Origin of the sequence: Rhodococcus sp. SORGH_AS_0301, from assembly GCF_030818285.1 — a bacterium.
Taxonomy (GTDB): domain Bacteria; phylum Actinomycetota; class Actinomycetes; order Mycobacteriales; family Mycobacteriaceae; genus Rhodococcoides.
This window is the reverse complement of record NZ_JAUTAC010000002.1, coordinates 4120344-4177356: the sequence shown is the minus strand read 5'-3', so window position 1 is coordinate 4177356 and position 57013 is coordinate 4120344. Positions and strand designations below refer to the sequence as shown.

Here is a 57013-nt window from a genome sequence, read left to right as displayed (position 1 = left end):
GCCCGGTCTCTCCTCGGGGCGCATCGTTGGTCAAGACATCTCGAAGAGTACGTAAAGGTTTCGACGCACCCTCGGCGTCGGACGGTGCTCGGGCCGCGTCTGCTCCGAGGTTTGGGGACGGTGCCAGTGGACCCACCCGGAAACACTCACCGCGCACAGAATCACCACCTCGCCCACGCCGGAGGACGGCCGAGACAGGCAGGAAAAGAACGAACGCAAACGCAGAATGCCCCGGCCGAGAATCGGCCGGGGCATTCGGTACTGCGTGTCGGTGATGCTTACGAGGCGGTGACCTCGAGGTCGAACGACGCCGTCACATCGGGGTGCAGCGCCACGGTGATGCGGTGCGTTCCGGTGGACTTCACGTGCGACTTCGGCAGTTCGATGCTGCGCTTGTCGAGCACCGGGCCACCGGCGCTCTTGACGGCAGCGGCGACGTCGGCTGCGGTGACCGCACCGAAGAGCTTGCCCGAGCCGCCGGTTCGCACCGACAGCGTCACGGACGTCAGGCCCTCGATGGCCTGCTTGAGCTCGTTGGCATGGTCCAGCCCGCGCACGGCGCGAGCTTCCTGGGCACGACGGATGCCCTCGACCTGCTTCTGTGCTCCGCGGGTGGCCGCAATGGCCAGTCCACGGGGCAGCAGGAAGTTACGTCCGTAGCCGTCCTTGACCTCGACGGTGTCTCCGGGTGCGCCGAGGTTGTCGACATCAGCGGTGAGGATGAGCTTCATGGTTACCTTTCCCCTTATCGCGCAGTCGCGGCGTAGGGCAGCAGTGCTACCTCACGCGAGTTCTTGACTGCGATGGCGATGTCCCGCTGGTGCTGGACGCAGTTGCCGGTGACACGACGAGCGCGGATCTTGCCGCGGTCGCTGACGTACTTACGCAGCAACGTCGTGTCCTTGTAGTCGATGGACGTGTTCTTTTCCTTGCAGAAGGCACAGACCTTCTTCTTGATCACCTTGTCGCGCAACGGCGGTTTAGGCATGGACAATCTCCGAATCTTGATTCACTGCATGTGTGGTGCGTACCGGATCAGAACGGCGGTTCGTCGTCGCCGCCGCCACGGGAGCCACCGAACGATCCCGATGCCTGCGGGGCACTGCCCCACGGATCGTCACCGCCCGAGCTGCCACCGGACGAACGGCTCGACGAGCCACCCGATCCACCGGAGGAACCACCGAACCCGCCGCCGCTGTTGCCGCCGCCTCCGCCGCTACCACGACTGACCTTGTTGACCTTGGCCGTCGCGTACCGCAGGGAAGGACCGACCTCGTCGACCTCGAGTTCGACGACAGTGCGCTTCTCGCCTTCACGCGTCTCGTAGGAACGCTGCCGCAACCGACCCGTCACGACGACTCGCGCACCGCGGGTGAGCGACTCCGCGACGTTCTCCGCAGCCTCGCGCCAGATGTTGCAGCGCATGAAGAGTGCGTCGCCGTCCTTCCATTCGTTGGACTGACGATCGAACGTGCGGGGCGTGGACGCGACGGTGAAGTTCGCGACCGCTGCACCTGCGGGGGTGAATCGGAGTTCGGGATCGGCCGTCAGGTTCCCGACGACGGTGATGACGGTTTCGCCTGCCATGATTCCTCTTTCTCGTGCCTTGTCAGCGCATGATCTTCTCGGTTGCCGTCAGCCTAGGGCGAGACGGTGACACGAGGGATCACTTGCCGCGGCGCAGAACCTTGGTGCGCAGCACCGATTCGTTCAGGCCGAGCTGGCGATCGAGCTCCGACACCGTGGCGGGCTCCGCGTTGATGTCGATCACCGCGTAGATGCCTTCGGCGTGCTTCTCGATCTCGTAGGCGAGACGGCGCTTTCCCCACACGTCGACCTTGTCGACCTTGCCGCCGTCCTTGCGGATGACGTTCAGGAACGTATCCAGCGACGGGGCGACCGTGCGCTCGTCGAGATTGGGGTCGAGGATGACCATCAGTTCGTAATGACGCATAAGACCTCATCACCTCCTATGGACTGTGAAACGGTCACGGACGATCCGTGACAGGAGGGTCGTTGCGTCAGCAACCGGTCCAGGGTACCTGGACCGCGGCTCACCACGAAATCGGCGGATCGACGGTGCGGACAGCACGGCGCGAGGTCCGGGGCACCTACTCTTGTCCTCATGACCACCGGCCGCGCGACGATCTCCGGCCGCGCCGGGGTCGCCACGGCGGCCGCCGTCACGGCGATCTCGGTGGTCACGATGGTGCTCGGCTACGTCAACAAGGCGCGGTGCGCGGGAGCACCCTTCGACGAGACCGGACGCAGTCTGGCGTTCGACCGCATCAAGGACTCGTCCGTCTGCTACTCCGACATCCAGTTCCTGTGGCTCGACCGCGGCATCGATCAGCACCTGTTCCCCTACCTGACCGGGGGAATCTCCGCCGACGGCACACTCACCGGCGGAACCGTCGAGTACCCGGTGCTCAGCGGACTCCTCATGTGGGTCGGCGGTCTGGCGAGCCACACCGACGCCCAGTTCCTCCTCTACTCGGCGCTCCTGCTCGCACCGTTCGGCGCGGTGACCGCCTGGATGCTCGGACGCCTCGGCGGCCGCGTCGCGCTGCTCTGGTCGGCCGGCCCCGCGCTGGTTCTCTACGCGTTCCACAACTGGGAACTCCCCGTGGTGGCGACAACCGTCGGCGCCGTGTACGTGATGTCCACCCGCATGCCGCTCCGACGTCGGGCGTATCTGGCGTCGGCACTCCTGGCGGTGGGCTTCTGCCTCAAGCTCTATCCGGGCGCCTTCGTTCTCCCGCTCGCGTCGTACGTCCTGGCCGGGGGCGTGGGCGGGGTGGAGTCCCCCGTGTCCGCACGCCGGTCGCCGCGCCGACTCGACGTGCGCGGGGCAGCCGGAGTGATCGCCGTCGCCGCTGCTGTGGTGGCCGCCGTCAACCTGCCCTTCGCGATCCTCGGCTACGACGGATGGCGGGCGTCGTTCGCCTTCCAGGGCATGCGGCAGGCCGACATCACGACCAACTCGATCTGGTACTGGGGACTGCGGATCCTCTACGACGTGCCGTCGGCGACGCCGGACATGAGCGCCGCCAACGACCAGGCGTACCAGAGCCTGGTCTCGGTGCTCTCGCCGTTGCTGGTGCTGGTGTCGTTCGCCGCCGCGCTGTGGTTCGGCTGGCGTCGACGTCTCGCGGAGGGCACCTACCCCTGGGTGCAGACCAGCGCGGTGATGCTCGTGGCGTTCCTTCTGTTCCACAAGGTGCACTCACCGCAGTACACGCTGTGGCTCGTCCCGTTCTTCGTCCTGCTGCACGTTCCCTGGCACGTGGTGACGGCCTACCTGATCACCGACGTCGTACTCGGTGTCGGCGTCTTCCGGTACTTCGCCGCGTTGTCGAGTGGCAGCGACGCGACCACCGAGGAGAACGTCGTGGTGTTCGGGGTGTGGGTGCGCGCCGTGCTGCTGGTCGTTCTCGTCGTCCTGTTCGCACGGTCCCGTCGCCGCACTCTCGACGCCCGTCCCACCCGGTCCCCGCGCCGCCGGACCGACGCCGAAGCGGAGGTACCCGTGTGAGCACGCCGTTCGATCCCGTCCCCCTGCTCGGCGAGCACGTGCACCTCGAGCCGCTGACGCCCGATCACGCGGGCGTGCTCGCGGCGGCCGCGGACGACCCCGCGATCTTCCGCTGGACCGGATCCGTCGTGTCCGACGACACGACCGCCCGCGCGTACATCGACACCGCCCTCGCGGACACGGCGCGGCGGGCGTTCCTGCAGCGGGACGCGCGTACCGGCGTCGCGGTCGGCACGACGTCCTACTATCAGATCGACGCCTCGAATCGGAGCGTCGCCATCGGATACACCTGGCTCTCGCGCTCGGCCCAGGGAACCAGGATCAACCCCGAATCGAAGTTCCTTCTGCTCGAGCACGCCTTCGGCTCCGCCGACGTGGTGCGCGTGGAGTGGCACACCGACGCACTGAACGAGCAGTCCCGCGCGGCGATCGGCAAGCTCGGCGCACACTTCGAGGGATTGCTGCGCAAGCATCGTCGCCGCGTCGACGGAACGTGGCGCACCACGGCGCTGTTCTCGATGACCGACGACGAATGGCCGGCGGCCCGGGACGTTCTGCGCAGCCGCATCGACAGCTGAGCCGTCCGTCGACCTGCGCCTTTTACAGAATGTGTGCACTCGTCCGGCAGAGTTCGTGACGAGTCATTCTCCGGGGAACGATGACAAAACCGACTGTTCGGTGAGAGGCTGCTGAAGAAACCGGCAGTTCGATCGAACCCAGGGACACGAGAAACAAGGGCACACCAGTGACGACCACGACATGGCGCCGTCCGGATCAGGACGGCTCGGCCACCGTTCGCACGCATGGCCACACCGACAGCACCACCTACCAGCGCCCCAACCTCACGGTTCGTGAGATCGAGGTGCTCATCAGCTGGTTCCGCTGCGATTCCAAGCCGGCCGTCGCGGCCAGCATGTTCCTCTCGCTCGGAACGGTGAACACCCACCTGACGCGGATCCGTCAGAAGTACGCGGCCGTCGGCCGGCCCGCACCGACCAAGGCATCCCTGGTCGCGCGGGCCCTGCAGGACGGCCTGATCGACATCGACGAACTCTGAGGTCCGCCCGTCACTCCTGGATGTGCACCTTGGCGTCGTCGGCATGCCCCTCGGCCGCGAGGCGCCGGTTACGGCGCACGCTGGACAGGAACGACAGTCCGATGAGGACCACACCGACGAGTCCGGTGATGATCTCGTTGATGTGCACGCCGATCGAGACCAGCAGGATGATCGACAGTGCGCCGATGGCCCAGTGGGCGCCGTGCTCGAGGTACACGTAGTCGTCGAGCGTGCCCTTGCGCACCAGATAGACCGTGAGCGACCGCACGAACATCGCACCGATGAAGCCGAGGCCCAGCGCGATGATGATGGGGTCGGCGGTGATGGCGAACGCGCCGATGACGCCGTCGAAGCTGAAGGACGCGTCGAGGACCTCGAGGTAGAGGAACAGGAAGAAGCCGGCCTTGCCGGTGGCCTTCGCGAGGTCCGACGGCCCGCCGGAGGCCTCCTCCTCGTCTTCACCGGGGACGTGGAACAGATTGCCGAGGCCGTTCACCGCGATGTAGGTGACCATGCCCAGCACGCCGGACACCATGACCGTGGAGATCTTGTCGTCCTCCGCCATGAACTCGGCCGCGAGAACCAGCAGGATGCCGGCGACGATCACGGACATCATGTCGAGCTTGCCGGCCTTGGCCAGCGGCTTCTCGATCCACGAGAGCCAGGTGTGCTCGCGCTCCTCGAAGATGAAGCCGAGGAACAGCATGAGCAGGAACATGCCACCGAACGCGGCGATCTGCGGATGCGCGTCGGTGATCAGCGTCTCGTACGACGGGCTGCCGTCGGGGAAGTAGGCGGCGTCGTCCGCGGGCGGGTTGAGCGCGAGACGGAGCGCCGCCACGGGGCCCAGGCCGGACGCGGCCCAGACGATGACCAGCGGGAAGACCAGCCGCATACCGAAGACGGCGATGATGATGCCGATGGTGAGGAAGATCTTCTGCCAGAACTCGCTCATCCGGCGCAGGACCGTCGCGTTGATGACCGCGTTGTCGAAGGACAGCGACACCTCGAGGATGCCGAGGATCACGACGAGAGCGACGGCCTGCCAGCTCCCGTAGATGAAGGCCACCACGATGGCGAGCGCGGTGATCGCGAACGACCATCCGAAGATGCGTAGAACCACGGGTGGTGGCCTTTCTCTGGTGTCGATCCCTGCGGGCTCCGGCGACGGGGCGTCGTTGCCCCCACATGCAACGGAGAGTGTCGCAGCGCCGTCCGACGAGGACGACGCGCAACACTCTCCGGTACTCGGACCGAATGCCCCGTCGAGCGGGACATTACTCCTTCACAGGGGTCAGACGTTCACTCCGAAGTCGCGGGCGATGCCGGCCAGACCGGAGGCGTAGCCCTGTCCCACGGCGCGGAACTTCCACTCCGCACCGTTGCGGTAGAGCTCGCCGAACACCATGGCGGTCTCCGTCGAGGCGTCCTCGCTGAGGTCGTAGCGGGCGAGTTCGGTGCCGTTGGACTTGTCGACGACGCGGATGTAGGCGTTGCGGACCTGGCCGAACGACTGCGAGCGTGCGTCGGCCTCGTAGATGGACACCGGGAAGTTGATGGTGTCGATGTTCGGCGGCACGGCGGAGAGCTCGACGTTGATGACCTCGTCGTCGCCGTCGCCCTCACCGGTGGTGTTGTCACCGGTGTGCTCGATCGACCCGTCGGGGCTCTTCAGGTTGTTGAAGAACACGAAGTGCTGGTCGCTGACCACCTTCTTGTCCGTACCGAGCGCGATGGCGCTGGCATCGAGGTCGAAGTCGGTGCCGGTGGTCGTGCGGATGTCCCATCCGAGACCCACCGAGACGGCCGTGAGGTTCGGTGCGGCTTTCGTGAGGGAGACATTGCCACCCTTGGTCAGGCTGACGCCCATGGCTCGAGTCCTTTCGGTTGCGTGCTACCGGTCGCGTGCTGGAAAGTGCTGTCCACTCGCGTTCATACCCCCAACGTGTGGCATCGCACCAGCGTTCCCGCGAGCCGGTGCGACTCGAGATCGCCGGCGCGTCCGAGAACGGCGCCGCCAGTACCATCGGGCGGGTGACACACCGCTGGCCCGGGCGCCTGAGCCGCGGCCGGGCGCGCACCGAGGCGGTCGCCGCCATCCGGGCCGACACGGTCCGGACCTTCCTCGACATGGACAAGCGTCAGTCGATCGCATCCGCGGGGGTCGACGCGCTGGAACGACTGGGCAGGTCGGACGACAGTCTGCGAGCGCGCTGGCGGCCGGTGGAGGAGCAGTGCTTCGCAGCGGGTGCCTCGTATCTGGCGGCCACGGAGCGCCCCGAGTCCGACGCGAGCGAGGAGGCGTACGACGCCTTCGCCACCGCCATCGCCCACCTCTCCGCCGCCAGCGCCGCGGTCGACCAGTTCTACGAGGCGCACCGGGCACGGCTCGAGCACGCGACGCTCGAGTACGCCGCGGTCCCGCGCCTGGCGAACGACGCACGCACCGCGGCGACCTCGGTGCTGGCAACCGTCACCGGATCGGAACCGCACCACTCCTATCGCTCCGTGCGTGACGCCGTCGCCGCGGTACACCGTGCACTGGACGGTCTCGCGGCGGCGGAATCCGGGGGCAGCGGCACCGCGGTCACCGGCCGCGCAGCGCAGGTGCGCTCCGCCGCGGACGATCTCCGCCAGGCACTCGCCGAGGCACCCGGCCGCGCCGGATCGGCGTCCACCGCCCTGGCATCGGTCCGCACTCGGCTCCAGGCGGTCGGCACCAAGGCCGAGTACATCGCGCCCGCCTACTCCGCCCTGCTGCGCGAGTTCGTGGCCGCCAGCTCGGACGATCTCTCCCGAGCTCGGGAGAACTGCGAGACCCACATGGTCGAGGCGGCCCGCGACATCGACGACGCGGCGACCGCACGCGACCGAGGCGATCCGGAGGAGGCACTCGACCGGATCACCGCCGCACGGCAGCATCTGGCCGACGCGGAGGCGGACATCGAGGCCGTCACCGGACGCCTGGCACGCCTGCGCGAGGTGCGGGACGACCCCGGGGCCGTGGATCGCCGCGTCCGGTTCCGGCTGCGCGACGCGCAGCTGCTGGCCGTCGACCGGGGACTGGTTGCCGAATGGGGCTCGGTGTTGGATGCTCAGCTCGCACGGATCGAGAGGGCCGCCGCGGCACTCGGAACGGGCCGACCCGACTACTGGGCGTACCTGCGCGAACTCGATTCCGTCGAGGACTTCATCTCCGGTGTGGTCGACCGCATCCGCGGCCGACAGAGTCGGACCTGATACGAAAGGGGTTGCAGTGCAGCACTTCTCTCACCTGGAACCCGCCACACTCGAGTACCTGTTCCACCGCCCGCCCGTCGCCGTGACCGCGGAGAGCGACCTCACGACGCGGGCGCTCGCCCTGGGCGCCACGCTCTACGTCCCGGCCACCAGGGCGAACCTGGTGGAGACGGTACGCAAGCGCGCGGCCGAGGGCTCCCGGTCCGTCGTGCTCGATCTCGAGGACGCCGTTGCCGACGCCGACCTCGAAGCGGCGCGCGGACACGTCGTCGCCGCGCTGGACGCACTCGCCGTCGATCCGCCCGAGGCCGCCGTCTTCGTCCGCGTCCGCACGGCGGAGGACATGCACCACGTCTGCGACCGTCTCACCACCGGCATCGACGTCCTGCACGGCTTCGTTCTTCCCAAGTTCCGGCCGGAGAGCGGCGAGAAGTTTCTCGAGGAGGTGGCCGCTCGGTCGGCCGCAGCGGGCAGACACCTGGTGGTCATGCCCGTGATGGAGTCCCGCGAGATGGTCTACCGGGAGACCCGTGACGACGAGTTGGCCGGTGCACGTGACGTGCTCGACCGATACCGCGACAGCGTCCTGGCGGTGCGAGTCGGTGCCACCGACATGAGCGGCGCCTTCGGGATCCGACGCGACCGCGACCTGACGATCTACGACGTGCGGGTGGTCGCGGACACCATCGGCGCCATCGTCAACCACCTCGGGCGCAGTGACGGAACGGGTTTCGTCGTCACCGGCCCGGTCTGGGAGTACTTCGCCGACCACGAGCGGCTGTTCCGCCCGATGCTGCGAGCCACGCCCTTCGCCGAGCACGACGCCGTCCGCTTCCGCCAGCAGCTGGTCAGCCGCGACATCGACGGTCTGCTCCGTGAGGTCGCGCTCGACCGTGCCAACGGGCTGCACGGCAAGACCGTCATCCACCCGTCCCACGTCGCCGCCGTGCACTCGCTGTCGGTGGTCACCCACGAGGAGTATCAGGATGCACAGGCCATCGCGTCGTCCTCCGGCGGAGGCGGCGTCCTCGCCTCCGGCTACGGCAACAAGATGAACGAACTCGGCCCGCACCGGCCGTGGGCCGAGCAGACGCTGCGCCGGGCCGCCGTCTTCGGCGTCACCGCCGAGGGTGTGTCGTTCGTCGACGTGATGCAGGCACTGGCCAGGCGTCCCGCGTCCACGACCGGCACTGCACGATGAGCCGCGCGATGGACCGTCGACTGCCCTGGGCGACAGCGGAACTGGGGCTCGTCCTCGAGCACGGCACCTCGTCGGTGGGCCGGCGGGTGGGCGACCTGGTGCAGCCGGGGCTGCGGCGCAACCCGCGCCGAGCACACCTGCTGGTGTCGACCGTTCTGGGCAAACACATCCCGCAGGACCCGGCCGAGGTGATCCGAGCAGGTGAGCTCCTGGGCTCCCTGTGCGCCGACGTGCTCGCCGGGCACGACGACGGCGTGGTGGTACTCGGATTCGCCGAGACCGCGACGGGACTCGGCCACTGCGTGGCGACGCGCCTCGGCGCACGGTCCTACATCCACTCGACCCGTCGACCCGTCGAGGGATTCGCCGTGCACGGTGAGTTCGAGGAGGGCCACTCGCACGCGACGGATCATCGCCTCCTACCCACCGATCCGGAGCGCGACCTGCCCTCTTACCTCCCGATGGTCCTGGTCGACGACGAGATCTCCACGGGAACGACGGCCCTCGGTGCCATTCGCGCGGTGCACGCACTCGCGCCGCGGGCGCGCTACGTGATCGCCTCGCTCGTCGACATGCGCTCGGCGGATCAGCGCCGCGAGACCGACCGCGTCGCTGCGGAACTCGGGGTGGTCATCGACTCGGTGTCGCTCGCGACGGGCACCGTGCATCTGCCCGACGACATCATCGCCGTCGTGGAAGCGCTGCCCGCTGCACCTGCACCGGTGGATGCTCCACACCGAGGGACCGTCACCAGGGTCGACGTGCCCTGGCCGGCCGGAGTGCCCGACGGCGGTCGCCACGGTTTCCGGGCCGAGGACGTCGCCGCCTTCGACGCCGCGGTCGAGGAGTCGGCCGATCTGCTGCGACCGCACCTCGGCTCGGGCACCACCGTCGTGATCGGGCACGAGGAACTGATGTACCTCCCGCTCCGCATCGCCCGCGCACTGTCGGACCGCGGAACGCCGACACTGTTCCAGACCACCACCCGCTCACCCGCTCATGTGCTCGACGAGCCGGGATACCCGCTGCGGCGGGGCTTCTCGTTCGTCGCACCGGAACCCGCGGCCGGTGGCCGACGTCATCTCTACAACGCTCGGGTACCGGACGAGGCGGCGCCGAGCCCCGTTCTTCTCGTCGTGGATCCGCCCGCGGACACCGAGGCGTTGACGGGTCCGGACGGTCTCGTGGACGCCCTCACCCGCACCGGTATCGACGTCACCGTCGCCGTGGTGGCGGCGGATCCGCACTCGCTGCGGACGGAGTCTCGATGACGGCACCGCTGCACGGTCCGGCGTTCGGGTCCTACGCGGCGGACGAGGTGTCCTGGCTCCTGAAGGATCTCTCGCACGTCTCGCTGGAGGCGGACACCGCGTCGCGGGAGCAGCAGATCCAGTCGGGCGCAGCGCACTACGCCGAGAGCCTGCCCGTCGAGTATCAACCCGATGCCGCCTACCGCGACCTGTTCGCCACCGTCCTGGAGGAGAGCGCGACGCGCCTCGCCACCGCGGTCGGCATCGTCACCGATCTGGTGATCGCCGAGCGCGGTGAGAACCTGGTGCTCGCCTCTCTCGCCCGCGCCGGCACCCCCATCGGCATCCTGATGCGCCGCTGGGCGCGGGACGTGCGCGGTCTGACGTGGCCGCACTACGCCGTGTCCATCGTGCGCGACCGCGGAATCGACTCGGCCGCACTGGATAATCTCGCCCGTCACCACGACCCGGCCGACGTCGTCTTCGTGGACGGGTGGACCGGCAAGGGCGCCATCACTCGGGAATTGACCGCCGCCCTCGACGCGGTGCACCGGGCGGGAGGCCCCCGCTTCGACGACCGGCTCGCGGTACTGGCGGACCCCGGGCACTGTGTGACCACCTACGGCACCCGCGACGACTTCCTCATCGCGTCGGCATGCCTCAACTCGACGGTGTCGGGCCTGATCTCCCGCACCGTGCTCAACGACACGCTCATCGGGCCCGGTGAGTTCCACGGCGCCAAGTTCTACGCCGACCTCGCCGCGGTGGACGTGTCGAACCTGTTGCTGGACAGCGTGTCCGCCAGATTCGACGACGTCGCGGACGCCGTGGTAGAGGGACTGTCGACGGTGCGGTCCGCCGACCGGACTCCGACATGGAGTGGCTGGGCCTCGGTCGAGCGCGTACGGGAGGAGTACGGCATCAGCACGGTCAACTTCGTCAAACCCGGAGTGGGAGAGACCACCCGCGTGCTGCTCCGCCGGGTCCCGTGGCGCGTTCTCGTGCGCGACGCGCAGGCGCCGGAGCACCGCCACATCCGGATGCTCGCCGAGGCGAGGGGAGTGCCCGTGGACGTCGTTCCCGATCTCGCCTACTCCTGCATGGGTCTCGTCCGGGACGTCTCGTGACCGAGGCGAGGACCGCACTGGTCGCGACCGATCTCGACCGCACGATGATCTACAGCGCCGCCGCCTTGGCGGAGGGTCGCACGGACGGACAGGACGACGACGTGCGCTGCGTCGAGTACTACGAGGGCGCTCCGCTGTCGTACATGACCACACGCGCCGCGGACCTGCTCACCAGCCTCGCGTCCGAGGTGGTGGTGGTGCCGACCACGACGCGCACCGTCGAGCAGTTCCGACGCATCGCCCTGCCGGGAGCACCCTGGCGGCACGCGATCACGACCAACGGGGCCACCATCCTCGTCGACGGTGAGCCGGATCTCGACTGGCGCCGCGCCGTCGAGGACGCCGTCGCCGGGTCCGCGGTGCCGCTCGCGGAGGTGACCGCGGAGATGACACGGCGGGGCGACGACTCGTGGGTGCTCACGCAAAGGACGGCGGACGAACTGTTCTGCTACCTCGTCGTGAACGCGGAGACGATGCCCGAGGGTTTCGTCGACGAATTCGCACACTGGTGCACCGAGCGCGGCTGGGGCGTGTCCCGGCAGGGCCGCAAGGTCTATGCGATGCCCGACGCGGTGTGCAAGTCGCATGCCGTCGCCGAGGTGCGCCGACGGTGCGTGAACGCGGGAACGCTGGAGGCCGACGCCCCGGTGCTCGCCGCCGGGGACGGCGCCCTCGACGCGGAGATGCTTCGTGCCGCGACCGCCGCCATCCGTCCGCGGCACGGTGAACTGGAACTGCTGCAGTGGGACGCCCCCGGGCTGGTGGTCACCGAACGGTCCGGCGGTGCTGCGAGCGAGGAGATCCTGCACTGGTTCCGGGCAACGGCCGGCACGTCGGGCTCCGCCGCTGCCCCGCCGACACACGTACGCTGAATTCGGACGTACCCGACCACCCCGGAAGAGGACGAGACGTGGCTGCACAGCCGTTGACCAAGGGACAGAATGCTCCTCTGTCCACCGCCACCGTTCGCATCGGTCTCGAGCTGACCGCACCGGCGGACATCTCCGCCCTGCTCGTCACCGACAGCGGCAAGGTTCGCTCCGACGCCGACTTCGTCTTCTTCAACCAGCCCTCCGGCCCCGGTGTGCAGCTGGTTCCGGGCCAGGGTGGGCCGCAGGAAGTCGCCGTGACCCTCGCCGCGGTCCCGGCCGACATCACGCAGATCCGAGTCGTCGTCACGCTCGACGACTCGTCGAGCAGCTTCGGACGCGTCTCCGCGCCCACCGCCCACGTGATCGACGGCGGCACCGGTGCGACGCTCTACTCGTACACCGTGGACGGCCTCACGACGGAGTCCATCGTCATCGCGCTCGAGCTGTACCGGCGCGGCGACGGCTGGAAGGTCCGTGCCGTGGGCCAGGGTTACGCGGGCGGGTTCGCCGCTCTCGTCGGTGACCACGGGGTCTCGGTGGACGACGCTCCCGCAGCGGCGCCTGCGCCTGCTGCACCCACACCTCCGCCTGCCGCTCCCACACCTCCGCCGGCCCCCACTCCGCCGCCCGCGGCACCCCCGGCACCTTCTGCGCCCGCGGCCCCCGCCGAGGTGAGCCTGACGAAGGCTCGGCCCGTCAGCCTCACCAAGGGTCAGAAGGTGACGCTGAAGAAGGACGGTGGCGTCGCACTGACCACCATCCGCATGGGCCTCGGTTGGGACCCCATCAAGAAGGCCGGCTTCTTCGGAGGCGGGCGCAGCGCGGACGTCGATCTCGACGCCTCGGCGCTGATGTTCTCCGGCGACAAGCACGCCGACGTCGTCTACTTCGGCCAGCTGCGGTCGAAGGACGGGTCGATCGTCCACCAGGGCGACAACCTCACCGGCGAGGGCGAGGGCGACGACGAGGTGATCACGGTGGACCTGACGCGGGTGCCCGCCCATGTGAGCTCGATCGTCTTCATCGTGACCTCGTACCGCGGGCAGACCTTCGAGCAGGTGGCGAACGCCTTCACCCGCCTGGTCGACAACACGATCAACACCGAGCTGGCACGCTTCACGCTGCAGGGCGGCATGCCGTTCACCGGGCTGGTCATGGCCAAGGTGTACCGAGCCGGGAGCGAGTGGAAGCTGCAGGCGATCGGCGACGGCATCAACGCCAAGCACGCGGGCGAAGCGTTGCCGCAGCTCCGTCCGTACCTCTCCTGACGAGGAGTCGTAGGCTCGGGTCGTGACCTCGTCGAACGATCCCTCCGTCTTCGAGTACGGAGTGGACGGCCCCAAGCTGATCGTCGTGGGCCTCGACGGCTCCGACTCCTCCTGGCGGGCGGCCGCGTACGCCGCCGGACTGGCGCGCCGGCAGCACTCCAAGCTCGTGCTGGTCTACGTGCAGACGCTGGCGGCCGGCGCCTTCGCGCAGGCGAGCGGCGTGGTCTACGACTCGGGGAGCCAGGTGGCGGACCAGCTGCTCACCGAGATCCGCGACCACGTGGTGCGTTTCGGCGAGCACCAGCACGTGAACTGGGAGTTCCGGACGTTCCGCGGCGACCCGGCGATGGGACTCGCCGCCGTCGGCGACGAACTGCGTGCCGACGCGATCGTCGTGGGCACGTCCGAGTCTGCCGGGCACCGCATCTTCGGCTCCGTCGCCGTCCGACTGGTCAAGCTGGGTCGGTGGCCGGTGACCGTGGTGCCCTAGGCGGTGGCGCCGCATCCGCGATCGGAACCTCGACGGGCCGCGGACGCACCATCGCCGGCACCCACGACGGGTACGCGTCGGGTGCTCCGTCGAGCACACCACCGGCCGGATCGTCGTCGCCGCTGCGACGCACCAGATCGTCCACCGGCCGGTAGATCTGCCGCACCACCAGGACACACAATCCGACGACGGCGAGATCGCGCACCAGGACGGTCGCCGTGAAGTACTGCTCGGGCAGACCCTTGTCGGCCACGCCCAGGTAGTACATCATCCGCGGAACCCAGACGAGTGCGTCGATGGTCATCCACGCCAACAGAATTCGCCGGTGCGGCAGAGCCAGGACCGCGAGCGGCACCAACCACAGGGAGTATTGCGGACTCCACACCTTGTTCGTCAGCAGGAAACCGGCGACCACGAGGAAACACAGCTGCATCAGGCGAGGACGCCGCGGGGCCGTCAGCGCCACCCAGCCGATGGCGAGGCACACGACCACGAAGAGCAGCGCCGTCACGAGATTGAGGATCACCGGCTTCTCCCCGGGACCGAGCGGGCCGTCGAATCCGGCCCAGCCGGTGAACGACCGGGCCACGTTGTAGAGCGAGTCCGGATCGGCGCCGCGGTCGGAGTTCAGTCGGAAGAACTCCGACCAGCCACGCGGAAACAGCAGTGCGATGGGCAGATTGACCAGAACCCACGCCGAGAGCGCCGCCGCCGTGGTCCGCGACCAGTCCCTGATGTTCCCCGTGCGGATGCACAGCACGAGGAGCGGACCGAGCAGGAACAGCGGGTAGAGCTTCGTCGCGCCCCCGATGCCGAGCAGGACACCGGCCAGCACCGGCCTGCGTCGCGCCCACGCCAGCAACCCACCGGAGGCGAATGCCGTTGCGAGGGCGTCGAAGTTGGTGAAGACGTGCACGATCACCAGAGGGGAACACGCGGCCAGCGCGGCGTCCCACACCCGACGTCCCGCCAACATCGTGGTCGCCCAGATCGTCACGATCCAGGCGAGGGCGGAGCCGAACGCCACCACGTTGAAATACAGCGCGACCGTGAGCGCCTGCGGCAACCACGGGACCGCAGACCACGCGTGGGCCACCTGCATCGACACGTACTGGTACAGCCCCGCCACCACCGGATACTCCATGTACCGGGTGATCGTGGAACCGTCGGAACCCGTTTCCTCCCACGACTTCTTGTACGGGAACGCGCCCTGATCGAGGCGCTCCGCGCCGTAGAGGGGGACCACGTCGGAGTAGCACATCGCGACGTACTGACGGCTCCCGCTCCAGTCGAGTCCCAGCTCGCCGCCGGGGCCGTTCGGGGCCTGCTGGATGCACGCGGCCTTGCCGAACCAGCCCAGCGCGAGAAACACGACCGTGAACGCGAAGATCACGCGCAGTGGCGTGATGTGGCGCTGCCGCCCCACCAATGCGTGCTTGCCGACGGGGCCGCCGACCACCGTCGACAACTCCGCGACCATGGGGTCGGTCAGACTCGGCCGATCGCGCCGACGAGCGGAGCGTCGATCCGTCGCCAACTCACCCGGACTCGCCAACAACTCGTCGGACAAGTCGTCCCGACCGGCCTCCGGCCCGCCCGTCGAAACTCGACCGGCCTCCGGCCTGCCCGCCGAATCGTCTCGACCGGCCTCCGGCCTGCCCGTCACCCCTAGCCGCCGGGCGGCGTGGCCGGCTCCGGAGCCGCCCCGTCGTCGGGCGGGGTGACGGCGGAAGGTTCCGCCGGCGCCGGGGCCAGACCGGGAACCGGAATGGTGATGCCCGGCAGGATCTCGACCTGCGACGGGACGACGACCGGCGGAGCGACGGGCTCCGGCGTCGTGGGCTCCGGCGCTGCGGAAGAGGATGTGGGCGGCGCCGCGGTCCGTGTCGGCGCGGGTGCCGAGTACTGCGGCACACCGGCCTGGCCGGCGATCGCACCGGGTGCAGGGAACGACTCGACGGGCGAGCCCTCGAGGGACGCGTCGAGCGTGTCCTTCCAGATGTCCGACGGAAGTCCGGAGCCGTAGATGGGTCCCCCGTAGCTGTTCTCCAGCGGGAGGCCCTGCTCGGTACCGACCCACACGGCCGTCGCCAGAGACGGCGTGTACCCGACCATCCAGGCGTCCTTGTTCTCGCCGGTGTCACCGAGCTGCGCGGTACCGGTCTTCGCGGCGGAGGCGCGTCCCTCGGCCAGGTTGTGGCCGTTCGAGTAGCCCGCGATGGGACGCATGGCCGCCGTGACGTTGTCCGCGACGGCGGGGTCGACCCGCTGCTCGCCGGGGTCCGCTCCGCGATCGAGCAACACGGTGCCGTCGGCCGTCACGACCTTCTGCACGAAGTGCGGTGCGTGGTAGGTACCCGATGCGGCGAGCGTCGCGTACGCGCTGGCCATGTCGATGACACGAGACTGGTACTGCCCGAGCACGATGCCGTTGTTGGGGCCGGCGCCGTTCGGCTCGGTCAGGGTCTCGCCGATGCCCTCGACCTCGGTCGGGATACCGAGGCGGTGCGCCATGTCGGCCACTGCCTGCGGGCCGCCGTCGAGGCTGAGCTGCAACCGGTAGAAGCTCGTGTTGAGCGACCGCTTGAGCGCCTCGGCAATGGTGCAGGTGCCGCAGGACTCGCCCTCGACGTTGCCGATGGAGATGCCGTTGACCGTCAGCGGCGAACTGTCGTACATCTGCGACAGCGGGATGCCCTGATCCAGAGCCGCCGCCAGGCCGAAGACCTTGAACGACGAACCGGTCTGCAGGCCGGACTGCGCGAAGTCGAAGCCGCGGCCGTCGACACCGCCGTAGTACGAGCGCACCGCACCGGTGCGGGGGTCGATCGACACCGACGCCGTGCGCAGCTCGGACGGTTCACCCTCCATGTTGGAGTTCACGGCGTCGATGGCGGCCTGTTGATCCTGCGGATCGATCGTCGTGGTGATCTGCAGTCCGGCGGTGTTCAGGTCCTGCTCACTGATGCCCGACGCGGTGAGCTCCTTGAGCACCTGGTTCTTGATCAGTCCGTTCGGGCCGGCGTCGGCGGCGTCGCCGCTGTCCACCGAGGCGAGCGGTCGCCACTGCGGGTACTGCATCGCCTGACGCTGGGTCTGATCGAGCGCACCCATCGTGACCATGCCGTCGAGGACGTAGTTCCAGCGGCTCTGCGCACCCGTCGGGTTGTTCTCCGGATCGAGTCCGGAGGGCTGCTGGATGGTGGCCGCGAGCACGGCACCCTCCTCGACGCTCAACTGCTCGACGGGCTTGTCGAAGTACGCCTTCGACGCCGCCGCGATGCCGTACGCGCCGCGGCCGAAGTAGATGGTGTTGAGGTACGCGGCGAGGATGTCGTCCTTGGTCCACTGACGCGCCATCTTCGAGGAGATGACCAGCTCGCGCATCTTGCGGGTGAGCGTCCGCTCGGACCCCACGAGCGCGTTCTTCACGTACTGCTGCGTGATGGTGGATCCACCACCGGCGCTGTCGCGCCCGAGCACGTTGTCGCGAGCGGCGCGTGCGAAGCCGGTGACCGAGAATCCGGGGTTGGAGTAGAAGTCACGATCCTCGGCCGACAACACCGCATTGCGGACGTGCTCGGGGATCTGTCCGATCTCGACGTCGGTGCGGTTGCCCTCGGGAGGGACCACCGTGCCGAGGACGGACGTTCCGTCCGATGCGAGGACGGTGGCGACCTGGTTGGTCTTGATGTCACCGGGGCGCGGAACGTCCTCGACGACGTACGCGACCATGAACACCAGGACCGGAACGACCATGCCCAGCGCGATCAAGCCGTACAGCGTGCGCCGCAGGACCTTCCACTTCGACTTCTTCTTCGTCTTCGTGGCAGTACCTCCTGATGGCGGTTCGGTGGGTCCTCCACCGAACCGGTCCCGGTCACCGTCGGCGTCGCCACGCGAGTGGGACGTCACGGGCCGGGAGGGTGGAGCGTCGGTCGCCCGTGGATCGTCCGAGTACGGGCGCGGCTGCGAGAACGCCTGCGACCGCGGCGGGGGCGCGGTCGGGGGAATTTGGGTGGTGTCCGGTCCACGATCGTCGTAGGACGGCGGACCGTAGGCCGGGCGCCGCGGGTGATCGGCCGGCGGCCAGCTCGGCGGGGGACCACCGGGGCCGTCCCGGCGAGGCGCACGCGGTGGGGGTGGGCCCGACGGCCGCTGCTGGGGATCGCGGACCGGCTCGTGGCTCGGGCGCCCGTGACGCGGTGGTTCCCCGGGCCCGTCGGGTCGACCGTGGCGGCCGGACGGACGCCCGCGATCGTCACCGGAACTGTCGTAGGGGGAACTCACTCACGTACTCCACTGTCAGGACGCACGTGTGACCAGGTGGCGACGGTCACGTGTGCGTCGGGCTCGTTCGACTCGGTTGCGCGGGGGACCACCGACGGACGGTACCGCCGACGACCTGCGTCCGTCACTCACTGGCCGTGCGTCGGCGGGAGGCGGAGCGTGTGCGGGGGCTCTTGGGCGCCGGAACGGCACCCAGGACGTACGACTGCACGAGGTGGTTCCAACTGCAGGTTCGGCAGACCTCGACGACGTGCACGGAGAACTCCTCCTGCGTGCCGGCGAGGCGGGTGAGCTCGTCCGCGGTCCGGGCCGAGCCGTTCATCGTCCCGAGCTTCTCTCCGAACACCCAGGAGACGAGCGTGAGCTGCTCCTTCCGGCAGATGGGGCACGCCACGGTGGACGGCCGACCGTGGAACTTGGCCGCTCGGAGGAGGTAGGGATCGGCGTCGCAGACCTGGGCCATCGCCGTTCGTCCGGAGTAGACCTCGGCGAGCAGCGACTTGCGCTGCAACGCGTAGTCCACCACCTGCCGCTGTGATCTCACGGTGACCAGAGTACGTGCGCCGTCGAGGTGGGGTGGTGCTCGACCCCGTCCCGTGCGCTGGAGCGGAGCCGTGGAGCCGGAGCACTTGAGGGACCCGGTCCACGGGCCTACCATCTGGCGATGCCGACGGTCCGATCTGTGGGTGTCAGAGCGCGTGACCAGGACAGAGTGCACGCGTGCGCCGCGCTGGACCGTGCGCTCGCGGACGGCCAGATCGACGCCGAGGAGCACGCCACCCGTATCGCCCTCGCCACCGATGCACGTGCGCTCGAGGACCTCCACGATCTGATCGGCGATCTGCAGGGCGAGTCGGATTTGGCTCCGATGGCGTCGCCCGGGACGGCAGCCGCGGGGCTCTCCCGTCGGGGTCGGCCGAGCGTGCTGAGCGCGGTGATCCGGTGGGCTGTTCTCCTGGTCGTCGCCGCACTCCTGTTCTTCGGTGTCCGCGCCTGTGCGTCCGACGACAGCGCGACCGGCACCTACGGCTCGGCCGGCTACCTCGAACCGCGCGCGATGGACGACATCGTGGCGTCGACGGGCATGCTGCTGGGAACCACCGTCGTCGACGAGCTGATGTTCTACTCCGAGTACGCGCTGCTGAGGGCGCCGAGTCCCGACGATCCGGGCCGGGAGAGGCGTTATCAGTACCGCGACGGCGAGTGGAGACAGTCGGACGACGCGGACAGGGACCGTGAGACGGCGACCGTCGACCTCGCCGACCTGGGCCCCGGCGTGCTCGGCGGGTTGGTTCTGGGCGCCGGCGCGAGCCTGAACATCGCCGAGATCGACTCGCTGTACCTGTTCGTCCGTGACACCGGCGCCGGCCCCGCGATCAGCCTGCACGCGAGCAACGAGGCCGCTAACGAGGACGGATACCTCGAGGCGTCCCTGTCGGGCGACTTCCTCAGCGTCACCCCGTTCGATCCGACCGCGTAGGAGACGACGATGGCGACCGGACAGGATCGACGGCTGCGCGCCCGTGACATCGATCGCGCGGTGGTCGCGACCGCTCTCGACACCGCGTACGCGGACGGGCAGCTGACGTTCGACGAGCACCGGTCACGGGTGGCGGCGGCGAGAACGGCGACGACACTGGGCGATCTCCACGCGTTGGCCGCCGATCTGCAGGCGGACGTACCGCTGCCCGAGGCGGTACGGCCCGCACCCGGACCGTCCCGGCGCCCGGTGATCGTGGGTCTGCTCGTGGTGGTCCTCGTCCTCGGAGTCGCCGTCGTCTTGGCGGTCCGCGGATCCGATGCACCGTCGTCGCCGAGCGATCGTCGCGCGACCCTTAGTGTTCGACACCCCGGAGGGCCTGGCCGACTTCCGCGACCGGTGGATCACACGATTCGGCGACCCCGAGGTCACCGAGTTGGTGCTGTACCCGTCGGACGATCGCGCCTCTCTGACCCGCCTCGCCGAGAGCGACCGCGTGCGCGACGTGTCGGTCCGCGGCGGCTTCGCGGAGTCCGCCGCCACGAGCCCGAGGGAGACGGACGAGCTGCCCTTCGACCTCACCGCGCTCGACGTCGCGGCACTGGCGGGCCTGATGGCGGGGTCCGCGTCGTTCGTCGAGGTACCGGACGCGTCGGTCACCCACGTGATCGTGCGCAACGAGGGAGTGCCGGAGGTACTGGTCTACGCCGCGGATGCGGACGGCCGCGGTGGATACCTGCAGGCCACCCTGGCCGGTGAGGTCACGCGGGTCAGCCCCCACCATCCCTGACGGGGCCCGTGTTCATGTTCTCGACAGTTACATGTACCCCCATATATCGGTCCGATACATGTGGCGGTTATAGTGAGCGAGCGTCATCTCGACGCGGACTCGGGTCGGAACAGGAAGGGGACCGCACATGCTCGAACTGGCGATCCTCGGCCTGCTCCTGGAGACACCCATGCACGGTTACGAGCTTCGTAAGCGACTCACCGGACTTCTCGGTGCCTTCCGGGCCTTCTCGTACGGTTCGCTCTACCCCACCTTGCGTCGTATGCAGGCGGACGGGCTCATCGTCGAGAACCCCGGAGTCCAGGGCGCCGTCAAGCGTCGGGCACGTCGTGTCTACGAACTCACGCCGGCCGGCCGAGCTCGGTTCACCGAGCTGGTCGCGGACACGGGTCCGCAGAACTACACAGATGATGGATTCGGCGTACACCTGGCCTTTTTCGGGCGCACCCCCGCTGAGGCGCGGATGCGGATACTCGAAGGTCGGCGTCGCCAGGTCGAGGAGCGCCGTGAGGGGCTCCGCGACGCCATCGGCCGTGCAAGTGGGTCGTTGGACAGGTACACGCGCGGATTGCATCAGCTCGGCCTCGAGTCGAGCGAGCGCGAAGTGCGGTGGCTCAACGAATTGATCGCTGCCGAGGCAATGGCGATCACTTCGGAGAGTCCACCGCCCGCACCCACGACCGACACCTCGGCCGTGGCACACCCGGAGAGCACGTCGGCTCCGGCCACCCGATACGGAAAAGAAGGAGAACCCGACCATGAGTGACAACAGCACTGCGGTGCGCGTGGCCATTGTGGGCGTGGGTAACTGCGCGTCGTCCCTGGTACAGGGCGTGCAGTACTACAAGGACGCCGACGAGAACACCACAGTTCCCGGCCTCATGCACGTGAAGTTCGGCAAGTACCACGTCCGCGACGTCGAGTTCGTCGCCGCGTTCGACGTGGACGCCAAGAAGGTCGGCTTCGATCTGTCCGAAGCCATCTTCAACAGCGAGAACAACACCATCAAGATCGCCGACGTGCCCCCGAGCGACGTCAGCGTCCAGCGCGGCCCGACACTCGACGGCATCGGCAAGTACTACTCGGAGACCATCGAGATCTCCGACGCGGAGCCGGTCGACGTGGCGCAGGCACTGCGTGACGCGAAGGTCGACGTGCTCGTCTCCTACCTGCCCGTCGGATCCGAAGAAGCCGACAAGTTCTACGCTCAGGCCTGCATCGACGCGAAGGTCGCGTTCGTCAACGCGCTGCCCGTCTTCATCGCGTCCGATCCGGTCTGGGCCAAGAAGTTCACCGACGCCGGTGTGCCCATCGTCGGCGACGACATCAAGAGCCAGGTCGGTGCCACCATCACCCACCGCGTCATGGCCAAGCTGTTCGAGGATCGCGGCGTCCAGCTCGATCGCACGATGCAGCTGAACGTCGGCGGCAACATGGACTTCCTCAACATGCTCGAGCGCACGCGCCTCGAGTCGAAGAAGATCTCGAAGACGCAGGCCGTCACGTCCAACCTGCAGCGTGAGTTCAATGCGAAGGACGTGCACATCGGCCCGTCCGATCACGTCGGCTGGCTCGACGACCGCAAGTGGGCCTACGTCCGCCTCGAGGGTCGCGCGTTCGGTGACGTCCCGCTGAACCTCGAGTACAAGCTCGAGGTCTGGGACTCCCCGAACTCCGCCGGCGTCATCATCGACGCCGTGCGCGCAGCGAAGATCGCTCAGGACCGCGGAATCGGCGGACCTGTCGTGCCCGCGTCCGCGTACCTGATGAAGAGCCCGCCGAAGCAGCTCGCCGACGACATCGCTCGTCAGCAGCTCGAGGCGTTCATCATCGGCTCCGACGAGCAGTAGCCACTCGCGAACGTCCCGACGGGGTCGTCACGGTCGATCACTCGGCCGCGGCGGCCCCGTCGGCGTCTCACCGGTCGAGCGGGCCGTCGGGGACGCCGAGCAGGTACGACGTGGTGCCGCGGACACCGTCGGACACGAACACCTGGAACGTCTGATCGCAGGTCTCGGTACCGAAGCGGACGACGGCGAGTCGATGATGCGCACCCGTCACGCGCGGCCCCCGCGGAGGAGACGATTCCGTGAGCGGTCGGCGACGTGCGGACGCCGCCGCGTCGTGCTCGTACGTCACGACGGTGCCCTCGGTGGTGACCACGCCGACGGCCGTGATCGGTTCCGTCGCACTCGTGGACAACACCGGCGTGATCACGATCTCCCCCACCTCGTGGTCCCCGTCGGTGACGACGATGGTGAAGCGATCGGAGCCGAAGGACGACGGGTCGTCCTCCCACCGGTCCACGGACGCCGTACGCGAGTAGGTGAACATCCCGTCGGACGCGACGTCCGCGGTACCGCAGGACGGGCCGGAACCCAGTCGGTGGCTCCGCTGTGTGCACAGGGGCGAGGCGACGGACCCCGCCAGCAGGCAGGCCGTGACGGAGGTTCGAGGCATGGGGTCGCTCCTGAGGGTCGTGCGCCGGCCGGGTCGGCCGGATTCTCCTGTACTCACCGTGCCCGACGCGTGCACAAGAAGTGCAAAAGTGCCTGCGTGCGGCGCGAATACGCACAGCTGACTAGACTTGTCAGGTGACGAGTGACTCACCCGCTTCCGTCCGACTCGTCGGTGCCGTCACCGTCGAGCGTGGCTCTCGGGTGGTCGATCCCCGCATCATCGGTGGGCCGCGCTGCGTCGAACTGCTGTCGTATCTGACGCTCAATCGCCATCGAGAGGTCTCGCACGACGAGTTGGCGGACCTGCTCTGGCCCGAGGAGCGGCCGCGCACCTGGAATTCTGTGCTGCGTGGGGTGATCTCGAAGGTGCGGGACGTTCTCGACGCCGCGGACATCGCGGGTACGTCGATCGTGTCCCGTACCGGTATGGTGCGTCTGACTCTTCCGCCGGACACCACGGTCGATCTCGAGGAGATCCGGGACGCGTGCCGCCGCACGGAGGGATCACCCGCGGACCGTGCCCGCGATGCCCGGACGGCGTTGCGTCTGCTCGCCGAACCCGTGCTCGTCGGAGCCAACGGCGCGTGGGCGGACGACGTCCGGCGAGAGTTCGACGACCTGCGGCTCACGGCCCTCGAAGCGGACGCCACCGCGTCGATGGATCTCGGTGCGTTCGAGAACGCCGTGTCCTCCGCGGAGTCCCTGCTGGCAGCCGACCCCCTGCGCGAGAGCGCGTACCGCATCGCCATGCGTGGCTACGTGGCACTGGGCGACCGCGGACAGGCTCTCGGGGCGGCGGCGCGATGCCGAGCGGTGCTGGCGGACCGGCTCGGGGTGAGCCCCTCACGCGAGACCCAGTCGTTGTACCTGGAGTTGTTGGAGGACGATACCGAGACCACCCCAGCGCAGCGCGAGGAGCCGCCGGTGGGATCCGCCTTCGTCGGACGCGATGTCGAGATGAGCCGCATCGTCGAGGACCTCGAGGCGGCCGCTGCCGGTCATGGACGGTTTCTCCTGGTCTCGGGTCCGCCGGGGGCAGGGAAGACGTCACTCGCCCGCGCCGTGATGCAGCGTGCCCGCGCCGCCGGCACGGACGTCGTGTCGGGTCGCTGCAGCGAACACTCGACCATCCCGTACGAACCGTTCGTGGAGGCAGTCACCCGCGACCTCGACTCGCGCGGCGTCATCGGAGCGCGTCAGTGGCTGCGGACCAACGGCGCCGACATCCTCGGCATCATCCCCGGGGCCGCACGTCGATTCGGGGACCTCATCCCCCCGCACGTGGACGACGACCGCACAGGGGCGTCCGACGCGGTGCAGCGGTGGCTCGTCGGGCCCGCTCGACAGGCCCCGACCCTGCTCGTGATCGACGACCTGCAGTGGGCCTCCGGCACGACGGCCGCCCTGGTCCGCCATCTCGCGCGGTCGACGCAGAACGACCCACTCTGCATCCTCGCGACAATGCGGGACGAGAACCTCGTGTCCCCGGAACTCCAGGCGACCCTCGACGTCATCCGGTTGTCGGCGGGGTGCCGCGAGATCACCCTGGGCGGACTGTCTCTGGCCGCGGTGCACGACCTCCTTCGCGAGCAGAACTCGACCCTCGACCCCGAGGCCATCGTGGCACGGACGGGTGGCTCCGCCCTGCTGGTCGCAGCCGTCATCGCGGCACACGAGCGCGAACCCGGCGGCTCGCTCCCCTTCACGGTCACGGACGCGGTGCGTCTCGCGAGTCGCGAACTCAGCTGTGACGCAGTCACTCTGCTCGAACTGTGCGCGGTGACCGGGGTGACGGTCTCGCGCCCGCTGCTGCGGGCCGCCTCGACGATCCCGTCCGATCTCAGTTTCGCCGAGACCCTCGACGAACTGCTGGCCGTGAACTTCCTGGTCGCCGGCGACACCGACGACGAGCTGGTGATGAGACACGCTCTCGTGCAGTCGACTCTGTACGACGCGATACCCGGGGCGCGGCGAGCGCAGATGCACTCCGACGTGGCTCGGGCCCTGGTCGATCTCGGTGCCGACACCACCGCCGACGAACTCGCGCGCATCGCGTACCACTTCGGCAGGGCGCTGGACTCCGACCGCTCCGAGGCCGCGCTCTACGCGCGGCGTGCCGGCGACGCCGCCTACGCGGTGTCCGCGTACGAGGACGCGGTGGTGGGGTACCGGACCGCCCTTCGGAAGATGGTGCCGCACGGCGACTCCCGAGAGCGGTGCCGACTGCTGATCGACCTCGGCCGGGCGCAGCGTAAGTGCATCGACCGGTCCTACCGGGCCACTCTCTTCGACGCGATCGCCATGGCGCGGAGACTGGGCGACGTCGACCTGCAGGTCGACGCGACGCTGGCGGACACGATCAGTGGTGCGGGCCTGTTCCAGATGTTCGACCCGTTGCCGGAACGACTCGACAGCCTGCACGACGCACTGCACGTCCTCGAGGACTCCGGCCGCTCGAACAGCGCCGCCACGGCCAAGGTCCTGGTACTGCTGGCCATGGAGCTGAGCTGGACCGATGACTGGAAGGAACGCCGAGACCTTCTCGAACAGGCTGTGACGCTGGCGCATTCGGTGGGAGACCGCAGTGCCCTCGAGTCGGCGCTGCGCGCGATGCTGTGGTGCCTCCTGGTGCCCCAGTGCTGGGATCTGCGCCAGGAGGCGATGACGCGCCTCGTCGAGCTGGAGTCGACATCGTCTCGGCGGCATCGCGATCCGTCCGCCGCCACCATCCTGGCCAGGACCCAGCAGGCGTTCGGCGACCTCGGCGGCGCCGACTCGACACTCGCGGCGGTGACCCGGGCCGATCTCGCGGACGACCCCGAGATGACCTGGGCCATGGTGTGTTCCAAGTTCGGCGTGGACGTGTCGGCAGGACGACTGGTGCGCGCGGAGACCGTGCTGGCACGGATCTGCGAGACGCCCGACGCCGCGCTCGGCAGCCACACCTACGGCCGCGAACACACGTCGATCCTCACCCTCCGGACGATGCGCGGAGATCTCCGGCACTTCGCGGATCGGCGCGACGAGATGGCCACGATGTTCGACCTGATCCCGGCGTTCCGCCCGGTCGTGGCGTCCTCGCTCGCCGACGTCGGACGCATGGACGAGGCGCGCGAGCTGATGGACTGGTACGACGAGCAACGGCTCGCGGCGATCGCCCCGGACATGCTCTGGCTGATGTCGATGACCTTCATCGCCCGTGCCGGTGCCACGGTGGGCAACACACTGGTGTGCACCGACGTGTACGAACGGTTGCTGCCCTACGCGGAGCAGACCGTGTCGGTCGCCCCGAGCGTCTTCGGCGTGGTGCACCACCACCTGGCCGACGCGTCCCTGGCCACCGGTCACGTCGAGCGAGCGGGTCGCCATCTGCACGCCGCGCGGCGCCTGCACGTCGCCCGCGGCTTCGAGGGATGGAGCGCGGAGGACGCGTATCTCGGTCTCCGCATCGAGCACGCCCGCACCGGACGGCTCGCGGCCCGCGCTCTGGCGTCGGCCCGCACCCGTGCGGACGTCATCGGAGCCTCGGCGGTCCGGCGGCGCATCGACGCCGTCGCGGCCTTGGTGGAGAACTCCGAGCGCTGACTGCTACTCGCCGACGCGGTCGTCCGCAAGACCCTGCGAGCGCCTGTGGACGGCCGTCCCCGGGGACGCTCGGTGGGCCCGGCTCACGGCTGGTCCGGGCGTACTCTCGGCCCGTGAGTTCAGACAGGATGGTGGCCCGCATCGGTGGGCTTCTGCGTCAGGCCGAGTCCACGGACAATCCCCACGAGGCCGAGGCGTTCATGGAGGCCGCGCAGCGTCTCGCGACCGCCGCCTCGGTCGATCTGGCCGTGGCACGCTCGCACACCGCCTCGCGCGAGAAGCGGGCGACGCCGGTGCAGCGCGTCGTCCACATCGGGGAGCACGGCAAGAAGGGCCTGCGCACCTACGTCCTGCTGTTCGTGGCCATCGCCCGCGCGAACGACGTGCAGTGCGACGTGGCGCAGTCGTCGACGCAGGTCTTCGCGTACGGGTTCGAGAGCGACATCGACACGTGCGAGGCCCTGTACGCGAGCCTGCTCGTGCAGATGGTGCGCGCGAGCGACACGTACATCTCGTCGGGTGCGTACCGGGACGCCACCGTGGACCGTGAGGTCACCGTCGTCCGAGGACGCCGGCGCTATCGCACGGTCGAGCGGGCGCCGCTAGCCGGCGTCACTGCCAGGATCGAGTTCCAGACCGCGTTCGCGCACCGGGTCGGCGAGCGCCTGGCCGCCGTCAAGAAGGAGGCCGAGGCCGAGGCGGTCGCCACGGAAGCTCCCGAGGCCGGCACCGCACTGGTGTTGCGTGACAAGGAGATCGAGCTGCGCGACTTCTACCGGTCCGCCTCCACCGCCCGGGGTACCTGGCGCGGCAGCTCGGGTCGCTCGTACTCGTCGGAGGCTCGGCGAGCCGGAGACCACGCCGGTCGACGTGCGCGCCTGGGCAATCAGAGCGAGATCGGCGGCCCCCGAGGACAACTCGAACGGTGACCCGCGACAGCCAGCGCTCCCGCGTCTACGACGCCGAGCATCAGGTCCGCACCATGTTCGACCGCGCGGACGAACGGGGCCTGCGCACCGTCGAGCTCCTCGGGTCCACGGTCACCCTGCCGATCGAGCGGCGCTTCGCCTCGCTCGACTCGGTCCAGACCTACGTCGACGGCGTCACCGCTCTGGACTGGGTGCGCAGCGAGTGGCCACGCGCGGCGGTCCCGGTACGGGTCCGGGCCCGCTCGGGCGCGGGCGCCGCGCACTACGAGGTCGACACCGCCACCATCGCTGTCCCACTCCACGTACGGGGACGCGCCTGGGCCCTGCGCGAGATGGTGGTGCTGCACGAGATCGCGCACCATCTGGAACCCGGCGATCCGGACGACCACCCCGAACCGGCCCACGGCGGCGCGTTCGTCGATCGCTATCTCACCCTGGTCTCGGAGATCATCGGCGCCGAGGCAGGTTTCGTCCTCCGCGCGACGATGCACGCGTGTGGAGTGCGCATCGGTTGACAGGCCGGGCACCATGGAAGCGACAGCCAGCGCACTCACCGAAGGATCACACATGTCCGTTCGCATCGGAGTTCAGCTTCAGCCCCAACACGCCCCCGATTACGGCCTCATCCGCGACGCGGTGTTGCGGTCCGAGGACGCCGGCGTGGACATCGTCTTCAACTGGGATCACTTCTACCCGTTGTACGGCGACCTCGACGGCGCCCACTTCGAGTGCTGGACGATGCTGGGCGCCTGGGCCGAGCAGACCTCGAACGTCGAGATCGGCGCGCTCGTCACCGGCGGCGGCTACCGCAATCCCGACCTGCTGGCCGACATGGCGCGCACCGTGGACCACATCAGTGGAGGACGGCTGATCCTGGGCATCGGCGCCGGGTGGAACCAGAAGGACTACGACAACTTCGGCTACGACTTCGGCACCGCCGGCTCACGCCTGGCACTGCTCGACGAGAGTCTCGCCCGCATCACCTCGCGTCTCGCCGTCGGCAATCCGGCGCCCACTCGCCACATCCCGATTCTCATCGGCGGTGGCGGTGAGAAGAAGACGCTCAAGATGGTCGCCCGCTACGCCGACGTCTGGCACAGCTTCGCCGACCTGGACGCGCTGAAGCACAAGTCCGAGGTCCTGGCCGGACACGGTGAGACCGTCGGCCGCGACGTGTCGCAGATCGAGCGATCGGTGGCGTGGCCGGGCGCGGACGACGCGCAGGCCTTCGTCGACGCCGGAGCCACCCTCTTCACCGTCGGCGTCAACGGCCCCGACTACGACCTCACCGAGCTGACCGGCGCGATCTCCTGGGCGCGGTCGCACCAGGGTTGACAGTCAGCCGGACTGCTTTCCGAACAGCCCCGAGCTGCCGTGTCCGCCGTGCGAGGAGGCGAACTCGTACGCGGACTCGGCATGCTCGTGTTCGTCGATGCCGTCCGTCTCGTGCTGCGGATCCGCTCTGATCCCGATGGTCAGCTTCAGCACCGTGGCGATGGCCGCGGTGACCAGGAACGCATAGGCGAGAACGACGACGACGGCGACCACCTGTCGACCCAGCTGCGTGACGCCGCCGCCGTAGAACAGGCCGTCGACACCGGGCGGCATGTCGCTGCTCGCGAGGAGGCCGATCATGAGCGTGCCGACGATGCCACCGACCAGGTGCACTCCGACCACGTCGAGCGAGTCGTCGTACCGGAAGCGGTACTTGAGGCCGATCGCCAGGGCGCAGGCGACACCGGCGGCAGCGCCGACGCCCAGAGCGCCGATCGGGGTGACGGCCGTGCACGACGGCGTGATGGCCACCAGACCGGCGACGACACCCGACGCCGCGCCGAAGGATGTGGCCTTCCCGTCGCGGATCTTCTCGACCACCAGCCACGCCACCATCGACATCGCGCCCGCGCCCATCGTGTTGACCAACGCGACCGCGGCGACGCCGTCCGCCGCGAGCGACGATCCGGCGTTGAAGCCGAACCAGCCGAACCACAGCAGCCCGGCACCCACCATGACGGCGGGCAGGTTGTGCGGCCGCATCGCCTCCCGGGGCCACCCACGACGCTTGCCGACGACCAGGGCGAGCGCCAGGCCGGCCGCGCCGGCATTGATCTCCACCGCGGTGCCCCCGGCGAAGTCGATGGCCTTCAGCTGGTTGGCGATCCAGCCCCCGGTCTCCGCGGTGACACCGTCGAACGCGAACACCCAGTGTGCGACGGGGAAGTAGACGAGTGTCGCCCAGAGGCCGGCGAAGATCACCCACGGCATGAAACGCATCCGGTCGGCGACGGCGCCGGACACGAGCGCCACGGTGACCATCGCGAAGCCTGCCTGGAAGGCCACGAAGGCGAGCGCCGGAACGGTTCCCACCAGCGGGATCTCGACCGCGCCGCCCCCGGCTCCGAAGCTGCCGCCGATCAACGAGGTGAGGCCGGCGAACTGCGTCGGGTCCCCGATCCACCCACCGACGCTGTCGTCGCCGAACACCATCGAGTATCCGAACAGGACCCACAGGACCCACACGACCCCGATGGCCGACAGGCTCATCATCATCATGTTCAGCACGCTCTTCACGCGCACCATGCCGCCGTAGAAGAACGCGAGCCCCGGAGTCATCAACAGCACCATCGCGGCACTGGCCAGAACCCACGCCGTGTTGCCGGCATCCGGAGCGCCCGTCAGCGGGTACTCGAGACTGGAGTACATACGAACACCTTCCGTCCCCCGGCGCACACCCTCCAGGCGTCCTGGATAGTCGGTGACGTGCGCCCCGACGGAGACTAGACCCCTGGTCGGAGCGGTCCCCACGGCGATCACCGGCAACAGATCACTGAGCACAACCATTGCGCGTTCGACGTTTCGGTGATCCCGGCACGTGAGCCTTAGTGTTCATCTCATGCTTGCGCACCGCGTGGGACGGAAACTCATCGTCCTCGTCTCCACACTTCTCCTCGCCGTCCTCCTCGCGTCCTGCGGCACCTCGGACGGCGGCTCGTCGGACGGCTCCTCGTCCGCTGCCGCGGCACCGACCGAACTGTGCTCACCTCCCGGTGTGGACAGCGCGTCGTCCACGCCGACCAACTTCGACGCCGCGGCCGCCGCCGCGACCGAGGATCGGTACACGACGCCGTCGGCCACGCCGCTCGATCGCATCGACACCTCGCAGCTCGGACTGATCACGCCCGGCCAGCTCACCGTCGGCACGCTCTCCGACGCGCCGCCGAGCATCTGCGTCGACGGCTCCGGCACCTACACCGGCTACGACAACGAGCTGCTGAAGGCCGTCGCCGCGAAGCTCGGCCTGCAGATCAACTTCTCGGGCACCGAGTTCTCGGGTCTGCTCGCGCAGGTCGCCGGCCGACGCTTCGACGTCGGGTCGTCGTCCATCACCACCACCGACGAGCGGCGCAACACGGTCGGCTTCACCAACGGCTACGATTTCGGCTACTTCTCCCTGGTCGCGAAGGCCGGCGGACCGATCACCGCCTTCGAGAACCTGGGGCCGGACACCCGTATCGGCGTCGTGCAGGGAACGGTGCAGGACGACTACGTCGTCAACACCCTGGGCCTGGACCCGGTGAAGTTCCCCGACTACAACACCGCGTACGCAAATCTCCGCACCGGACAGATCGACGCCTGGGTCGCACCGTCGCAGCAGGCCGAGGGCCTGGTGAAGCCGGAGGACGGCACCGCGATCACGCAGAACACGTTCAGCCTCAACAACTTCGTCGGGTGGGCCGTCGCGCGGGACAACCAGCCGCTGATCGACGCGTTGAACTCCGGCCTCGACGCGATCATCGAGGACGGGACCTGGGCCCAGCTGTACTCCGACTGGGTGCCGCGCGAACTCCCGGAAGGATTCAAGCCCGGTAGCAAGGCAGCGCCGCAGCCCGAGCTTCCCGACTTCGCGGCCATCGCCGCCGAAAACGACGCGAATGCCCCGGCCGCGCAGGCCGTCGCACCGAAGTCGACGTTCGAGCAGCTCGGCGACACGTTCTTCGACTGGAACCTCTACAAGCAGGCGCTGCCGGACCTGCTGAAGACCGGCCTGCCGAACACGCTGATCCTCGCGCTGGCATCGGGCATCATCGGCACGGTTCTCGGCATGCTTCTCGCACTGGCGGGCCTGTCCCGCACCCGCTGGCTGCGCTGGCCGGCACGCGTCTACACCGACATCTTCCGCGGACTGCCCGCCGTCGTGATCATCCTCGTCATCGGTCTCGGCATCGGACCCGTCGTCAGTGGACTCACCGGCAACAACCCGTACTGGCTCGGTGCGGTGGCGCTGTCGCTGCTCGCGGCCGCGTACATCGGCGAGATCTTCCGATCCGGCATCCAGAGCGTCGAAAAGGGGCAGATCGAGGCAGCGCGTGCTCTCGGGTTCAGCTACCGACGCTCGATGCGCCTGGTCGTGGTGCCGCAGGGTGTCCGGCGCGTGCTTCCCGCACTCGTCAACCAGTTCATCTCGCTGATCAAGGACTCGTCGCTGATCTACTTCCTGGGTCTGCTGGCGACGCAGCGCGAACTGTTCGCCGTCGGCCGAGACCTCAACGCGCAGACCGGAAACCTGTCACCCCTGGTGGCGGCCGGACTCGTCTATCTCGCGATGACCGTCCCGCTGACCCACCTGGTCAACTACATCGACAAGCGTCTGCGCGTCGGCAAGGCCGAGCAGACACTCGACCCGGTCGAGCAGGCCATCGTCGTGGAAAGAGGCTGACACATGACCACCGCACCCTCGACCGAGCCGTTGACCGGCGTCTCACTCGCCGGCCGTGACCTGCACCTGTCCTTCGGCACCAACAAGGTCCTGCGCGGCGTCGACATCGACGTCGCCGCAGGAGCCACCACCACTGTCATCGGACCGTCCGGGTCGGGCAAGTCCACGCTCCTGCGCGTGCTCAACCGACTGCACGAGCCCGAGCAGGGCGACATCCTGCTCGACGGACGCTCGGTGCTGAAGGACGATCCAGACGCGCTGCGCCAGCGCATCGGCATGGTGTTCCAGCAGTTCAACCTGTTCCCGCACCGGACCGTCCTCGACAACGTCGCGCTCGGTCCGTGGAAGTTGAAGGGACTGAGCAAGGACGACGCACACGCCGCCGCGCTCGCCCAGCTCGACAAGGTGGGCCTGAAGGAGAAAGCGGGCTCGCGCCCCGGCAACCTCTCCGGCGGTCAGCAGCAGCGAGTGGCCATCGCGCGAGCACTCGCCATGGAACCGCAGGTGATGTTCTTCGACGAGGCCACGTCCGCCCTCGACCCGGAGCTCGTCAAGGGCGTGCTCGCCCTCATGGCGGACCTCGCGACCGGCGGCATGACGATGGTCGTCGTCACGCACGAGATGGGCTTCGCCCGCTCGGTGTCCGACCGCGTGCTGTTCATGGACCACGGCAGCGCCGTCGAGGTGGGCCCGCCCGCAGCGCTGTTCGACGACCCGCAGACCGAGCGACTGCAGAGGTTCCTGTCCGAAGTGCTCTGATCCCCGAGCCGCGAATGTGACGCGGCGCACAGCATCCCGCGTACGGTCGAGAGAGATGCCGACATTCGCACTCGAGAATGTCGGCGCTCTACCTCGAACGGGAGCTGAAAACATGGCCGACAACAGAGCCGTCGCCTACGCCGGAGCCGGGAAGGTCGAGGTCGTCGACATCGACTTCCCCAGCTTCACCTTGCAAGACGGGCCCGGCGTGAATCCGGCGAGTGTGGGCCGCGAGTGTCCGCACGGAGTGATCCTGAAGGTGGTGTCCACCAACATCTGCGGCAGCGATCAGCACATGGTTCGCGGCCGCACGACGGCACCCGAGGGCTTGGTGCTCGGGCACGAGATCACGGGCGAGGTCATCGAGGTGGGCCGCGACGTGGAGTTCATCAAGCAGGGTGATCTGTGCTCGGTGCCGTTCAACATCGCGTGCGGCCGCTGCAAGAACTGCAAGGAACGCAAGACCGGCATCTGCCTGAACGTCAATCCTGATCGTCCCGGCGCCGCCTACGGCTACGTCGACATGGGCGGCTGGGTCGGCGGCCAGGCCGAATACGTCATGGTGCCGTACGCGGACTGGAACCTGCTGAAGTTCCCCGACCGCGATCAGGCCATGGAGAAGATCCTCGACCTGACGATGCTGTCGGACATCTTCCCCACCGGCTTCCACGGCTGCGTGACGGCCGGAGTGGGAGTCGGGTCGACGGTCTACATCGCCGGCGCCGGACCCGTCGGACTCGCCGCGGCGGCCAGCGCGCAACTGCTCGGCGCCGCCGTCGTCATCGTGGGCGACCTCAACGAGAGCCGGCTCGCGCAGGCCCGAAGCTTCGGTTGCGAGACCGTCGACGTCAGCAAGGGCGATCCGAAGGATCAGATCGAGCAGCTGCTCGGGGTACCGGAAGTCGACTGCGGCGTCGACGCCGTCGGTTTCGAGGCACGCGGTCACGGTGACGGGTCGGCGACGGAAGCGCCGGCCACCGTGCTGAATTCGCTGATGGACATCACGACGGCGGGTGGTTCGCTCGGAATTCCGGGGTTGTACGTCACCGGCGATCCCGGCGCATCCGACGAAGCCGCCAAGGTCGGCGCGTTGTCGCTGAGCCTCGGCACCGGGTGGGCCAAGTCGTTGTCCTTCGCCACCGGACAGTGCCCGACGATGCAGTACCACCGCGGGCTGATGATGGCGATCCTGCACGATCGCGTGCAGATCGCGAAGGCCGTCAACGCACGCGCCATCTCGCTCGAGCAGGCTCCGCAGGGCTACGCCGACTTCGACTCCGGTGAGGCCACGAAGTTCGTGCTCGACCCCCACGGGCTCCTCGGCGCGGCCTGACCGACTCTCGCGAGGTGGGCTGTCGCGCCCACCTCGCGAGTGCGCGTCAGCCCAGGAACGCGAGCAGTTCCTGGTTGAACCGATCCGGGTGCGAGGTGTTGAACCCGTGCGGGCCGCCCTCGACGAGTACCAGAGTGCTGTTCGCGATCGCCTCGTGTGAGCGCTTGCCGCTCACCTCGAACGGAACGATGGCGTCCGCGTCGCCGTGGATGACGAGGGTGGGGACGTCGATCTTCGGCATGTCCTCACGGAAGTCGGTGCGCGCGAACGCCTCGATGCAGCCGAGGATCGCCGGTGTCGACGCTTCGGCCGCCATGTCCACCGCGTACTGACGATCCTCCTCCGAGACCTTCAGCTCGCCGTTCGCGCTGAAGAAGTTGGTGGCGAAGCCGTCGAGGAAGGCGTTGCGGTCCTCCTCGACGCCGTTCTCGAACCCCGCGATCGTCTCGTCGTCGAGGCCGCCGTCGGGGTTGTCCTCGGACTTGTAGAGGTACGGGGGAACAGCACCGGCGAGCACCGCCTTCGCGATGCGGTCGCTGCCGTACTTCGCGAGGTAGCGCACCACCTCGCCGCCGCCCATGGAGAAACCCACCAGCGTCACGTCCCGCAGGTCGAGCGTCTCCAGCAGGACCGACAGGTCCGCGGCGAACGTGTCGTAGTCGTAACCGGACTCGGGCTGCGACGAGCTGCCGAATCCACGCCGGTCGTACGTGACGACGCGGTGGCCCGCGTCGAGCAGTGCGACGATCTGGGGCTCCCACGACCGCTCGTTGAGCGGCCAGCCGTGGATCAACACCACCGGCGCGCCCTCGCCTCGGTCCTGGTAGTGCAGGTCGATCGGGGCGTCGTTCTCGACTCCCACCGAGAGCATCGGCATGTCGTGCCTCCTTCGTCGCGGTGTCTCCGCGTCGCTCTCGGTCTACCCGGAGCGTGCCCCGACGACACACGTTCGCCCACCGTTCACCTTCCTGCACCCGGGGAGTTGCTTACCTTCCCTTTGCCTTTTGCCCGGCACTTCTACGGTCGACCGGTGACCACGATTCCGCTTCCCCTGATCGTCTCCCATCAGCACGACGGCAGCTCATCGCGGTCGTCGCTGACGTGCAAGTACAAGTGCGGCGACGCCTGCTTCCACGAGGTGCCCAACACGTCGTCGAGCGAGTACTTCGGCGACATCGTCAAGACGGCGATGACGCGCCGCGGCATCCTGCGCGGTAGTGCGATGGCCGTGCTGGCCGTCGGCGCCACCAGCGCCCTCGCCGCGTGCGGCACAGAGGACTCGGGCACGGCCACCACCGCGTCGGCCACCCCGACCCCGGAGCCGCGTGGACTCGACTTCGCCGCCGTCGCGCCCAACACCGAGGACGCGGTCGTCGTCCCGGAGGGGTACGAGCAGGCCGTCGTCATCCGGTGGGGCGACCCGGTGGTCGAGGGTGCGCCTGCCTTCGACTTCGACAACCAGACCTCGGCGGCCCAGGAGAAGCAGTTCGGATTCAACAACGACTTCGCGGGTCTGCTGCCGATCGACGGGTCGTCCACCGAGTACCTGCTGGTGGTCAACCACGAGTACACGACGGAACCGTTCCTCTTCAAGGGGTACGACGCGGAGAACCCCACCGCGGAGCAGGTCGCCATCGGCCTTGCCGCCCATGGTCTCTCGGTGGTCCAGGTGGCCGGTGAGAACGGCTCGGGCAAGCTCACCCCGCAGATGGGCCGCTACAACCGTCGCATCACCGGATCGACCGAGTTCGTCCTCACCGGACCCGCGGCCGGCAGTGACTTCCTCAAGACCTCCGCCGATCCCACCGGCACCAGGGTGTTCGGCACGTTCAACAACTGCTCCGGTGGCGTCACCCCGTGGGGCACCGTGTTGTCCGGCGAGGAGAACATCAACCAGTACTTCGCCAACGCCGAGAGTGTGACCGACCCCGTGGTCGCCGAGCGTCTGGCGCGCTACGGCGTGGAAGGTGCTGCGTCCGAGCGCAAGTGGGAGCGATTCGACAAGCGCTTCGATCTGGCGCAGGAGCCGAACGAGGTGAATCGCTTCGGCTGGGTCGTCGAGGTGAACCCGTGGGATCCCACCGCAGCGCCGATCAAGCACACGGCACTGGGCCGGTTCAAGCACGAGGCCGCGACCATCCACGTGACCGACGACGGCACCGTGGTCGCGTACAGCGGTGACGACGAGCGTTTCGACTACATGTACAAGTTCGTCTCCAGCCGGAAGATGATGCAGGGCACCGGCGCTGCGGCACTGCGGTCCAACGTGACGCTTCTCGACGCCGGAACCCTCTACGTCGCGACGCTCTCCGGTGACGCGCCCGACCAGATCGACGGCTCCGGAAAGCTCCCGACGACGGGACAGTTCGCCGGCAAGGGCGAATGGATCCCGTTGTTGCGTACCGGCGAGGACGGCCGCGGCGAGTCCCTGGTCGACGGCATGTCCGCCGAGGAGGTCGCCGTCTTCACGCGCCTCGCCGGTGACAAGGTCGGCGCCACCAAGATGGACCGGCCGGAGGACTTCGAGCCGAACCCCGTCACCGGCAAGGTGTACGTGGCGCTGACCAACAACTCGAACCGAGGCACCGAGGGCAAGGCCGCCGCCGACGAGGCGAATCCGCGGGACAAGAACAAGAACGGCCAGGTCCTCGAGCTCGACGACGACCACGCCGGGACCAGTTTCACGTGGAACCTTCTGCTCGTCTGTGGCGATCCCGCAGCCGCCGACACCTACTTCGGTGGCTTCGACAAGTCGCAGGTCAGCCCGGTCTCGTGCCCGGACAACCTGGCGTTCGACGCCGACGGCAACCTGTGGGTGTCGACGGACGGTAACGCCCTCGACTCCAACGACGGCCTGTTCTCGGTGGTTCTCGACGGTGACCGCCGCGGCCAGACGAAGCAGTTCCTCACCGTGCCGAAGGGCGCCGAGACCTGCGGTCCGATCGTGCAGGAGCAGCGTGTCGTCGTGAGCGTGCAGCACCCGGGCGAGGAGGACGACGCCAGTGCCGACGCCCCCGCCTCGCACTGGCCCGACGGTGGCGACTCGCAGCCCCGTCCGTCGGTCGTCGCGGTGTGGAAGGTCTGACCTTCTCCCTGCCGTCGTGGACCGCGGTCAGCCCAGCCAGTCGAGCACGCTGGCCGCGGTCCACGATTGCTGCATGCTTCCCAACGGCTCTCCGGTGAACGGCTCGTAGTACTCGGCGAAGCTGCCGTCGCTCGCCTGCCGCAACCCCTCCTCGCGCAACATCGCCGACCGCTCCGACCACCCGCGTCGGGCGAAGGCCCACGAGAACAGCCACGTCACCACCGGCCACACGGGACCGCGCCAGTACTCGCGAGGTCGGAAGTCCCTCGAGATCGGCGACGTCGACGGGGGAACGGCGTACTTGAAGTCCGGGTGCCCGCAGAAGCGCGGACCCTCGAAGAGTCGCAGCAGCGCCCGCTCGGTGTCACGAGGCAACCCACCGCACAGCAGCGGCGCGAACATCGCCATCGTGTCGGTCTTGATCCACTCCCCGGACCGCACGTCGCGATCCCGAGCCGCGCCGGAACGCGCGTCGGTGGTGGCGACGACGCCGCTCCGGAACCGGTCGGCCCAGGCGCGCAGGTCCCGCACGTCCGCATGAGGCCGGGAATGGTCCTCGCCGATGGTGGCCAGCACGTCACAGGCGACAGCGAAGATCGCGCTGACGAACACGTCCTCCACCGCGAAGCTCATGGCGCTGTTCAGCGCGAGATCGTCGTACCGCGCAAGCTTCATCTCCTCGAGCAGCCAGAGATAGCGGTCGTACTCGATGTTGCTCGGGCGCTGCGACGAGTCGGTGACGATGGACGTGTCTTCCCGGATGTACGGCGGCACCGCCCCCGGAATCACCTTCGCGTACGCCGCGTCCCAGCGCGGCGAGTTGTCCATGCCCGATTCCCACCCGTGGTACAGCGTGATGCGCCCCGTGTGGTTCTGATCGCGTGCGTGTGCCAGCCAGCGGTGCCACCGCACCAGATCCGGCCATCGCCGATCGAGGAACTCACCGGCGACCTGCCGCGTGGTCCGCCCACGTCGACGGGCGTGATCGAGAATGCGCTGCACGGCGATCGCGTGCACGGGGGGCTGCGTGATGCCCGAGGTGTGGACGCCGACGGGTGCGTGCGCGGCGAGTTCGTTCACCTGCCAGCGGGCGGGCCCGGGGAAGTATCCGTCGACACCGCTGGCGAAGACGATGTGCGGGATCATGCCGTTGGACCACTGAGCGGACAACAGGGTGTCGAGCTCGACGACGGCCCGCTCGACACTCAACGGGGCGAGCCCGACCGACACGAAGGCGGCGTCCCAGCTCCACATGTGTGGGTACAGACGCGGAGCCGCGCTGGTCATGGTGCCCAGATCGTTGCCGCGCAGGAGGTAGGCGGCCCGTGCTGCGAGCTGAGTCGGGGTGAATCCGGGGGCGGCCATGGGAGACATCATCCGTCGGACGGCGCGATCCTGCAGGACGCGCCGGTGAGTCGGGGTGCGGGCCCGGCGCGTCGGTCGCATACTGAGCCATCGGCGTCGAACGCGCCGGGGCAACTGGTCGGGGGTGGTGGGTGTGTCGACCGCGTCGATGTCCGCGCTGGTCGGGTGGCTGCCGGACGACTCCGGTCACGATGCGCTGGGTCTGGCCGCGCGCATGGCGACCACCGCTCGGGCCGCGGGCGGCGCGATGACGGTCCGCACGTGCACCGTCCTGCCGCGGACGTGGCCGTTCCCGTCGATGGCGCACGTGGACGCGGAGTACCGACGCTGGCTCGAGGAGCGCGGCACGGATGCGGCCGCTCGGGCCGATGCGGCGATGGCGGACCTGCTCACTCCGGCCGATCTGGGATCGCCCTCCGCCTTCTTCGCCGAGAACGCCGCCGAGTCGGCCGCACTCACCGCGGCGTCGGCCACTCACCATGCCGACCTGGTGGTGCTGGGGAGCTCCGACGGTCCCGACGATCGCTTCACGCCGGGGAGCACGAGCGAGACGCTGCTGCACTCGTCGGCTGTTCCGCTGGCACTGGCGCCGCGCGGAGCACGCCGCCGCACCGACGCCGTCTCCCGCATCTCCTGCGCCTACACCGGGACCCCGGAAGCCAAGGATGCGCTGTATTCCGCAGCGGCTCTCGCGGTGCGCTGGAACATCGCGCTGCGCCTGGTGGCGTTCGCACCACGACGCTCGACGACGTATCCCCCCTTCGGTGGCTACGACGCGGAGGATCTGGTGACGTCGCAGTGGCGTGCGCAGGCCACCGAGATGCTGCACTCCGCGGCGTCGGACGTCACGTCCGCCTACCCGGCCCTGTCCCCTACGTGCGCGGTGGGTTCCGGCGGGGACTGGCAGCACGTGGTGGACTCGGTCGAGCTGGGGCCCGAGGACCTGCTGGTGCTCGGTTCGTCCCGCCTCGGACCTCTCGCCCGGGTGTTCCTCGGCTCCACCGCGTCGAAGATTCTGCGGCACAGCCCTGTTCCGATTCTGGTCGTTCCCCGTGGAAGCCGATTCGCTCGGTGAACCGCGCCGATAGTGGAGGAAACATGAGCGATCCGGGCAAGGGTTCGGGACTGCTGCGACGCAAGTCGATCAGCGACATCGCAGCCCTGGAGGCGACGGGCGAAGGTCGGCTGAAGCGGTCGATCACCACGTTCCAGCTGACGTGCATCGGCGTCGGCTCGACCGTGGGCACCGGCATCTTCTTCATCTTCTCGTCCGCCGTCCCGGTGGCGGGGCCCGCCGTCATCTTCTCGTTCGTCATCGCCGCCGTCACGGCCGGCCTGACGGCGCTCTGCTACGCCGAGCTGGCGTCGTCGATCCCGGCCTCCGGGTCGACCTACACCTACACGTACACCACCATCGGCGAGTTCGTCGCGATCCTCGTCGGCGCCTGCCTCATTCTCGAGTACGGCGTGTCGACGGCCGCGGTGTCGGTGCTGTGGTCCCAGTATCTCAACGACCTGTTGGATCGTACTGTCGGACTACGCATTCCGGACGTGCTGTCGCATGCACCCGGAGACGGCGCCGGTTTCGGCGTCAACCTGCCCGCCATCGTTCTCGTCGCGCTGTGCGCCGTGTTGCTGATCCGCGGAACGAGCGAGTCCGCTCGTGCGAACGCCGTCATGGTCGTCATCAAGATCGGCATCCTCGCGATGTTCGCCATCGTCGGTTTCACAGGATTCAGTCTCGAGAATCTGGAACCGTTCGCCCCGTTCGGAGTCGCCGGTGTCGGTGCGGCGTCCGGCCTGATCTTCTTCTCGTTCATCGGACTCGACGCGGTGTCGACGGCCGGCGAGGAGGTGCACGATCCCAAGCGCACGCTGCCCATCGCGCTCATCAGCGCGCTGGTGGTGGTCACGCTGATCTACCTGTTGGTGACGATGTCGGCGATCGGCGCGCAGAAGTACACCGAGTTCGAGGGCCAGGAGGCCGGTCTCGCCGAGATCCTGCAGTACGTCACAGGATCGAGCTGGCCGTCGATCGTGCTGTCGGCGGGCGCCGTCGTCTCGATCTTCTCGGTCACGCTGGTCACCCTCTACGGGCAGACTCGGATCCTGTTCGCGATGAGCCGCGACGGTCTGATCCCGAAGGTGTTCTCGCAGGTGAACCCTCGCAGCCTCGCACCGGTGAAGAACACGATCATCGTGGCGTTCTTCGTGTCCCTGCTCGCGGGTTTCCTGCCGCTGGACTTCCTGGCGGACCTGGTGTCGATGGGCACGCTCGTGGCCTTCATCGTCGTCTCCGCCGGAGTGATCATCCTGCGCCGCCGCGAGCCGAACATCGAGCGCGGCTTCAAGGTTCCGCTGTACCCGGTGCTCCCGATCCTGTCGATCTGCGCATGCCTGTACCTCATCAGCACCCTGCACATCCAGACGTGGATCCTCTTCGCGGTCTGGCTGGCGGCCACGTCGGTGCTCTACTTCACCTACTCACGACGGCGATCGACCCTGGAGCCGAACAGGCTCCAGGGCTGATCGAAGCGTGACGGTCAGCGACCGATGGTGGCGTGCATCTCCCAGACGATGACCTCGGCTGCGGACGTCGTCGACAGTGTCTGTCCGCCACCGCCCTTGATGCGGACCGCGTCACCCTCGCGCAGCAGGCCCACGCCCTCGAGCGAGGCCTCGCCGCGGGCGACGAAGACGTGCAGGAACGGAGCATCCGGAAGGTCCTGAGCCGGGGTGTCGGAACGCAACCGTGCGACGTGCATCGCGGCGTACTTGTTCTTGATGCGGATCGCCGAGTGGTCCTTGTAGGCGTCCATTCCCGACGCGACCGGAACCAGCCCGCCCGAGAGCAGTTCGTCGTCGATCTCGAGCTGCTCGTACCCGGGGGTGATGCCGGCCTCGTCGGGCACGACCCACATCTGCACGAAGTGCACCGGGTCCCGATGCTTCTGCGACGGGTTCTCCGTCGACGCGAGACGCCACGAGTCGTTCTTCTCCGAGTGCAAAATTCCCGTGCCGGCGCTCATCCGCTGGGCGAGCCCCGGGTAGATGAGCCCGTTGTGCCCGATGGAGTCCTGGTGCACGAGGGATCCCTGCAGTACCCACGTGACGATCTCCATGTCCCGGTGCGGGTGCGTGTCGAAACCAGTACCCGCGTCCACGATGTCGTCGTTGTTCACCATCAGCACCCCGTGGTGGGTGTTGTCGGGATCGTAGTGATGTCCGAACGAGAACGAATGGTGCGAGTCGAGCCAGCCGATGTTCGTGGCCGGCCGGTCGTCGGCGCGACGGACGTCGAGTTCGGGTGCGGTGGAGGTCGTCATGGGGGTCCCTTCTCGGGATGGACAGTGAGACTACCGAGCGAGCTTGCCCGCGATGGTGACGACGCGGGTGGCGAGATGTCCGAGGGCGGCGCGGGTCGCGTCGTCCAGTTCGTTCTGGTTGTCGGGTCCGGTGACGTGGCCGACGCCGTAGGGGTTGCCGTCGGCGAACTTCAGTCCGTCGGTGTAGCCGGGGGGAACGAGGATGCCGCCGAAGTGCATGAGCGAGGTGTACAGGTTGACGATGGTCGTCTCCTGGCCGCCGTGGGCCGTCTGGCTCGAGGTGAACGCGGCGTAGGCCTTGTCGGCGAGCTTCCCCTGGGCCCACAGGCCACCGAGCGTGTCGAAGAAGGTCTGGAACGGGGACGCGACGCTGCCGAAACGGGTCGGCGAGCCGAAGATGACGCCGTCCGCCCACACGATGTCGTCACCGGTGGCGGCCGGCAGATCCTTGGTGGCCTCGTAGTTGGCAGTCCAGGCGGGGTTCTCGGCGAAGGTCGCCGGGTCACGGGTCTCGGCGATGTGCCGGACGCGCACCTCGGCGCCGGCCGCCTGAGCGGCCTTCTCGAGCTCGGCCGCCATCGTGGTGCCGTGGCCGGTGGAGGAGTAGTAGAGGATCGCGAGCTTCGTCATGATTGACCTTTCGGGAGAGAACCGTGATTCGGGAGTGATTCGGACTCAGAGAACGTGGTGGCCGTACATCTCGCCGAGCGGGTCGGCGATGAGTTCGAGGCGTGCACCATCGGGATCACGGAAGTAGATCGAGACTCCACTGTGCTCCGTGAGCTCGACGCCCGCATCCGTCAGCTTGGTGCGCAGGTGTTCCCAGCGGTCGGGTTCCACGCTGATGGCCACGTGATGCAGTCCGCCGAGCACCTCCTCGTAGGGGCCGACGTCGAGGCCGGGGAAGTCGAAGAAGGCGAGGAGGTTGCTGTTCCCGATGTCGAAGAAGAAGTGCGACGAGCCGGGGTAGTCGCGGTTCTCGATCAACTCGGTCAGTGGGAACTCGAGCACACCCTGGTAGAACAGGATGGTCTGCTCGACGTCGCTGCTGATCAGCGCGGTGTGGTGCAGTCCGCGCGCCGAGGACGTCGGGCGGGACTCTGCAGGCTGCAGGTGCAGGCCCCGCAGTCGGTCGCGCCGGGCCTCGAACTCGTCCGAGCGCTGCTGCTCGTCGGCTGTCATGCTCATCGTCTCCGCCTTCGATCGAATCGTTGCGTTGTCAACTACCGAGAACAGTACCGCACATGGTTGCGCTGTCAACTACTTGGGTAGACTCGTGTCATGACTCAGTGGCTGACCGAGGACGAGCAGCGCGCCTGGCGCTCGTACCTCGACGCGACGCGTCTTCTGATGCAGACGCTCGATCGGCAGCTCACGCGCGATTCCGGGATCTCCTTCACCGACTTCGAGCTGCTCGTCGTGCTCTCGGAGGCACCCGGCCGACAGATGCGGATGCGCGACCTGGCCGATGCGGTGACCACCACCCGCAGTGGCGTCACCCGGGCGATCACCCGACTCGTCGACGCCGGTTGGGTCGTCCGCGTCGAGTGCGAGGACGACCGTCGGGGGATGCTCGCGGAACTCACCGACGCGGGTATGGACAAGCTCGCGGCGTCGAGCCCCGGCCATGTCGGCGCCGTCCGGGCGTCGATGTTCGACGTCCTCACCGACGACGACGTCGCGACCTTCGCGAGGGCGTACTCGGACATGCGGACGCACATCCAGAAGGGCGCCGGATAGCCTCGCTGTATGCCACGCACAGCACTCGTCACCGGAGCCGCCCGCGGACTGGGAGCGGGAATCGCTCGCCTGTTGTCCGCCGATCACGACGTCTGGGTCGGGGGATCGACGGCCGACTCCGTCGCGGGCATCTCCGACGAACTGATCAGCGCGCGGCCGTGGCCCGTCGACCTCACCGACGCGGACGCTCTCGCCGCGGCCACCGCGGACATCACGAGCCTCGACGTCCTGGTGCACAACGCGGGCGTCGCCGATCTCGGCACGGTGGAGACGCTGACGCTCGCGGACTGGCGACACACGTTCGAGGCCAACGTCTTCGCGGTGGCCGAGCTCACCCGCCTCCTGCTGCCCGCGCTCCGAGCAGCCGGCGGCCACGTCGTGTTGATCAACTCGGGCGCCGGCATCAGGGCCAACCCGCGGTGGAGTGCCTACGCCGCGAGCAAGTTCGCGCTGCGGGCCTTCGGCGACGCACTGCGCCTCGAGGAGCCGACCCTGCGCGTGACGTCCGTCCACCCGGGGCGCATCGACACCGACATGCAGCGCGCGATCGTCGCGGGCGAGGGCGACGAGTACGACGCCTCGAAGTACCTCACCGTCGAGACCGTCGCCCGCGCCGTCCGCCAGGCCGTGGACACCCCTGCCGATGCGCATCCCACCGAGATCGTCCTGCGCACACGGTGATCGGGGATCAGGGGCGAGCGTGACTCAGTGCTCGTTCGCCTTGACCACGAGCACGGGGACCGGACTGTCGAGCAACACGCGCTGAACCGTGCTGCCGGTCAGGAACTTTCCGACCGCGCTTCGGCGACGTGATCCGATGATCACCAGCGTGGCACCGACATCCGAGACCAGATCGACGAGAGCCCCCGCCGGATCGCCGCCGTCGGGTTCGACGCGCACCGTGAAGGAGTTCTCTCCCAGCACCTGACGTGCCTGCGCCTCGGCTGCGTCCCGGTGGGCGGTGGTGACCGAATCGGCGTCGATCACCGACAGGACGACGAGATCGGTTCCCCTCAGCGTCGCCTCCGCCTGTCCCTGCACGAGCGCCTCACGGCCTTCGGGTGTCGAATTCATCGCTACTGCAACGGTCATGACGGTGCCTTTCACATCGGGGAGACTCCAGGTTCACCGAGATTCCGTCGCGGCGACGTACGTTTCGCGGTATTCGTCCGTGCACACTATGGCCACAACTCGGATTCCCTGGACTATTCGGACATCCAGAACCTAGCCTCCTGATGTGACCGAAACCACTCCTGAGTTGTCGTGCCCATGCAGATCACAGTGAAGCGCGCGCTCGGCACGCTCGCTGTCGTCGCCGTCGTCGCCGTCGCCGGCATCGACGCGGCCGGCAGCGCCAGCGGATCCGACGCCCGCGCCAAGTTGACCCTGATCGCTCCCGCCGCCGCGGGAGGTGGATGGGACCTGGTGGCGCGTGAGTCGCAGCAAGCACTCCGTTCCGACGGCATCGTGAACAACGCCCAGGTGGTGAACGTCCCCGGAGCCGGCGGGACCATCGGGCTCAGTCAGCTCGAGAATCTCACGGGCCAGTCGACCACGGTCATGGTGACCGGCACGGTCATGCTCGGCGGTATCGCGATCAACGATTCCGACATCACCCTGCAGGACACCGTGCCCATCGCCAAGATGGCCGAGGACTTCGAGGTCTTCGTCGTACCGCGAGACTCGCCGTACCAGAACCTCGAGGACTTCATCGCCGCATGGCGGGCCAACCCCGGCGGTCTCCCCATCGGCGGCGGCTCGCTCGGCGGTATCGACCACATCGTCTCCGGCCAGCTGGCACAGCAGGTCGACATCGATCCGGCAGCGATCAACTACATCGCGTTCTCCGGCGGTGGTGAGGTGCTGACCTCGCTGTTGTCCAACACCGTCGGCATCGCCGTCAGCGGATACAACGACTTCCGCGACCAGATCGAATCCGGGAACGTCCGCGCCCTCGCGGTGGCGGCACCCGAGCCCGTCGACGGGATCGACACCCCGACGTTCAAGGAACTCGGGTACGACGTCGACCTGGTCAACTGGCGCGGATTCGTCGCACCTCCCGGCATCTCGGACACCGACAGGCAGACGTTGATCGAGATCGTCACCGAGATGCAGGAGACCGAACAGTGGGACACCGCCATCGAGCGCAACCGGTGGAAGCCGTCCTTCGTCACCGGGGACGACTTCGGTGACTTCCTCGAGGTCGAACAGACCCGCATCACCGACATCCTCCGAGAGTTGGGCCTGGTATGAGTGAGAGTGTTTCGACCACGCGGGCGGAAACGCCGCCCGATACCGATCGTGGTTTCCTCCACGGCCGGAGCGGACTGGTGGTGTCGGCGCTTCTCGTCGCCCTCGGCCTGTTCCTGATCTACGGCACCGTCACCATGGACGTACCCGACACCGCGACATCGCCCGGCCCGCAGGTCTTCCCGGCCATCATCGCGGGACTGTGCTTCGTGATCGCCGTGCTCGTCGCGGTTCAACTGCTGCGCACTCCGGACGAGGTCGACCTCGGCGTCGACGAGGCAGGCGAGCCCAACACCGGAACCGTGTCCAACTGGCGTTCCGTCGGCATCACCGTCGGCTCGATCGCCCTGTTCATCGCCCTGCTGAATCCGCTGGGATGGGTTCTCGCCGGTGCGCTGCTGTTCTGGGGCGTCTCGATCGGACTCGGCGGCACCCGGTTCGTCTTCGACGCCGGTGTGGCGCTGGTCATGTCGTCCGTCGTCCAGCTGGTCTTCTCCGGTGGACTCGGGCTCACGCTGCCCGGCGGCATCCTCGCGGCGGTGTTCTGATGGACGCACTCTCCAATCTCATCGACGGCTTCGGCACCGCGCTGACGCCCATGAACATCGTGTGGGTCGTCGTCGGCGCCCTGCTCGGCACCGCGGTGGGTGTCCTCCCCGGACTCGGATCGGCCATGGCTGTCGCCCTGCTCCTGCCCGTGACGTTCACCCTCGAGCCGACCTCGGCGCTCATCATGTTCGCCGGCGTCTACTTCGGCGGCCTGTTCGGTGACTCGATCTCCGGCATCCTCATGAACACCCCCGGAAACAGCACGGCGATCGCGGGAACGTTCGAGGGGCACCGCATGGCGAAGAACGGCCGCGCCCCACAAGCGTTGGCCACCTCCGCCATCGGCGCCTTCATCGGCGGCATCATCGCCACCACCCTCGTGGTGTTCTTCGCCCCGACGCTCGCCGACCTGGCCACGAACTTCGGACCCGCGGAGTACTTCGCCCTGGCGGTGTTCGCCTTCATCGCGACGTCCGCAGTGGTGTCCGACTCCGTCCTCAAGGGTCTGAGCGCACTGCTGATCGGCCTGACACTCGCCGTCATCGGTATCGACGGACCCTCCGGCGCATCACGGTTCACGTTCGAGGTACCGGCACTGTTCGACGGCATCTCCGTGGTGGTCATCACCGTCGCGATGCTCGCCCTCGGCGAGGTCATCTTCATCGCCTCGAAGATCGGCAAGCCCGACGACAACACGCTGATCCCGTCGAAGGGTCGACCCTTCCTGAGCAAGGCAGAGTTCCGCGAAGCGATGCCTGCATGGTTGCGCGGCACCGCATTCGGAGTCCCCTTCGGCGTCATTCCCGCCGGCGGCGCCGAGGTGCCGAGCTTCCTGGCCTACGGCACCGAGCGCCGCTTGGACCGACGCAGCAAGAACCCGATGTTCGGCAAGGGCGCGATCCGCGGCGTCGCCGGACCGGAAGCCGCCGGCAACTCCACCGCCGGTACCGCGATGGGTGCACTTCTCGCTCTCGGGCTCCCCACGTCGGCGACGGCAGCGATCCTGCTCGCAGCGTTCCAGCAGTACGGGATCCAACCGGGACCGTTGCTGTTCGAGCGCAACGGTGAGGTCGTCTGGGCACTGCTCGCCAGCCTCTTCGTCGGCATGGTGGTCCTGTTGATCCTGAATCTGCCGTTCGCCCCCCTGTGGGCGCAGCTGCTCAAGATCCCCAAGAACTACCTGTACGCCGGCATCACGGTGTTCGCCTCGCTGGGCGTCTACGCGGTGAGCGCCTCGATCGTGGACCTCATCGCCATGCTCGGACTCGGCATCATCGGATTCATGCTGCGCCGCTTCGGGATCCCGTTGGCGCCGGTGCTCATCGCCGTCATCCTGGGACCGCTCGCCGAGGATTCGCTGCGACGAGCCCTGGCCGTCAGTGAAGGGGACGTCTCCGTCCTCGTCGGCAGTGGCATCACCGTCGTCCTGTACACGCTGATGGTCATCGCGGTGGTCTTCTCCGTCGTGACGAAGGTGCGGTCGCGGGCGAAGGTGGACTTCTAGAGCACCCGCTTCACCCCTCGCCCCTCGCGAGTACGTCGACAGTGTCGTGATCCAGCTGCTGATCACGACAATCAGGACGTACTCGCGGGGGGTTCGTGGGTGTTCACCCCCGTGTCACCCCAGCGTGGCTGAATGACGGCATGGGATACGACGAGACCTTCCTGTCCACCACCCCGCTGCCGGTCCCCGCCCGGCCGGACCTGACCGTCCTGACCTACACGCACTTCTCCGTGTCGATGGACACCGAACGGCGCCTCGCCGCCGTGACCGCGGTGAACATCGACGGCGGCGCGTTGCAGGAGGTGGACCGCGGAGACGACTGGCGCCTCGATCCGCGCCTGCCGGCGACCGCGCAGGCGGGCCCGGAGCTGTACGCGAACAACGACATCGACCGTGGGCACCTCGTACGACGACGCGACCCGGTGTGGGGTTCGCGTGACGTCGCCGAGCAGGCCAACGAGGACACGTTCCACTACACGGTGTGCGGACCGCAGACGGCCACGCTGAACCAGTCCAAGACTCTCTGGCTCGGCCTCGAGGACTACGTGCTCGAGCACGCGCGGACGTACGGGCAGACGATCTCCGTCTTCAGCGGCTGCGTGTTCGCCGAGGACGATCCCGTCTACCGCGGTGTCGCGATCCCGCGGCGCTTCTTCAAGATCGCGGCCTGGTGGCAGAACGACGTGCTCGCCGCGACCGGCTACGTGCTCGACCAGTCGGAGTCGCTGGCACCCATTCTCGAACGCGGCGTCCTGGCGAGCGACATCCCTCCGCTCGGGGCGTACCGCACGTATCAGGTGCCGATCACCGACATCGCCGCTGCGACCAGCCTGGCGATGGCCGAGCTGACGGCGGCCGATCGCCTCGCCCTGGTTCCCGGCGTCCGGCCCGTCGACTGGCGTGAGATCGAGGGAGCCGACGACCTGGTGTGGTGAGGTCGGTCGAGCTACAGAACGATGTTCACCATTCTGCCCGGCACGACGATGACCTTCTTCGGATCCTTGCCGTCGAGAAGCGCGACGATCTTCTCGTCGGCCAGGGCCACCGCCTGCACGTCCTCGCGGGACGCGTCGGCCGCCACCGTGATGCGACTGCGTACCTTGCCGTTGACCTGGATCGGGTAGTCCACCGTGTCGTCCACGAGCCACTTCTCGTCGACCGTGGGGAATGGACCGTGAGCCAGTGACTCGCTGTGTCCCAACGTGTTCCACAGTTCCTCGGCGATGTGCGGTGCGAGAGGAGCCAGCATCAGCACCAACGGCTCGACGGCGTCCCGAGGTGCGCCCTGCGGGTACTCCTTCGTGAGGTGGTTGGTGTACTCGATGAGCTTCGCGCCGGCCGTGTTGTCGCGCAGCGCAGCGTAATCCGCGTCGACACCCTCGACGGTCCGGTTGAGAGCCTTCAGCGTGGCGTCGCTCGGCGTCGCGTCGGTGGTCCGGACGGCGCCGGTCTCCTCGTCGACCACCAGACGCCAGACGCGCTGCAGGAAACGGTGCGCGCCGACGACGTCCTTGGTCGCCCACGGCCGGGACGTGTCCAACGGACCCATCGACATCTCGTACATGCGCAGGGTGTCCGCGCCGTACTCGGTGAAGATCTCGTCGGGGGAGACGGAGTTCTTCAGGGACTTGCCCATCTTCCCGTACTCACGAGTGACGGGCTGCCCGTCGTGGAAGTACCCGCCGTCGCGCTCCTCCACCTCGTCGGCTGCGACGTAGACGCCGCGCGCGTCGGTGAACGCGTACGCCTGGATGTACCCCTGGTTGTACAGGCGGCGGTACGGCTCCTTCGAGCTGACGTGCCCCAGGTCGAACAGCACCTTGTGCCAGAACCGCGCGTACAGCAGGTGCAGCACAGCGTGTTCCACGCCGCCGACGTAGAGGTCGAGGCCGCCGGGGTCGTTCTCGCCGTGAACGTCGGGGCGCGGTCCCATCCAGTACGCCTCGTTCTCCGGAGCGCACATCTGCTCGGAGTTGGTCGGATCGATGTAGCGCAGCTGGTACCACGAGCTACCGGCCCACTGCGGCATGACATTGGTGTCGCGCGTGTACGTCTGCAGCCCGTCGCCCAGGTCGAGCTCGACGTTCACCCAGTCGGTCGCCTTCGCCAACGGGGGAGACGGCTCACTGTTCGCGTCGTCCGGGTCGAACGACACGGGTGCGTAGTCCTTCACCTCCGGAAGTTCCACCGGCAGAGCAGAATCCGGCAACGGATGCGCCTTGCCCTCCGCGTCGTACACCACCGGGAAGGGCTCGCCCCAGTACCGCTGACGGGCGAACAGCCAGTCGCGCAGCTTGTACTGGATGGTGCCCCTGCCGCGGCCCTCGGACTCGAGGTGCTCGATGACACGCGCCTTGGCCGCGTCGACGGTGAGGCCGTCCAGGAAATCGGAGTTGATCAGCTCGCCGTCGCCGGTCCACGCGGACTCGTCGACAGCGCCACCCGAGATGACCTGCACCACAGGCAGTCCGAACTTCGTGGCGAACTCCCAGTCACGCTGGTCGTGACCCGGGACGGCCATGATGGCACCGGTGCCGTAGCCGGTCAGGACGTAGTCGGCGATGAAGACCGGCACCGACGCGCCGTTGACGGGGTTGACGGCGAAGGCGCCGGTGAACACACCGGTCTTCTCCTTGTTCTCCTGGCGCTCGAGGTCCGACTTGGCTGCGATCGCACGACGGTACGCACCGACCGCGAGCACGGGAGTTCCCTCACCGTGCGTCCAGCGCTCGTCGGTGTCCGTCGGCCATGCCGCCGCCGTGATGTCGTCCACCAGCGGGTGTTCGGGTGCCAGCACCACGTAGGTGGCGCCGAAGAGCGTGTCGGGGCGGGTGGTGAACACGTCGATGTCGGCGGTGCCGGACCCGTGCGGCAGACCGGCGACGAACGTCACCTCGGCGCCGCGGGAGCGCCCGATCCAGTTGCGCTGCATCGTCTTGACCTTGTCCGGCCAATCGAGCAGATCCAGGTCGTCGATCAACCGGTCGGAGTATGCGGTGATCCGCATCATCCACTGGCGCAGGTTCTTCCGGAACACCGGGAAATTGCCGCGGTCGCTGCGACCGTCGGCGGTGACCTCCTCGTTGGCCAGCACGGTGCCCAGACCGGGGCACCAGTTGACCAGCGAGTTGGACTGGTAGACCAGACGATGACCGTCGATGACGTCGCGACGCTCGGAGACCGAGAGATCGGCCCACGCACGCCCGTCGTCCAGAGTCCGAGCACCGGAGGTGAACTCCTCCTCGAGCTCGACGATCCGTCGTGCCTTACCGGCCTCGGTGTCGTACCAGGAATCGAAGATCTGCAAGAAGATCCACTGCGTCCAGTGATAGAAGTCGACGTCCGTCGTGGCGAGCGAGCGACGGGTGTCGTGACCGAGTCCCAGCCGCCCCAGCTGCCGGCGCATGTTGGCGATGTTCGCCTCGGTGGTGGTGCGCGGGTGCGTGCCCGTCTGCACCGCGTACTGCTCGGCGGGCAGGCCGAAGGCGTCGTAACCCAGCGTGTGCAGCACGTTGCGGCCCTGCATGCGGTGGTAGCGGGCGAAGACGTCCGTCGCGATGTAACCGAGCGGGTGGCCGACGTGCAGACCGCTGCCGGACGGGTACGGGAACATGTCCTGCACGAACAACTTGTCGGTCGGAACCGGATCGCCGGTGCTGAGCTCGCCCACCGGATTGGGTGCGTCGAACGTCCCCTCGGCGGCCCACCGCTCCTGCCAGCGCGACTCGAGGGAACCCGCCAGATCCGCCGTGTAGCGGTGGCCGGGGGTCGTGTCGGGGGAGATGTCGCCGTGTTCACTCACCCGACCAGCGTAAAGCGTGACGATCCGCACGCGGACGCCCGGCCACGACGCCGTAAAGTGGTGCTCGTGATTGTCGTGTCCGTGATCCTTCTGCTCGTACTCCTCGTCGGCGCCGTGGCGCTGGGCGCGGTGGCGTTCCTCGGTCTGACCGGCCGCTTGAAGCGCAACTCCGTCGCCGGAGTCCGAACGGAAGCGAGCATGCGCTCGGACGAGACGTTCACCGTCGCCAACCGAGTCGCCGGCCCGACGACGGCCGCCGCCGCGGTCTTCCTGCTGGTCGGCGCAGTGGCGACCCTCGCGCCGGGCGGCATCTTCGGCGTGGTCGCCGCCGTGCTGACCACCGTCGCCGCGCTCGTCACCGCTGCGTACGGCGGTGCCATGGGCACCCGCGCCGCGGCCGCAGTGCCGGTCGAGGAGACCGGTGGATGCGGCCACAGCTGCATCTCGTGCAGCCTCAAGGACGCGTGCCAGCCGTCCTGACGTGGCGTTCTCCCTGACAGGCACCATCAGAGCGCTCGACGGCTTCGTCCTCGCGATCTTCGCTGCTGCCATCGCGGCCACCGTGTTCCCGGTCTCCGGCACCGCAGCGGACGTCCTGTCGTGGGTCACCACGATCGGCATCGCCCTGCTGTTCTTCCTGTACGGAATCAGACTGTCTCCGCGTGACGCCATGGACGGAGTCCGGCACTGGCGACTGCACGGGGTCGTTCTGGCCTGCACGTACCTGCTGTTCCCGGTCCTCGGGCTCGGAGTACGGGTGCTCGCGCCGGGGCTGCTGACCGACGACCTCTACACCGGGATGCTCTACCTCTGCCTCGTTCCGTCCACGATCCAGTCGTCGATCGCCTTCACCTCGATCGCCCGCGGCAACGTCGCCGGCGCCGTCGTCAGCGCGTCGCTGTCCAACATCATCGGAGTGTTCGCGACGCCGCTGCTGGTGGTCCTGCTGATGAGCACGACGGGCGGTGCGAGCATCGATGCCGGATCGATCGTCGACATCATGCTCCAACTCCTGCTGCCGTTCGTGGCCGGACAGTGCGCGAGGCGATGGCTCGCAGGACGGGTGGAGCGGCATCGGTCCACCACGCTGCTCGTCGACCGCGGATCGATCCTCCTGATCGTCTACGCCGCGTTCAGCGCGTCGCGCGTCGACGGAGTCTGGGCTGCCACCACGCCGTGGCAGATCGTGGCGGTGGTACTCCTGTGCAGCGCCCTGCTCGTTATCGTCCTCGCCGCGACTGCCGGGATCGCGCGCGCGCTCCGCATGACGCGTGACGACCGCATCGTCGTGGTGTTCTGTGGCTCGAAGAAGAGCCTGGCCAGCGGCATCGCGATCGCCTCCGTGCTCTTCGTCGGGCAACCCGTGGGAGTGATCGTGCTTCCCCTGCTGATCTTCCACCAGATCCAACTCGTGGTGTGCGCCGTCCTGGCGGGCCGCTACGAGCGCGAGGCGATCAGGGACGCTGCATCGACTTCCTGATCTCGTCGAGGCGCGCCTTGCCGGCACGCTCCCGCTCGGCGAACTTCTCCGCCTCGGTGCGTCCGACCGCGCTCTCGGCGTCCAGCTCGGTGGAACCCACCGCGCGCCCCGAACGCCCGTCGATGCGTTCGCGCACCGCGTCGAAGGTGGGCACTCCGGCGTCGGTGAACCCCGGGTCCGTCGGAACCTGGGGGATGTCGGTCACCGACGGCGTGCGCGGCACGATGTCGGGATCGACGGACGCTTCCGGGGTCAGGCCCAGCGCGGCGTCGTACACCGCCCGCAGCGCCGGGCGAGCACTCGTGAGTGCAACGACGAGATCGAGTACCTCCGCATCGGGCAACGACGCGGCCTGGTCGGACGAGAAGTCGGTCATGTCACCAGGGTAGGCCTGAGAGCTCCGGTGATCGTGGACTCCCGACCCCGGAATGCGGGGCCGGAAGTCCACGATCGGGCGACTACGGCGTCGGCATGCCGCCGTTGACGTTCAACGTGTCGCCGGTGACGTACCCGGACTCGGCCGACGAGAGGTACACGTAGGCACCGGCCAACTCGGCGGGCTGACCCGCACGACCGAGCGGCGTCTCCTGGCCGAACTCGGGCAGCGCCGACGTGGGCTGTCCACCGGACGCCTGCAAGGGCGTCCAGAACGGGCCGGGAGCAACGACGTTGACGCGGATCCCACGAGGAGCGAGTTGCTGCGCCAGCGCCTTGCTCATCGTGTTGATCGCCATCTTGGTCGTCGCGTAGTCCACGAGCCCCGGTGACGGCGTGTAGGCCTGGATCGAGCTCGTGTTGACGATGGTCGAGCCTGCCGGCATGTGCGGAACCGCTTCCTGGATGATCCAGAACAGCGCGTACACGTTGGTCTTGAACGTTGCGTCGAACTGCTCCGGGCTAAGGTCCTCGAGCTTCTCGACGTACTGCTGCTTGCCGGCGACGTTCACGAGAAGGTCTATGCCACCGAACTTCTCGACGGTGGTGCGCACGATGCCGCGAGCCGCGGACTCGTCCGTGAGGTCGGCGGGAGCGAGTACCGCGGTCCTCCCGGCGGTGCGCACCAGGTCGGCCACCTCCTGCGCGTCCTTCTCCTCCGACGGCAGGTAGTTGAGAACGACGTCGGCGCCCTCGCGGGCCAGCGCGATGGCGACGGCGCGGCCGATGCCGCTGTCCGCACCGGTGACCAGTGCCTTGCGCCCGGTCAGCCGGCCGGTGCCGCGGTAGCTGCCCTCACCGTGGTCGGCCTTGGGCTCGAGTTCCGCGGCGAGGCCCGGCGGATCCTGGTGCTGCTCGGGGTACCCGTCCTGTCGGTACTGGGTGACGGGATCGGTGAACGTGTACTGGTCGGTCATCGCCCTGGCATGCCCCGGCCGTGGGGGGTGCCAAACAGGTGTCACCGGGTCCGTGGCGGGTACCACCGAAGACATGGCCCCGAAGTTTCCCGGCGCAGGCACCTTCGTGCCCGAGTCCGACGATCTCCGCGTTCTCGCCGACGCCGCCCGCAGTTGCCGGGGATGCGACCTGTGGGAGCCCGCGGAGAACACGGTGTTCGGAGCCGGCACCCCGTCCGCTCGCATGATGCTCATCGGCGAGCAACCGGGGGATCAGGAGGATCGACGGGCACAGCCCTTCGTCGGCCCGGCGGGTGCGCTCCTGAATCGTGCTCTGGCGCAGGCGGACATCGACCGGGAGCTGACCTACGTCACCAACGCGGTCAAGCACTTCAAATTCACGCGTGCCGACCGCGGCCCGCGGCGCATCCACAAGAAGCCGCTGCGCTCGGAGGTCGTCGCGTGTCACCCGTGGCTCGAGGCGGAGATCCGCGCCGTCGACCCGTCCGTCGTGGTCCTCCTCGGCGCGACGGCGGCGCAGGCGATGCTGGGGACCTCGTTCCGGATCGGTGTCGACCGGGGGCGCGTCCTCGAGGTGGGCGAGGCGAGAGCTGTTGCCACCGCGCACCCGTCGGCCGTCCTCCGAGCGCCGGACGACGAACGCGATGCCGCGTTCGACGCACTCGTCGCCGATCTGCGAGTGGCCGCATCACTCCTGGAATGACACCGGAAGTTCACAGGCACCGCCTCCGTCACCGCAGTAGCGTGGCGTCGTGACGAGAATCCCGCGAGACGGAACGATCTCTCCTGCCTACACCGGGCGCTTGGCCAACGATCCCGTTCCGGCGCTGCGACTGCCGGACGACCGCATGGATCCCGACGTCACGTACCGCTTCATCCACGACGAGCTGATGCTCGACGGCAGTTCCCGTCTCAACCTCGCCACGTTCGTCACCACGTGGATGGAGCCCGAGGCCGAGAAGCTGATGGCCGAGACGTTCGACAAGAACATGATCGACAAGGACGAGTACCCGGCCACCGCGGCGATCGAGGAGCGGTGCGTCAACATGGTGGCGGATCTCTGGAACGCGCCCGGGCTCGACCCGACCGATCCGTCCAGCGCGACGGGCGTCTCGACGATCGGTTCGTCCGAGGCCGTCATGCTCGCCGGTCTGGCACTGAAATGGCGGTGGCGCGCACGTCGGACCGCGGCCGGTGCGGACACCGGTCGGCCCAACCTCGTGTTGGGGACGAACGTCCAGGTGGTCTGGGAGAAGTTCTGTCGCTACTTCGACGTCTAGCCGAAGTACCTCGACATGGAGCCGGGCCGCTACGTCGTCACGGCCGACCAGGTGCGCGACGCCGTCGACGAGAACACCATCGGCGTGCTCGCGATTCTCGGGACCACGTTCACCGGCGAACTCGAACCGGTCGAGGAGATCTCGGCCGTGCTCGACGAGATCGCCGCGGCCGGCGGGCCGGACGTCCCCATCCACGTGGACGGTGCCAGCGGCGGTTTCGTGGTCCCGTTCCTGAACCCGGATCTGGTGTGGGACTTCCGGTTGCCGCGCGTGAAGTCCGTCAACGCCAGTGGTCACAAGTACGGACTGACCTACCCCGGCCTGGGATTCGTCGTGTGGCGCGAGAAGGAGGACCTCCCCGAGGACCTCGTGTTCCGCGTCAACTACCTCGGCGGTGACATGCCGACGTTCACCCTGAACTTCTCACGCCCGGGCAATCAGGTGATCGGTCAGTACTACAACTTCCTCCGCCTCGGCCGCGCCGGCTACACGGATGTCATGACCTCGCTGCGCTCGACCGCGACCCGCGTCGCCGACCACCTGCGCGAGCACGGCGACGTCGACGTCATCTCCGACGGGTCCGACATCCCGGTGGTGGCATTCGCGCTGCGGGAGAACTGCGGCTTCACCGTCTTCGACGTCTCTCACGAACTCCGCGCCCGCGGGTGGCAGGTTCCCGCGTACACCATGCCGGCCCGTGCCGAGTCGGTCTCGGTCCTGAGAATCGTTGTGCGAGAGGGCTTCTCGGCAGACCTGGGTAGGATGCTGTGCGAAGCGATCGACGCCGTCCTGGCGTCGCTCTCCACCGACGGCGACGGGCACTCGCACGCTCGGCACTTCGCCCACTGACGAGAACTTCGGTCTCAGTTCCGGTCGACGTCGATCGGGTGGGTCGCCA

General features: G+C 68.3%; 54 protein-coding genes and 2 pseudogenes (1 of these 56 running past the window's edge). 35 read left to right on the top strand and 21 right to left on the bottom strand.

What is annotated here, in order from left to right; genetic code table 11:
• Nucleotides 1-278 precede the first annotated feature (278 nt).
• From rplI to rpsF, 4 genes are all read right to left on the bottom strand, one after another.
• Entirely contained in the window at nt 279-731 is a 453-nt protein-coding gene (rplI, locus tag QE397_RS20385) for a 50S ribosomal protein L9 (RefSeq protein WP_027506022.1), read from the bottom strand.
• A gap of 14 nt (nt 732-745) precedes the next feature.
• Nucleotides 746-988, bottom strand: a complete 243-nt coding sequence (gene rpsR, locus QE397_RS20380; protein WP_027506021.1) for a 30S ribosomal protein S18 — start codon at nt 986-988, stop codon at nt 746-748.
• Nucleotides 989-1035: 47 nt separating this feature from the next.
• Nucleotides 1036-1587 (bottom strand): single-stranded DNA-binding protein, encoded by a 552-nt coding sequence (locus tag QE397_RS20375; protein WP_027506020.1) that lies wholly within the window; start codon nt 1585-1587, stop codon nt 1036-1038.
• A 79-nt stretch (nt 1588-1666) separates the two neighbouring features.
• On the bottom strand, nt 1667-1954 hold the full coding sequence (rpsF, locus tag QE397_RS20370) for a 30S ribosomal protein S6 (RefSeq protein WP_027506019.1): 288 nt from the start codon (nt 1952-1954) through the stop codon (nt 1667-1669).
• 171 nt (nt 1955-2125) lie between these two features.
• On the opposite strand from rpsF, the gene QE397_RS20365 reads away from it, so the two are divergent.
• The 3 genes from QE397_RS20365 to QE397_RS21855 all read left to right on the top strand — a co-directional run bounded on the left by QE397_RS20365 (nt 2126) and on the right by QE397_RS21855 (nt 4592).
• Entirely contained in the window at nt 2126-3535 is a 1410-nt protein-coding gene (locus QE397_RS20365; RefSeq protein WP_373425264.1) for a hypothetical protein, read from the top strand.
• Nucleotides 3532-4113: a GNAT family N-acetyltransferase gene (locus tag QE397_RS20360; protein WP_307096972.1), complete on the top strand. Its 582-nt coding sequence runs from the start codon at nt 3532-3534 to the stop codon at nt 4111-4113. The genes QE397_RS20365 and QE397_RS20360 overlap by 4 nt, the downstream gene beginning before the upstream one ends.
• A gap of 131 nt (nt 4114-4244) precedes the next feature.
• Nucleotides 4245-4592 (top strand): helix-turn-helix transcriptional regulator, encoded by a 348-nt coding sequence (locus tag QE397_RS21855; protein WP_373425306.1) that lies wholly within the window; start codon nt 4245-4247, stop codon nt 4590-4592.
• Between the two features lie 10 nt (nt 4593-4602).
• Here the strand turns inward: QE397_RS21855 and QE397_RS20350 are convergent, their stop codons facing one another.
• Together QE397_RS20350 and QE397_RS20345 are read right to left on the bottom strand one after the other, a co-directional pair.
• Nucleotides 4603-5715: a DUF475 domain-containing protein gene (locus QE397_RS20350; protein ID WP_056440938.1), complete on the bottom strand. Its 1113-nt coding sequence runs from the start codon at nt 5713-5715 to the stop codon at nt 4603-4605.
• A gap of 171 nt (nt 5716-5886) precedes the next feature.
• On the bottom strand, nt 5887-6462 hold the full coding sequence (locus QE397_RS20345; RefSeq protein WP_027506015.1) for a TerD family protein: 576 nt from the start codon (nt 6460-6462) through the stop codon (nt 5887-5889).
• A gap of 77 nt (nt 6463-6539) precedes the next feature.
• Between QE397_RS20345 and QE397_RS20340 the strand changes: the two genes are divergently transcribed.
• Genes QE397_RS20340 through QE397_RS20310 form a run of 7 tightly spaced genes read left to right on the top strand, consistent with a single transcriptional unit; the run spans nt 6540 to nt 14040 of the window.
• Nucleotides 6540-7832 (top strand): hypothetical protein, encoded by a 1293-nt coding sequence (locus QE397_RS20340; protein WP_056440935.1) that lies wholly within the window; start codon nt 6540-6542, stop codon nt 7830-7832.
• A gap of 16 nt (nt 7833-7848) precedes the next feature.
• A complete protein-coding gene (locus QE397_RS20335; RefSeq protein WP_056440932.1) occupies nt 7849-9033 on the top strand; it encodes an HpcH/HpaI aldolase/citrate lyase family protein in 1185 nt (394 codons plus the stop codon).
• Nucleotides 9034-9041: 8 nt separating this feature from the next.
• Nucleotides 9042-10304: a phosphoribosyltransferase family protein gene (locus tag QE397_RS20330; RefSeq protein WP_307096969.1), complete on the top strand. Its 1263-nt coding sequence runs from the start codon at nt 9042-9044 to the stop codon at nt 10302-10304.
• Nucleotides 10301-11410 (top strand): cysteine protease StiP family protein, encoded by a 1110-nt coding sequence (locus tag QE397_RS20325; RefSeq protein WP_307096967.1) that lies wholly within the window; start codon nt 10301-10303, stop codon nt 11408-11410. Before QE397_RS20330 ends, QE397_RS20325 begins: the two co-directional genes overlap by 4 nt.
• A 44-nt stretch (nt 11411-11454) precedes the next feature.
• A complete protein-coding gene (locus QE397_RS20320; RefSeq protein WP_307097660.1) occupies nt 11455-12282 on the top strand; it encodes an HAD family hydrolase in 828 nt (275 codons plus the stop codon).
• A 38-nt stretch (nt 12283-12320) separates the two neighbouring features.
• Nucleotides 12321-13550 (top strand): TerD family protein, encoded by a 1230-nt coding sequence (locus QE397_RS20315; RefSeq protein ID WP_231476359.1) that lies wholly within the window; start codon nt 12321-12323, stop codon nt 13548-13550.
• 22 nt (nt 13551-13572) lie between these two features.
• Nucleotides 13573-14040: a universal stress protein gene (locus QE397_RS20310; protein ID WP_027506008.1), complete on the top strand. Its 468-nt coding sequence runs from the start codon at nt 13573-13575 to the stop codon at nt 14038-14040.
• On the opposite strand, the gene QE397_RS20305 is transcribed toward QE397_RS20310, so the two are convergent.
• The 3 genes from QE397_RS20305 to QE397_RS20295 form a co-directional block, all read right to left on the bottom strand.
• Entirely contained in the window at nt 14003-15520 is a 1518-nt protein-coding gene (locus tag QE397_RS20305) for a glycosyltransferase family 87 protein (protein WP_081821328.1), read from the bottom strand. The genes QE397_RS20310 and QE397_RS20305 overlap by 38 nt on opposite strands.
• Nucleotides 15521-15708: 188 nt before the next feature.
• Entirely contained in the window at nt 15709-17799 is a 2091-nt protein-coding gene (locus QE397_RS20300; RefSeq protein WP_081821327.1) for a transglycosylase domain-containing protein, read from the bottom strand.
• 655 nt (nt 17800-18454) lie between these two features.
• Nucleotides 18455-18874, bottom strand: coding sequence for a DUF5318 domain-containing protein (locus tag QE397_RS20295; RefSeq protein WP_056695695.1), 420 nt, complete (start codon nt 18872-18874; stop codon nt 18455-18457).
• A gap of 138 nt (nt 18875-19012) precedes the next feature.
• Here QE397_RS20295 and QE397_RS20290 point away from each other — a divergent pair, with 138 nt between their 5' ends.
• The 5 genes and pseudogenes from QE397_RS20290 (at nt 19013) to QE397_RS20270 (ending at nt 22450) form a co-directional block, all read left to right on the top strand.
• Complete coding sequence (locus tag QE397_RS20290) at nt 19013-19810, top strand: DUF1707 domain-containing protein (protein WP_307096963.1); 798 nt, start codon at nt 19013-19015, stop codon at nt 19808-19810.
• A 9-nt stretch (nt 19811-19819) separates the two neighbouring features.
• A pseudogene (locus QE397_RS20285) lies at nt 19820-19990 on the top strand (DUF1707 domain-containing protein); the annotation flags it as partial.
• A gap of 178 nt (nt 19991-20168) precedes the next feature.
• The gene (locus QE397_RS20280) at nt 20169-20600 is read left to right on the top strand and encodes a hypothetical protein (protein WP_307097689.1); all 432 of its coding nucleotides are present in this window, start codon (nt 20169-20171) and stop codon (nt 20598-20600) included.
• A gap of 127 nt (nt 20601-20727) precedes the next feature.
• The gene (locus QE397_RS20275) at nt 20728-21366 is read left to right on the top strand and encodes a PadR family transcriptional regulator (RefSeq protein ID WP_027506004.1); all 639 of its coding nucleotides are present in this window, start codon (nt 20728-20730) and stop codon (nt 21364-21366) included.
• Complete coding sequence (locus tag QE397_RS20270) at nt 21359-22450, top strand: inositol-3-phosphate synthase (protein WP_027506003.1); 1092 nt, start codon at nt 21359-21361, stop codon at nt 22448-22450. The genes QE397_RS20275 and QE397_RS20270 overlap by 8 nt, the downstream gene beginning before the upstream one ends.
• A 67-nt stretch (nt 22451-22517) precedes the next feature.
• On the opposite strand, the gene QE397_RS20265 is transcribed toward QE397_RS20270, so the two are convergent.
• Nucleotides 22518-23060, bottom strand: a complete 543-nt coding sequence (locus tag QE397_RS20265) for a hypothetical protein (protein ID WP_027506002.1) — start codon at nt 23058-23060, stop codon at nt 22518-22520.
• A 134-nt stretch (nt 23061-23194) separates the two neighbouring features.
• On the opposite strand from QE397_RS20265, the gene QE397_RS20260 reads away from it, so the two are divergent.
• From QE397_RS20260 to QE397_RS20245, 4 genes are all read left to right on the top strand, one after another.
• Nucleotides 23195-26644: a BREX system ATP-binding domain-containing protein gene (locus tag QE397_RS20260; RefSeq protein WP_307096959.1), complete on the top strand. Its 3450-nt coding sequence runs from the start codon at nt 23195-23197 to the stop codon at nt 26642-26644.
• Between the two features lie 113 nt (nt 26645-26757).
• Nucleotides 26758-27573: a DUF2786 domain-containing protein gene (locus QE397_RS20255; RefSeq protein ID WP_056440912.1), complete on the top strand. Its 816-nt coding sequence runs from the start codon at nt 26758-26760 to the stop codon at nt 27571-27573.
• Nucleotides 27570-28088 carry a TIGR04338 family metallohydrolase gene (locus QE397_RS20250; protein ID WP_027505999.1) on the top strand — a complete coding sequence of 173 codons (519 nt, stop codon included), beginning with the start codon at nt 27570-27572 and terminating at the stop codon, nt 28086-28088. The genes QE397_RS20255 and QE397_RS20250 overlap by 4 nt, the downstream gene beginning before the upstream one ends.
• 52 nt (nt 28089-28140) lie before the next feature.
• Nucleotides 28141-28908 carry an LLM class F420-dependent oxidoreductase gene (locus tag QE397_RS20245; RefSeq protein WP_027505998.1) on the top strand — a complete coding sequence of 256 codons (768 nt, stop codon included), beginning with the start codon at nt 28141-28143 and terminating at the stop codon, nt 28906-28908.
• Between the two features lie 3 nt (nt 28909-28911).
• Here the strand turns inward: QE397_RS20245 and QE397_RS20240 are convergent, their stop codons facing one another.
• On the bottom strand, nt 28912-30276 hold the full coding sequence (locus QE397_RS20240; RefSeq protein WP_027505997.1) for an ammonium transporter: 1365 nt from the start codon (nt 30274-30276) through the stop codon (nt 28912-28914).
• Between the two features lie 190 nt (nt 30277-30466).
• Here QE397_RS20240 and QE397_RS20235 point away from each other — a divergent pair, with 190 nt between their 5' ends.
• The 3 genes from QE397_RS20235 to fdhA all read left to right on the top strand — a co-directional run bounded on the left by QE397_RS20235 (nt 30467) and on the right by fdhA (nt 34382).
• Nucleotides 30467-32290 carry an ABC transporter substrate-binding protein/permease gene (locus QE397_RS20235; RefSeq protein WP_307096955.1) on the top strand — a complete coding sequence of 608 codons (1824 nt, stop codon included), beginning with the start codon at nt 30467-30469 and terminating at the stop codon, nt 32288-32290.
• 3 nt (nt 32291-32293) lie between these two features.
• Complete coding sequence (locus QE397_RS20230; RefSeq protein ID WP_056440906.1) at nt 32294-33049, top strand: amino acid ABC transporter ATP-binding protein; 756 nt, start codon at nt 32294-32296, stop codon at nt 33047-33049.
• 112 nt (nt 33050-33161) lie between these two features.
• The gene (gene fdhA / locus QE397_RS20225) at nt 33162-34382 is read left to right on the top strand and encodes a formaldehyde dehydrogenase, glutathione-independent (RefSeq protein WP_027505994.1); all 1221 of its coding nucleotides are present in this window, start codon (nt 33162-33164) and stop codon (nt 34380-34382) included.
• 46 nt (nt 34383-34428) lie between these two features.
• Here fdhA and QE397_RS20220 read toward each other — a convergent pair whose 3' ends face one another.
• Nucleotides 34429-35259 (bottom strand): alpha/beta fold hydrolase, encoded by an 831-nt coding sequence (locus tag QE397_RS20220; RefSeq protein WP_056440899.1) that lies wholly within the window; start codon nt 35257-35259, stop codon nt 34429-34431.
• A gap of 153 nt (nt 35260-35412) precedes the next feature.
• Between QE397_RS20220 and QE397_RS20215 the strand changes: the two genes are divergently transcribed.
• Entirely contained in the window at nt 35413-37467 is a 2055-nt protein-coding gene (locus QE397_RS20215) for a PhoX family phosphatase (RefSeq protein WP_307096951.1), read from the top strand.
• A gap of 27 nt (nt 37468-37494) precedes the next feature.
• Here the strand turns inward: QE397_RS20215 and QE397_RS20210 are convergent, their stop codons facing one another.
• Nucleotides 37495-38832, bottom strand: coding sequence for an amylo-alpha-1,6-glucosidase (locus QE397_RS20210; protein ID WP_204869410.1), 1338 nt, complete (start codon nt 38830-38832; stop codon nt 37495-37497).
• A 133-nt stretch (nt 38833-38965) separates the two neighbouring features.
• On the opposite strand from QE397_RS20210, the gene QE397_RS20205 reads away from it, so the two are divergent.
• Together QE397_RS20205 and QE397_RS20200 are read left to right on the top strand one after the other, a co-directional pair.
• Complete coding sequence (locus QE397_RS20205) at nt 38966-39907, top strand: universal stress protein (protein ID WP_307096948.1); 942 nt, start codon at nt 38966-38968, stop codon at nt 39905-39907.
• Between the two features lie 23 nt (nt 39908-39930).
• Nucleotides 39931-41361: an amino acid permease gene (locus QE397_RS20200; protein ID WP_307096946.1), complete on the top strand. Its 1431-nt coding sequence runs from the start codon at nt 39931-39933 to the stop codon at nt 41359-41361.
• A gap of 14 nt (nt 41362-41375) precedes the next feature.
• Here the strand turns inward: QE397_RS20200 and QE397_RS20195 are convergent, their stop codons facing one another.
• From QE397_RS20195 to QE397_RS20185, 3 genes are read right to left on the bottom strand one after another with little or no spacing between them, the layout of a single operon-like run.
• Nucleotides 41376-42158 carry a pirin-like bicupin family protein gene (locus QE397_RS20195; protein WP_027505989.1) on the bottom strand — a complete coding sequence of 261 codons (783 nt, stop codon included), beginning with the start codon at nt 42156-42158 and terminating at the stop codon, nt 41376-41378.
• A gap of 30 nt (nt 42159-42188) precedes the next feature.
• Nucleotides 42189-42788: an NAD(P)H:quinone oxidoreductase gene (wrbA, locus tag QE397_RS20190; RefSeq protein WP_027505988.1), complete on the bottom strand. Its 600-nt coding sequence runs from the start codon at nt 42786-42788 to the stop codon at nt 42189-42191.
• A gap of 45 nt (nt 42789-42833) precedes the next feature.
• Nucleotides 42834-43340 (bottom strand): VOC family protein, encoded by a 507-nt coding sequence (locus QE397_RS20185; RefSeq protein ID WP_027505987.1) that lies wholly within the window; start codon nt 43338-43340, stop codon nt 42834-42836.
• Nucleotides 43341-43439: 99 nt separating this feature from the next.
• On the opposite strand from QE397_RS20185, the gene QE397_RS20180 reads away from it, so the two are divergent.
• Nucleotides 43440-43898, top strand: coding sequence for a MarR family winged helix-turn-helix transcriptional regulator (locus QE397_RS20180; protein ID WP_027505986.1), 459 nt, complete (start codon nt 43440-43442; stop codon nt 43896-43898).
• Nucleotides 43899-43907: 9 nt separating this feature from the next.
• Nucleotides 43908-44579: an SDR family oxidoreductase gene (locus tag QE397_RS20175; RefSeq protein ID WP_307096942.1), complete on the top strand. Its 672-nt coding sequence runs from the start codon at nt 43908-43910 to the stop codon at nt 44577-44579.
• A 24-nt stretch (nt 44580-44603) separates the two neighbouring features.
• Here the strand turns inward: QE397_RS20175 and QE397_RS20170 are convergent, their stop codons facing one another.
• The gene (locus tag QE397_RS20170; protein ID WP_027505984.1) at nt 44604-44990 is read right to left on the bottom strand and encodes a universal stress protein; all 387 of its coding nucleotides are present in this window, start codon (nt 44988-44990) and stop codon (nt 44604-44606) included.
• A 177-nt stretch (nt 44991-45167) separates the two neighbouring features.
• On the opposite strand from QE397_RS20170, the gene QE397_RS20165 reads away from it, so the two are divergent.
• The 4 genes from QE397_RS20165 (at nt 45168) to QE397_RS20150 (ending at nt 49136) form a co-directional block, all read left to right on the top strand.
• Nucleotides 45168-46151 carry a tripartite tricarboxylate transporter substrate binding protein gene (locus tag QE397_RS20165; protein ID WP_235578857.1) on the top strand — a complete coding sequence of 328 codons (984 nt, stop codon included), beginning with the start codon at nt 45168-45170 and terminating at the stop codon, nt 46149-46151.
• A complete protein-coding gene (locus tag QE397_RS20160) occupies nt 46148-46696 on the top strand; it encodes a tripartite tricarboxylate transporter TctB family protein (protein WP_056440883.1) in 549 nt (182 codons plus the stop codon). Before QE397_RS20165 ends, QE397_RS20160 begins: the two co-directional genes overlap by 4 nt.
• Entirely contained in the window at nt 46696-48201 is a 1506-nt protein-coding gene (locus QE397_RS20155) for a tripartite tricarboxylate transporter permease (protein ID WP_222649977.1), read from the top strand. Before QE397_RS20160 ends, QE397_RS20155 begins: the two co-directional genes overlap by 1 nt.
• Nucleotides 48202-48341: 140 nt before the next feature.
• On the top strand, nt 48342-49136 hold the full coding sequence (locus tag QE397_RS20150) for a DNA/RNA non-specific endonuclease (protein WP_307096939.1): 795 nt from the start codon (nt 48342-48344) through the stop codon (nt 49134-49136).
• Nucleotides 49137-49147: 11 nt separating this feature from the next.
• Here the strand turns inward: QE397_RS20150 and leuS are convergent, their stop codons facing one another.
• A complete protein-coding gene (leuS, locus tag QE397_RS20145) occupies nt 49148-52003 on the bottom strand; it encodes a leucine--tRNA ligase (RefSeq protein WP_307096936.1) in 2856 nt (951 codons plus the stop codon).
• 66 nt (nt 52004-52069) lie between these two features.
• On the opposite strand from leuS, the gene QE397_RS20140 reads away from it, so the two are divergent.
• Nucleotides 52070-52483 (top strand): SdpI family protein, encoded by a 414-nt coding sequence (locus QE397_RS20140; RefSeq protein ID WP_027505979.1) that lies wholly within the window; start codon nt 52070-52072, stop codon nt 52481-52483.
• 1 nt (nt 52484) lies between these two features.
• Nucleotides 52485-53483 (top strand): bile acid:sodium symporter family protein, encoded by a 999-nt coding sequence (locus QE397_RS20135; RefSeq protein WP_307096934.1) that lies wholly within the window; start codon nt 52485-52487, stop codon nt 53481-53483.
• Here QE397_RS20135 and QE397_RS20130 read toward each other — a convergent pair.
• Both QE397_RS20130 and QE397_RS20125 read right to left on the bottom strand, forming a co-directional pair.
• Nucleotides 53458-53859: a hypothetical protein gene (locus QE397_RS20130; protein ID WP_027505977.1), complete on the bottom strand. Its 402-nt coding sequence runs from the start codon at nt 53857-53859 to the stop codon at nt 53458-53460. The two genes, QE397_RS20135 and QE397_RS20130, sit on opposite strands and share 26 nt — an antisense overlap.
• An 82-nt stretch (nt 53860-53941) precedes the next feature.
• Nucleotides 53942-54835, bottom strand: a complete 894-nt coding sequence (locus QE397_RS20125) for a glucose 1-dehydrogenase (RefSeq protein ID WP_204869424.1) — start codon at nt 54833-54835, stop codon at nt 53942-53944.
• Between the two features lie 73 nt (nt 54836-54908).
• Between QE397_RS20125 and QE397_RS20120 the strand changes: the two genes are divergently transcribed.
• Together QE397_RS20120 and QE397_RS20115 are read left to right on the top strand one after the other, a co-directional pair.
• Complete coding sequence (locus QE397_RS20120) at nt 54909-55538, top strand: UdgX family uracil-DNA binding protein (RefSeq protein WP_027505975.1); 630 nt, start codon at nt 54909-54911, stop codon at nt 55536-55538.
• A gap of 49 nt (nt 55539-55587) precedes the next feature.
• Nucleotides 55588-56964 (top strand): annotated as a pseudogene (locus QE397_RS20115) (glutamate decarboxylase).
• Nucleotides 56965-56978: 14 nt separating this feature from the next.
• Here QE397_RS20115 and QE397_RS20110 read toward each other — a convergent pair.
• On the bottom strand, nt 56979-57013 hold the final stretch of the coding sequence (locus tag QE397_RS20110) for a YqgE/AlgH family protein (protein WP_027505973.1). The gene runs 571 nt beyond the window's last position; only the last 35 of its 606 coding nucleotides appear in the window; its start codon lies off the right edge, out of view — the gene reads right to left on this strand; its stop codon occupies nt 56979-56981.

What these genes read in the sequence shown, in the direction of transcription:
- QE397_RS20210 (WP_204869410.1), bottom strand. Translation starts at nt 38,832, where the DNA reads ATGGCCGCCCCCGGATTCACCCCGACTCAGCTCGCAGCACGGGCCGCC.
- QE397_RS20245 (WP_027505998.1), top strand. Translation starts at nt 28,141, where the DNA reads ATGTCCGTTCGCATCGGAGTTCAGCTTCAGCCCCAACACGCCCCCGAT.
- QE397_RS20155 (WP_222649977.1), top strand. Translation starts at nt 46,696, where the DNA reads ATGGACGCACTCTCCAATCTCATCGACGGCTTCGGCACCGCGCTGACG.
- fdhA (WP_027505994.1), top strand. Translation starts at nt 33,162, where the DNA reads ATGGCCGACAACAGAGCCGTCGCCTACGCCGGAGCCGGGAAGGTCGAG.
- QE397_RS20185 (WP_027505987.1), bottom strand. Translation starts at nt 43,340, where the DNA reads ATGACAGCCGACGAGCAGCAGCGCTCGGACGAGTTCGAGGCCCGGCGC.
- QE397_RS20120 (WP_027505975.1), top strand. Translation starts at nt 54,909, where the DNA reads ATGGCCCCGAAGTTTCCCGGCGCAGGCACCTTCGTGCCCGAGTCCGAC.
- QE397_RS20130 (WP_027505977.1), bottom strand. Translation starts at nt 53,859, where the DNA reads ATGACCGACTTCTCGTCCGACCAGGCCGCGTCGTTGCCCGATGCGGAG.
- QE397_RS20125 (WP_204869424.1), bottom strand. Translation starts at nt 54,835, where the DNA reads ATGACCGACCAGTACACGTTCACCGATCCCGTCACCCAGTACCGACAG.
- rpsF (WP_027506019.1), bottom strand. Translation starts at nt 1,954, where the DNA reads ATGCGTCATTACGAACTGATGGTCATCCTCGACCCCAATCTCGACGAG.
- QE397_RS20300 (WP_081821327.1), bottom strand. Translation starts at nt 17,799, where the DNA reads ATGGTCGTTCCGGTCCTGGTGTTCATGGTCGCGTACGTCGTCGAGGAC.
- QE397_RS20305 (WP_081821328.1), bottom strand. Translation starts at nt 15,520, where the DNA reads ATGGTCGCGGAGTTGTCGACGGTGGTCGGCGGCCCCGTCGGCAAGCAC.
- QE397_RS20345 (WP_027506015.1), bottom strand. Translation starts at nt 6,462, where the DNA reads ATGGGCGTCAGCCTGACCAAGGGTGGCAATGTCTCCCTCACGAAAGCC.
- QE397_RS20235 (WP_307096955.1), top strand. Translation starts at nt 30,467, where the DNA reads ATGCTTGCGCACCGCGTGGGACGGAAACTCATCGTCCTCGTCTCCACA.
- QE397_RS20200 (WP_307096946.1), top strand. Translation starts at nt 39,931, where the DNA reads ATGAGCGATCCGGGCAAGGGTTCGGGACTGCTGCGACGCAAGTCGATC.
- QE397_RS20195 (WP_027505989.1), bottom strand. Translation starts at nt 42,158, where the DNA reads ATGACGACCTCCACCGCACCCGAACTCGACGTCCGTCGCGCCGACGAC.
- QE397_RS20175 (WP_307096942.1), top strand. Translation starts at nt 43,908, where the DNA reads ATGCCACGCACAGCACTCGTCACCGGAGCCGCCCGCGGACTGGGAGCG.
- QE397_RS20325 (WP_307096967.1), top strand. Translation starts at nt 10,301, where the DNA reads ATGACGGCACCGCTGCACGGTCCGGCGTTCGGGTCCTACGCGGCGGAC.
- QE397_RS20150 (WP_307096939.1), top strand. Translation starts at nt 48,342, where the DNA reads ATGGGATACGACGAGACCTTCCTGTCCACCACCCCGCTGCCGGTCCCC.
- QE397_RS20220 (WP_056440899.1), bottom strand. Translation starts at nt 35,259, where the DNA reads ATGCCGATGCTCTCGGTGGGAGTCGAGAACGACGCCCCGATCGACCTG.
- QE397_RS20170 (WP_027505984.1), bottom strand. Translation starts at nt 44,990, where the DNA reads ATGACCGTTGCAGTAGCGATGAATTCGACACCCGAAGGCCGTGAGGCG.
- QE397_RS20180 (WP_027505986.1), top strand. Translation starts at nt 43,440, where the DNA reads ATGACTCAGTGGCTGACCGAGGACGAGCAGCGCGCCTGGCGCTCGTAC.
- QE397_RS20330 (WP_307096969.1), top strand. Translation starts at nt 9,042, where the DNA reads ATGGACCGTCGACTGCCCTGGGCGACAGCGGAACTGGGGCTCGTCCTC.
- QE397_RS20275 (WP_027506004.1), top strand. Translation starts at nt 20,728, where the DNA reads ATGCTCGAACTGGCGATCCTCGGCCTGCTCCTGGAGACACCCATGCAC.
- QE397_RS20365 (WP_373425264.1), top strand. Translation starts at nt 2,126, where the DNA reads ATGACCACCGGCCGCGCGACGATCTCCGGCCGCGCCGGGGTCGCCACG.
- QE397_RS20270 (WP_027506003.1), top strand. Translation starts at nt 21,359, where the DNA reads ATGAGTGACAACAGCACTGCGGTGCGCGTGGCCATTGTGGGCGTGGGT.
- QE397_RS20240 (WP_027505997.1), bottom strand. Translation starts at nt 30,276, where the DNA reads ATGTACTCCAGTCTCGAGTACCCGCTGACGGGCGCTCCGGATGCCGGC.
- rplI (WP_027506022.1), bottom strand. Translation starts at nt 731, where the DNA reads ATGAAGCTCATCCTCACCGCTGATGTCGACAACCTCGGCGCACCCGGA.
- QE397_RS20375 (WP_027506020.1), bottom strand. Translation starts at nt 1,587, where the DNA reads ATGGCAGGCGAAACCGTCATCACCGTCGTCGGGAACCTGACGGCCGAT.
- QE397_RS20160 (WP_056440883.1), top strand. Translation starts at nt 46,148, where the DNA reads ATGAGTGAGAGTGTTTCGACCACGCGGGCGGAAACGCCGCCCGATACC.
- QE397_RS20165 (WP_235578857.1), top strand. Translation starts at nt 45,168, where the DNA reads ATGCAGATCACAGTGAAGCGCGCGCTCGGCACGCTCGCTGTCGTCGCC.
- QE397_RS20265 (WP_027506002.1), bottom strand. Translation starts at nt 23,060, where the DNA reads ATGCCTCGAACCTCCGTCACGGCCTGCCTGCTGGCGGGGTCCGTCGCC.
- QE397_RS20230 (WP_056440906.1), top strand. Translation starts at nt 32,294, where the DNA reads ATGACCACCGCACCCTCGACCGAGCCGTTGACCGGCGTCTCACTCGCC.
- QE397_RS20320 (WP_307097660.1), top strand. Translation starts at nt 11,455, where the DNA reads ATGATCTACAGCGCCGCCGCCTTGGCGGAGGGTCGCACGGACGGACAG.
- rpsR (WP_027506021.1), bottom strand. Translation starts at nt 988, where the DNA reads ATGCCTAAACCGCCGTTGCGCGACAAGGTGATCAAGAAGAAGGTCTGT.
- wrbA (WP_027505988.1), bottom strand. Translation starts at nt 42,788, where the DNA reads ATGACGAAGCTCGCGATCCTCTACTACTCCTCCACCGGCCACGGCACC.